Genomic DNA, 57,671 nt, shown 5'->3' on the forward strand with positions numbered 1-57,671 from the left:
GGAACCCTCGACTTCCGCACCTTCGGCCACTTCGACGCCGAGAACCCCGCCGACGCCGCCCTCGACGCGATGATCGCCGACAAAAGCGTCCACCGCATCGAGGCTCACACCGACCTCCTCTTCACCAAACGCCACCTCTGGAACCGCTCCCACATCGAACTCGACTTCGGCGGCCACCGCATGCGCACCGAAGGCATCGAGAAGAACACCCACGACAACCCCTTCGGCGCCGTCCTCTCCTTCCGCGGCACCGTCACCGACACCACCGTCAAGCACACCCTGAGCGCGGCGATGCCGGATCTCTCGGATCTCTTCGAGGTCGGCGACTCGGCGAAGTTCTCAGTCGGCCAGTGGTGGGCCGTGGAGATCAACGCCCTGTCGGGAAAGTACGAGAAGGAGATCCAGCGTCTCGTCCAGGTCACCGATGTCGTCGACCCTGCGCACATCCGGGTCAACTACCAGATCGGCTGGGACCTGGCCGCCGGCCGCACCCTCACCTGGACCCGGATCGAGCCCGTCGACCGCGCCCACGTCCGCAACCTCGTCTTCGAGGGCTGGGGCGAGGACGAGATGACCGGCTCGCACCCGGTCGCCTACGAGTACGCGGTGCGCTGCGACGTCTCCGGGATCGAGGCCATCGGTACCTTCTGGCCGGTGGTGATGCGCCGCTGGTGCACGTACTACCGCACCGAGCAGTGCTCGCTGACCAACCCCAAGTCCGTCACGTACGGCGGCGCCGGATATCTCACCCAGCAGATCTACTGTCTGTACGGGCACGTCGAGGACTGCCACACCTCCAACGCCCGTCATCTCAACGACTTCACGGCCTCCGCCTACTGCTATGTCACCAACTGCCACGGCGACGGTGACGACGAAGGCCCGTTCGTGACGCATGGGCAGTTCGAGCACGACCTCGTCTACACCGGCAACTCCGGTCTGATGACCTTCGCCAACTCCGGTGCCGCGTGGGGCGGCAGGGCCAAGCGGATCACGGTACGCAGGCACGCCTGCTCCTGGTTCGTGGCCCGCGTCAAGATCACCGATCTGACGCTGGAAGACGTACTGGTCATCGGCAAGAAGTCCCTGGCCGGCTCGGGAATGCTCTGGGTCAACGCCGACGGTGTGCAGATGCGCGGCTGTACGGCCTCCGGCCCGCTGATCGTCTCCCGGGCCTCGGACCTGTCCGCCCGCCCCAATGTGATCGCCGACTCCTCGTTCGCCTTCGCGGCGGGCGCGGAGATAACCCAGGCCGGTGTCACCGCCCCGCTCACCCTTCAGCGCAGCACGCTGAAGGGCGTCGACGGCGCGGTCTTCAACGGCACCGGTCCGCTCGTCCTGGACCAGTGCACCCTGACCGGCTCCAAGGACACCGCCCCGGTCTCGCTCGCACACGCCGACATCACCGTCCTCGACGGCGAACTCCGCGACACCGGGCTCAAGTTGACCTCGACGAAGAACCAGCGGCTGCGCGTCGACGGAGCGCGCCTGACCGGCACCAACAAGGACGGCGCCCTGCTGGCCCGTACCGGCTCCGGACGCACCGTCGACTGGCAGCTCACCGGCCTCGACTCGACCGCCCCCGAGGGCACCGCCCATGTGCTGGTCACCGAGGGCCCCAACCGCTACCGGGCCATCGGCTCCACCTTCACCGGCGGCCGGCTCGAACTGCGGCCTGCGGCGTTCAGCGGCGACTCCAGCCATCTACTGCACACCGGCTGCGTCGAGGACGGCACCGAGCGCACCGCGCTGCCGGACGAGGGCGACCGCGTCGCCCACACCGCGGCCACGCTGCGCTTCTGACCACTTCGCCCATCGAGTACCAGGGATTCCCCGTGTCCACGCATACCCCGATCACCGGCCGGCCCGTACGGGTCGCGCTCGTCGGCGCCGGCAACCGCGGTCTGACGTACGCCGAGTGGATCAAGGCGCACCCCGAGCGCGCCGAACTCGTCGCCGTCGCCGATCCGCGCCCCGCGGCGCGGGCCGCCGCCGGTGCACCCGTCGAGCTCGACGACTGGCGGCCGCTGGCCGAGAACCGCATCGCCGATGCCGTCATCGTCGCCACCCAGGACCGTTTCCATGTGGAGCCGGTGCTGGCCCTGGCCGAGGCCGGATACGCGATCCTCGCCGAGAAGCCCCTCGCCCCGACCGAGGACGAGACCCGGCGGATCGTCGAGGGTGTGGAGCGGGCCGGGGTCCTCTTCGCGGTGTGCCATGTCATGCGGTACACCCCCTACACCGACCTGGTGAAGGAGGTCGTGGACTCCGGCGTGCTCGGTCAGCTGGTCTCCCTCGACCATCTGGAGCCGGTCGGCTGGTGGCACTACGCCCACAGTTATGTGCGCGGGCCGTGGCGCAGCGAGAAGGACTCCTCCCCGATGCTGCTCGCCAAGTCCTGCCACGACCTGGACTGGATCACCTATGTCATGGGCGGACGGATCGAACAGGTCACCGGTTTCGGCGGGCTGAAGCACTTCCGGCCGGAGAATGCTCCGGCCGGGTCCGCCGACCGCTGTCTCGACTGTGCGGTCGAGTCCGACTGCCCGTACAGCGCACTGAAGCTGTACATGCCCACGCTGCGCGAGAAGGGCGCGGTCTGGCCGGTCACCCATGTCACCGAGGCGACCGACGAGGCCGGGCTCGTGCAGGCGCTGCGCGAGGGGCCGTACGGCGTCTGCGCGTACCGCAGCGACAACGACGTGGTCGACCACCAGGTGCTGGCGATGCAGCTGACGGACGGGGTGACCGCGACCTTCCAGATGGTGGCGTTCACCGAGCAGACGCATCGGCAGACCCGGATCTTCGGCTCGCACGGCTGGCTGATCGGTGACGGCGAGCGGGTCACCGTGCAGGACTTCCGGACCGGCGAGAGCACCGTCCATGAACTCGGCGCCTCCGGTTCGAACGCGGCCGACGGGCACGGCGGCGGGGACGCCGCGCTCGTCGAGGCGTTCGTCACCGCCGTCGCCACCGGTGATGCCGGGGCCGTCCGCTCCGGTCCCGCCACCTCGCTCGGCAGTCATCTCGCGGCGTTCGCCGCCGAACGCGCCCGGCACACCGGCACCGTCCAGACGGTGCCGGCCAAGTGACACCCCCTCTCCCCCGCCCCACCCTCATGTCCTCGGAGGACCACCTCATGTCCCGTCTCCTCACCCGCCGTTCCAGAGTCCGTGCCGTCGCCGCCCCCGTCCTGGCCACCGCGCTCGCCGCCGGTGTGCTGGCCGGCTGTTCCGGCAGCGGCAGCGACGACAACACCGTCACCATGTGGACCTACCCGGTCATCTTCGACGAGGCCAAGAACAAGGCGTACTGGGACGGCCTGGTCAAGGCGTTCGAGAAGGAGCACTCGGGTGTCAAGGTGAAGGTGGAGACCTTCCCGTGGGCCAACCGCGACACCGCGCTGGCCACCGCGATCGCCTCCGGCAAGGGCCCGGATGCGGTCTACCTGATCCCGGACCAGCTGCCGAAGTACGCCAGGAGCATCGTCCCGGCCGACGACTACATGCCGGCCGACGCCAAGTCGGACTACACGGACTTCGCGCTGAAGTCCGTCACGGTCGACGGCAAGGCGCTCGCCACCCCGATCCTGACCAGCGCCAACCCGCTGATCTGCGACAAGCGGGTGTTCGCCGCCATCGGTGAGAAGAACTACCCGACGAGCTGGGCGGACCTTCAGGCGCTGGCCCCGAAGCTGAAGAAGAAGGGTTACTACGCCACGACCTACTACGGCGACACCCAGCAGACCCTCAACATGACCTTCTACCCGCTGCTGTGGCAGGCCGGCGGGGACGTCTTCTCCGAGGACGGCAAGACCGTCACCTTCAACGACGCGGCGGGCGTCAAGGCCCTGACGTACCTGAAGGAGTTCGTCGACGGCGGCTACACCGACAAGGACCTGGTCACCACCACGCCCAAGCTGGAGCAGACCCCCACCGCCAAGGGCAAGATCGCCTGTACCTGGCAGAACACCCCGGCGGACGTCGAGCCGTTCTGGGGCAAGGAGAACATCGTCGTCCAGCCGCCGCTGAAGGACGTCGAGTCGGTCGGCTACGGCACCGTGGGCGCCCTGTCGATGCTGAAGGGCGCCGACAAGAAGAACACCGGCGACTGGCTGAACTTCGTCGCCGAGTCGAAGAACGCGGCCGGTCTGGAGAAGGAAGCAGGCTACTTCCCGGCCCGCAGGTCCGGCGGCGACCTTTACCCCGGCGACGCGTTGCAGACGGCGGTCGGCGCCACGCTGCCGAACATGACCGTGGGCCCGCTCCAGGAGAAGGCCCGTGAGGTCCAGGGCGTGCTGGCGCCGGAGATCCAGGCGGCGCTGCTGGGCAAGAAGAGCCCGCAGGAGGCGCTGAACGCCGCGCAGAAGGCCGCGCAGGCGATGCTCGGCCGCTGATCGTCCGCGGGCCGGGGTCCGGCCGCACCCGGACCCCGGCCCCGCACCTTCCCCCGCAATTCCCCCGTACCGCAAGGAGATCCCCGTGGCAGTCGTCGCGGAACCCACCCGCCGGGGCCGTCGCAGCGGGCCGCAGGCGCGCCGCGAGGCCCGGATCGGCCTGCTCTTCGTCCTGCCGTGCTTCCTGCTCTTCCTCGCCTTCCGGTTCGGTCCGGGCATCGCCGGTGTGCTGATGAGCTTCACCGACTACTCCCTGACCGGCGGCGGCAGCTTCGTCGGGCTGGACAACTTCACCCGCCTGTGGGACGACCCGCTGTTCTGGCAGGCGCTGAAGGTCACGGTCCTCTACACCGTGCTCGCCGTGCCGGGCACGCTGATCGCGTCGGTGTCCCTGGCCCTGATCACCCGCCGCGCGTTCCGCGGCGCCAAGTTCTTCCGTTCGGTGTTCTTCCTGCCGGTCGTCACCTCGCTGGTGCTGGCCGCCACCGTCTTCGTCTGGATCTTCTCGACCGGCGGCCCGTGGTCCACCCTGATGGGCTGGTTCGGGATGTCCGAGGGCTCCTGGCTCTCCGACGACGTGCTGGTGCTGCCCGCGCTCGCGATCGTCGGCGTCTGGTCCCGCTTCGGTTACGGGATGCTCATCCTGCTGGCCCGGATGCAGGACATCCCGCGGGAGCTGGAGGAGGCGGCCCTCACCGACGGCGCGGGGCCCTGGCAGCGGTTCCGGTACATCGTGCTGCCGCAGCTCAAGCCCGCACTGTTCTTCCTCGCCGTGATCGAGACGACGGCCTCGTTCCAGGTCTTCGACGCGGTCTACACGATGACCGGCGGCGGCCCCGCCAACGCCAGCTACACGCTCGTCTTCCAGCTCTACGACGCGGGCTTCAAGTACTTCGACCTGGGCTACGCCTCCGCCATCGGCGTCGCGCTCTTCGCGCTGACCGTGGTGGTCGCGGTGATCCAGCGGCTCGTGATCGGGAAGGACCAGTGACCATGAACGCAGCACCCGTAGAGACCAGGACCCCGCCCTCGGACACGGCTCCCGCGACGCCCGACCGGGCCGCCCGCCGGGCCGAGCGCAAGCTGCGCAAGCTCTCGGAGCAGGACACCGTCCCGCACGGCATGCGGCCCACCCGGGCCGGCCGGATCGGCCGCTCCGTCCTGCTGACGGTGGCCGCGATCGTGACGATCTTCCCGTTCTACGCGATGGTCGTTCTCTCGCTGAAGCCCGCCGCAGCGGTGGAGTTCCCCGGCAGTCTGCTGCCCTGGCCGCTGACCGGCGAGGCGTACGACACCGTCATGAACTCCCAGGACGTGCCGCGCTGGCTGGCCAACACCCTGCTCTACTCGGTCGTCTCGGTCGTCGGCGTGCTGCTGCTCGCCTCGCTCGCGGGGTACGCCTTCGCCAAGAAACGCTTCCCGGGCCGGGAGACGATGTTCTGGTCGTTCCTGTCGATGGTGATGGTCCCGTACCACGTCACGATGATCCCGACGTTCGCGATGATCGCGAAGCTGGGCGGCGTGGACACGTACTGGGGTCTGATCGTGCCGACCCTGGCCAACGCCCAGGCGGTGTTCCTGATGCGCCAGTTCATCCAGGGGCTGCCGGACGAACTCTTCGAGGCGGCCCGGCTCGACGGCTGCAACGAGTGGCAGATCTTCTACCGGATCGTGCTGCCGCTGCTGAAGCCGATCCTCGCCACACTCGGCGTCTTCGTCTTCCTGTGGCACTGGAACGACTTCCTGTGGCCGCTGGTCATCGGCCAGTCCACCGACATGCGCACCCTGACCGTCGGCATCGCCTCGCTCCAGCAGCAGAACGTGCCGCTCAATGTGGTGCTCTCCGGCTCCGTCATCGCGTTCGTGCCCATCTTCGCCGCGTACATGGTGGGCCAGCGCTACTTCACCGAGGGCGTCACCGCGTCCGGAATCAAGGGATAGCCAAGCATGTTCACCGATGAGGCCGCTCTCGAAGAGCGGCTCGCCACCCCCTCCCCCGCGCTCGTCGCCGACCTCGGCCGCCTCGAAGGCGATCTGCTGGTGCTCGGCGCCGGCGGCAAGATGGGCCCCAGCCTGTGCCGGCTGGCCCGCCAGGCGCTGGACGACGCGGGCCGCCAGGACGTGACCGTGTACGCGGTCTCCCGCTGGTCCGACAAGTCCGCCGCCGACGAGCTGGAGGCCGCCGGGGTCTCCACCGTCGCCTTCGACCTGATGGACCCGGCCGCCGATCCAGCCGAGCTGCCGGACGCCGGGAACGTCGTCTTCATGGTCGGCGCCAAGTTCGGCTCCGCCGGGGCGCCTTCGCACGCCTGGGCCGTGAACGCCGCGATGCCGGACCGGGTGGCACGCCGCTGGTCCGGTTCGCGGATCGCCGCGTTCTCCACCGGCAATGTGTATCCGCTGGTGCCGGTCTCCTCCGGCGGCTGCACCGAGTCCGACCCGGTCGGCCCGGTCGGCGAGTACGCCATGTCCTGCCTCGGCCGTGAGCGGATCTTCGGCCATGCGGCGCTGACCCGTGGCACCAGGATCGCCAACATCCGCCTCAACTACGCGGTCGATCTGCGCTACGGCGTCCTCGCCGACATCGCGTACCGCGTACAGGCGGGCGAGCCCGTCGATGTGACGACCGGTCATGCCAATGTGGTGTGGCAGGGGTACGCCAATGAGGTCGCCCTGCGTTCCCTGCTGCACGCCACCGACGGCGAGGCGTTCACGCTCAACCTCACCGGTCCGGAGACCGCTTCGGTGCGGCGCATCGCCCAGTGGTTCGGCGAGGAGTTCGACCGGGAGCCGGTCTTCGCGGGTGAGGAGGCGCCCACCGCGCTGCTCTCCGACGCGAGCCGCTGCCATGCTCTCTTCGGGTACCCGGATGTCGCTCTGCGCACCCTCGTCGAGTGGCAGGCCGACTGGCTGCGCCGCGGGCTGCCGCTGTCCGGCAAGCCCACCAAGTTCCAGGTCCGTGACGGAAGGTTCTGATCCACTCCATGTCCACTCCCTCCCTCCTGTCCACTCCCGCCCTGGACGCGCTCGCCCACGGTGCCGTGATCCCCGCCCATCCGCTCGCCCTGCACGCCGATGGCTCCTTCGACGAGCGGCGGCAGCGCGCGCTGACCCGCTACTACCTCGCCTCGGGCGCGGGCGGGGTCGCCGTCGCCGTACACACCACCCAGTTCGAGATCCGCGAGCCGGAGGTCGGTCTGTTCCGGCCGGTTCTGGAGCTCGCCGCCGAGACGATCGACGCCGAGGCCGGCCGGCCGTTCGTCAAGGTCGCCGGTGCCTGCGGATACACGGCGCAGGCCGTCGCCGAGGCCGAGACCGCCGCCGAACTCGGCTATGACGCGGTGCTGCTCAGCCCGGCCGTGCCCGGTGCGGACGAGAAGGGTCTGCTGGAGCGGGCGCGGGCGGTCGGCGAGGTGCTGCCGGTGATCGGCTTCTATCTCCAGGAGGCCGTCGGCGGACGGTACTTGTCGCCGGGCTTCTGGTCCGCCTTCACCGATCTGCCGAACACGGTCGCGGTGAAGATCGCCCCGTTCGACCGGTACCGCACCGCCGATGTCGTACGGGCGGTGGCCGCCGCGGACCGCGCCGACGAGGTGGCGCTGTACACGGGCAACGACGACGACATCATCGGTGATCTGCTCACCCCGTACAAGACGGCGGGCGGCACACCGCGCTGGTTCGCGGGCGGCCTCCTCGGCCAGTGGGCCGTGTGGACGAGCTCCGCGGTGACCCTCCTCGACGACGTCCGCAAGGTGCGCGGCGGGGACCACGAGGCGATGGTGCGCTGCCTGGCGCGTCGCTCCGAGCTGACCGATGCCAACAGCGCCGTCTTCGATGTGCGCGGCGCGTTCCGCGGCTGCATCGCCGGGGTGCACGAAGTGCTGTACCGCCAGGGTCTGTTGGCGAACATCAGGTGCCTGGACCCGGCCGAGACGCTCTCCCCCGGGCAGGCGGAGGAGATCAGCCGGGTGGCCGCGGCCTACCCTTGGCTGACCGATGACGCCTTCGTTGCGGAGCACCTCGATGCCTGGCTCTCCTGATCCTGCCGACCGTTCCCGGGTGGTCGTCGCCGTACCGCCGGGCCTGCGGGCCCAGTTCTTCACCACCGAGGTGTGGCGGGAGCTGGAGCGCGCGGCGGAGCTGACGGTCCTGGACGACCACCGCGACCGGGCGGCGGTGGCCGCGGCGCTGCCCGGCGCCCGCGCGCTGATCACCTCGTGGCGGGCGCCCAAGGTGGACGCCGAACTCCTCGCATCGGCCGACCGGTTGGAACTGGTGGCGCACACCGGTTCGGCGGTCGCGCCCTATGTCACCGAGGAGGTGTTCCGGCGGGGCATCCTGGTGACCCAGGCGGGTGACGAGATGGCCCGCCCGGTCGCCGAAGTGGCGCTCGCGTTCACGCTCTCGCTGCTCCACCGCATCCAGCGCTTCGACCACGCCCTGCGCGACGGGCTGGAGTGGGCGGCGGCGAGCGAGGCCCCGCCCCGCCACGAGATCCATGGCAGCGACATCGGCGTGATCGGCGCCTCCCGCACCGGACGTGCCTACATCGCCCTGGTCCGGGCGATGGGGGCGCGGGTCAGCGTCACCGACCCGTACCTCTCCGATGCGGACGCCGAGGCGCTCGGCGTGAAGTCCGTACCGCTTCGGACTCTCCTGTCGCGCAGCAGGATCGTGGCCGTGCACGCGCCGGTCACCGAGGAGACCCGCAGGATGATCGGCGCCGAACAGCTGGCGCTGATGCCGGACGGGGCGGGCCTGGTGAACACCGCCAGGTCGTGGCTGGTCGACGAGGACGCGCTCATCGCCGAGCTGGCATCGGGCCGGCTGGATGCGGCAATCGATGTCTTCGACGCCGAGCCGCTGCCCGCCGGCCACCCCTTCCGCTCCCTGCCGAATGTGCTGCTCACCCCGCACCAGGCAGCGGGCAGCGTCGAGTGCCGGCAGCGGCTCGGAATGAGCGCCGTCAACGAGGTGCTGCGGCTGCTCGCCGGACGCCCCCCGGTCCACGCCGTCACCGCCGACGCCCTCGCCCGCCTGCACTAGGGCCTCTCGTTCGGATCATGCCCGGCTCGCCTGCCCCGGTGCCTGATCCGGCCTGATCCGAACGAAAGACCCTAGGGCTCAGAGAGCCCCAACCCCCGTACCGTTCAGGAGATTTCACTTCATGCGACTGATGCGCATCGGCGAGCCGGGCCACGAGCGCCCGGTCCTCGTCTGCCCCGAGGGCCGTCACTACGACCTGTCCGGCATCACCGACGACATCGACGGCGCGTTCCTCGCCGCGCTCGCAGACAATCCGCATCTGGTGCCCGCCGAGCCGGTGCTCCCGGAGATCGACATCACCGGTCAGCGGATCGGTGCGCCCGTGGCCCGGCCCTCCGCGCTGCTCTGCATCGGCCAGAACTACGCGGCGCACGCGGCGGAGTCGGGTGCCGAGCCGCCCGAGCAGCCGATCCTCTTCTACAAGTCGCCGAACACCGTCGTCGGCCCGTACGACAACGTCCTGATCCCGCGCGGCTCGAAGAAGACGGACTGGGAGGTGGAGCTGGCCGTCGTCATCGGCCGCCGCGCCTCCTACCTGGACTCCCCCGCCGACGCCGCCGCGCACATCGCGGGCTACGCCGTCAGCAACGACGTCTCCGAACGCGCCTTCCAGCTGGAGGAGTCGGGCGGTCAGTGGTCCAAGGGCAAGAGCTGCGCCACGTTCAACCCGCTGGGCCCGGTGCTGGTGACCGCCGACGAGGTCGGCGACCCGCAGCAACTGCGACTGCGCAGCTACGTCAACGGTGAGCCGCGGCAGGACTCCAGCACCGCGGACATGATCTTCAGCGTGGCACATCTGGTGCACCATCTGTCGCAGTACCTGGTGCTGGAGCCCGGTGACATCGTCAACACCGGTACCCCGCAGGGCGTGGCGCTGTCCGGCCGCTTCCCCTACCTGGGCCCGGACGACGTGATGGAGGTCGAGATCTCGGGCCTCGGCCGGCAGCGCAGCGTCTGCCGGCCCGCGTAACGAGGCCGCAAGGCGTCTCAGTCCTCCGGGAGTTCGACCGGGGCGATGTCGTCGAAGACGTCGCCGGGGCCGGGGTTCGTCGCATCGGTCGCGCCGCCGAACCGGGTCATCACACCCCACACGGCGTTGAGCGCGGTCTGTACGGCGCCCTCGGCCCATCCGGCCGTCCAGGAGATGTCGTCGCCCGCGAGGAACAGACCCCGGCGGTCGGCGGGCAGCCGGTCCTGCATGAAGTGGGTGAACAGCCGCCGCTGGTAGCGGTAGTGGCCCGGAAGATTGGCCTTGAACGCCCCCATGAACCACGGCTCGTTCTCCCAGGAGACGGTCACCGGGTTGCCGATGATGTGCTTCCTGATGTCGACGTCCGGATAGATCTCGCCGAGCGATTTGAGCATGACGTCCATACGCTCGTTCGGGGAGAGCGGCAGCCACTTCAGACTGTCGTCGCACCAGGTGTACGAGAGACAGATGACGGCGGGCCGGTCGGGGCCGTCGTCCAGCAGGTACGTCCCCCGGGTCATCCGGTCGGTGAGCGTCATCGACATGGTGTCCCGCCCCGTCGGCACCCCCCTGTCGTCGACGGCCTTGTCCAGCCAGAACGGCCGGTCGACGGGCACGAAGAGCTTGGACGACTCCATGTAGTGGGTGCGCTCCATCGCCGTCCAGTGGTCGATCGGGAAGAGCGCGTCGTCGCAGTCGATCTTCGAGAGCAGCAGCCAGGACTGCCCGGTGAAGATCGCTGCGGGGTAGGTGCGTATGTCACCGGTGACGTCGGTGACGGTGATCCGGTTTCCGGCGGTGCGGTTCAGCCGGGTCACGGCGGGGCGCGGCTCGCCGTTGTGCAGCGATGACAGCGACGTGCCGAGCGGCCAGTGGACGATCTTCTGCGGTTCGCGGTCCCAGAGCCGCAGCGGGAGCTGCTGGCTGCCGCCGACGATGCCCCGGTGGTGGTCGTCCGCCTCGGTGTAGACGACGCGCAGGATCTCCAGGATGGAGTTGGGGAAGTCGGTGTCCCAGCCGCCCGTGCCGAAGCCGACCTGGCCGAAGATCTCACGGTGCCGGAACGACTTGAAGGCGTCGGAGTCGCAGAGGAATCCGTAGAAGGTCTGGTTGTCGAGCTTCTGGACGAGCTTCGCCCAGATCTCCCGGATGCGGGGCACATCGCGTTCGCGCATCGCGCGGTTCATGTCGGAGAAGTCCGCGCCCTCGTCCAGACACCGGTTCCAGGCGTCCATCACATCGCGGTACACCTGCGGCAGATCGGCGATGGTCCGCGCGTAGTGCGACTCGCCCTTGAGGTCGACGACGGTCGACGGGGTGGCCGGGGAGAGCGGGTTGGGGAACGGCTTCGTCTCCAGGCCGACCAGGTCGATGTAGTGCTGGAGAGCGGTGGAGGACGGCGGGAAGCGCATCGCGCCCATCTCCGCGGTGAGTTCCGGATCGCAGCCGTCGAATCCGACAGTGCGCAGCCGGCCGCCGATCTCGTCCGCTTCGTAGACGACGGGCTTGAGCCCCATCTTCATCAGCTCGTACGCGGCGACGATGCCGGAGAGCCCGCCACCGATGACGGCGACCTCGGTGCCGTGCTCGGTCGCCGGTATCTGCCCGATCCCCGCGGGGTGTGCCAGGAAGTCGTCGTACGCATAGGGGAAGTCCGGCCCGAACATGGTGATCGGCTCAGCCGCGTCGGTGTGCTGGACGGCGTTGGGCACCGTGGACGTCATGGGGTACGGACTCCTTGCGCGAAAAAGGTGGAACGAGGGGTGGCAGGCTCAGACGAGGGAGCCGTACAGACCGGGGCGGCGGTCGTTCAGATACGGGTTGGCGGCGCGCGACGCGCTCAGGAACTCGGGGTCGACCTCACCGATGACCAGTTCCTCCCCGCGTCCGGCGCGCGTGCGGACGGTGCCGTCCGGACCGGCCAGACAGCTCAGCCCGACGAACTCGAACTCGCCTTCCGGGCCGGTCCTGTTGACGTACGCCACGTACATCTGGCTCTCGAATGCGCGCACCGGTACGACGGACTCGGCGACGAACTGGAAGGGGTGCATCTGCGCGGTGGGCACCAGCAGCAGATCAGTGCCCGCGAGTGCGTGCGAGCGGACGTTCTCCGGGAACTCGACGTCGTAGCAGATCATGATCCCGATGCGTACGCCGTCCAGCTCGGCCTGGACGACGGACTGCTCGCCCGGGGTGAACCACTCCTGCTCGAAGCAGCCGAACAGATGGGTCTTGCGGTAGTTCGCGAGCGCCGACCCGTCCGGCCCGATGAGCTGCGCGGCGTTGAAGATCTGCTCACCCGCGCGCTCCGGGTAGCCGTAGAGGACCGCGAGCCCGTGCCGTGCGGCGATCTCGGCGACGGCCCGGGCACAAGGCCCGTCCGCCGGCTCGGCCAGCCGGGGCACGTCGGCCCCGATCGCGTACCCGGTCAGGAACAGCTCGGGACAGACGAGCAGCCGGACCCCGGCGTCCGCCGCCCGCCGTGCGGCTCCGTCGAGCACCTTGATGTTCTCGTCCACATGCCCGGGTCGTCCGGAGCTCTGGAGCAGGGCGGTACGCAACGGCGGCATGGCTGACCTCGGGCGGTGCGGGCGGGGCGGGGACGTATTGACGGTACGGTCCGCCACTCGAACCGGACAAGGCGCGACCGTTGCGCGTGCACCGTCGATCCATTGCGCACCGACGGCCTGTGGCGGCGATTCATTGCGCCCGACGTCTTTGCAGGTCAAGCAGGTGACACAGGTCTCATCCCGACGCCTCGCCGAAGACCCGCAGCCCGGGCATCACCAGCCTGCCCCGCACCTGTCCGGCTCGTCCGGCGATTAAAAACAAGGCGGCCGCCCGACGCAGCCCGGCGCCCTACTCCGGCGACCCCGACGAGTACCGCCGCAGCAACGGCGACAGCACGAGCACGGACTTCGTCCGCTCCACATACGGCTCGCCCGCAATCCGCTCGAGCACCTGCTCGAAGTGGCGCATGTCCGCGGCGAAGACCTGCACGATCGCGTCGGCCTCCCCCGTCACCGTGGAGGCCGACGCGATCTCCGGGTACCGCGCAAGCCCCTGCTTGATCGCCTCCGGCGACGTGTTGCGGCTGCAGTAGATCTCGATGAACCCCTCGGTCTCCCATCCCAGCGCCGCCGGGTCCACCCGCACCGTGAAGCCGGTGATCGCGCCCTCGGCGCGCAGCCGGTCCACGCGGCGTTTCACGGCGGGCGCGGACAGGCCGATGAGCGCGCCGATGTCCGCGTAGGAACGCCGGGCGTCTTCGGCGAGGGCGTGGACGATGCGTTCGTCGAGGTCGTTCAGGCGCACTTCGGGCGGTTCACTTCTCTGCGATGGTCTGCTTCGGGGGCGGCAGGTGCCGCCCCCGAAGTAGACCATGGCCCCGCCCCGCCGGGCGCGCTCACCGCATCGGGTGACCGGTCAGAACGGGAACTGCGAACGGCCGTGCTGCACCGAGATCCACTTCTGGGTGGTGAAGGCCTCGACCATCGACTCGCCGTTCAGCCGGCCGAGGCCGGAGCTCTTCTCGCCGCCGAACGGGACGATGGGCTCGTCGTGGACCGTGCCGTCGTTGATGTGGATCATGCCGGTGTGGATGCGCTGCCCGATCCGCACGCCGCGCTCGATGTTGCCGGTGTGCACCGCGCCACTCAGACCGTACGGAGTGTCGTTGGCGATCCGTACCGCCTCGTCCTCACCGTCGAACGGTACGAGGAGTGCGACCGGACCGAAGATCTCCTGGGACAGGACGGGGGAATCGGCGGCCAGACCGGTCAGCACGGACGGGCTCACCAGATTGCCCTCGGCGCTGCCGTGCAGCAGGGCCGTCGCGCCGGCCTCGACGGTCTGGTCGACGAGCGAGGAAATGGCCTCGGCCTGCGAGGAGTTGATCAGCGGCCCGATCTGGGTCTCCGGGTCGGCCGGGTCCCCCACCCGCAGCGAAGCGACCTTGGCGACGAACTTTTCGGTGAATTCCTTCTCCACCGAGCGGTCGACCAGGATCCGGTTCGCGGCCATGCAGACCTGGCCCTGGTGCACGTACCGGCTGAAGACGGCCGCGTCCACGGCGTAGTCCAGATCGGCGTCGTCGAGGACGATGAGCGCACTGTTGCCGCCGAGTTCGAGTACGGCGCGCTTGAGGTTCGCCGCGCAGACCGTGGCGACGTGCCGTCCCACCTTGTCCGAACCGGTGAAGGAGATGACCTGCGGAACGGGGTGCTCCAGCAGTGCGTCACCGATCTCCGCGATGTCGGTGACCACGACGTTCAGGAGCCCGGCCGGCAGCCCCGCCTCCTCGAACACCTTCGCCACCAGCGTGCCGCCGCAGACCGGAGTGTTCTGGTGCGGCTTGAGCACCACGGCGTTGCCGAGCGCCAGGGCGGGGGCGACCGACTTCAGCGACAGCAGGAACGGGAAGTTGAAGGGGCTGATGACACCCACGACACCGACGGGCACCCGGTAGACGCGATTCTCCTTGCCCTCGGTCGGCGAGGGCAGTATCTGCCCGGAGGGCCGCAGTGCGAGCTGGATCGACTCCCGCAGGAACTCCTTGGCGAGATGCAGCTCGAAGGCCGCCTTCAGCCGGGTGCCGCCCAGTTCCGCGACGATCGCGTCGCTGATCTCGGGCTCGCGCTCCTCGACGACGCGCAGCGCCCGCTCCAGCACCAGCCGGCGGGCGTACGGGTTGGTGTCGCCCCACGCCCGCTGGGCGGCCTCGGCGGACCGGTACGCCTGGTCCACCTCGTCCGCCGTGGCGACCGTGATCGAGGCGAGCTTCTCCCCGTTGTACGGATTGAAGTCGATGATGTCCCAGGACCCCTTGCCCGGCCTCCACTCTCCGTCGATGTACTGATGGGCCAGGTCAGTGAAGAAGGACATGAGATCCCTTACCGCAGAGAGGCAGGCAGCTGATTGCGCTTCATATTACTTGCGTTTCAATGGGGTTGGAGCGGTTCACCTTGATATCCGAGGGCCGGAATCCGACATCCCTGAAGCCACGTGGGGACACCCGAAAACGCCGTTGCCCCTCACGGCACGAACGGTCGTGAGGGGCAATGGTGTTGCGGGACTTCGGAATCAACTCCAGCTGGCGTGCAGCGGCTTGCCCTCGGCGTAGCCGGCGGCGCTCTGCACCCCGACGACCGCCTTCTCGGCGAACTCCTCCAAGGAGGCCGCGCCGGCGTAGGTGCAGGCGGAGCGGACGCCCGCGATGATCGAGTCGATCAGGTCCTCGACGCCGGGCCGGGCCGGGTCGAGGAACATCCGCGAGGTGGAGATGCCCTCCTCGAAGAGCGCCTTGCGGGCCCGGTCGTACGCCGACTCGTCCGACGTACGGTTCTTCACGGCGCGCGCGGACGCCATGCCGAAGGACTCCTTGTAGAAGCGGCCGTCGGCGGACTGCTGGAGGTCGCCCGGCGACTCGTACGTACCGGCGAACCAGGAGCCGATCATCACGTTGGACGCGCCCGCGGCGAGCGCCATGGCGACATCGCGCGGGTGGCGGACGCCGCCGTCCGCCCAGACGTGCTTGCCGTACTTCTTCGCCTCGGCGGCACACTCCAGGACGGCGGAGAACTGCGGCCGGCCCACACCGGTCATCATCCGGGTGGTGCACATGGCGCCGGGGCCGACACCGACCTTGATGATGTCCGCGCCGGCCTCGATGAGGTCGCGCACACCCTCGGCGGCGACGATGTTGCCTGCGACGATCGGCACCTGCGGATCGAGCGCCCGGACGGCCCCGACCGCGCTGATCATGGACTCCTGGTGGCCGTGGGCGGTGTCCACGACGAGCGTGTCGACGCCCGCGTCCAGGAGCTGCTTGGCCTTGCCGGCCACATCGCCGTTGATCCCGACGGCGGCGGCGATCCTCAGCTTGCCGGCCGCGTCGGTGGCGGGGGTGTACAGAGTGGCGCGCAGTGCGGCCTTACGGGTGAGGATGCCGACGAGCCGCCCGTCCGCGTCGACCGCGGGGGCGAGCTTGCGGTGGGCTCCGTCGAGCTTGTTGAACGCGTCGCGCGGGTCGATGTCCGCGTCGAGCAGCACCAGATCCCTGGACATGACCTCGGAGAGCTGGGTGAAGCGGTCGACACCGGTCAGGTCGTGGTCGGTGACGACACCGAGGGGCCGCTGCTCCTCGTCGACGACGACACCCGCGCCGTGCGCGCGTTTCGGCAGCAGGGACAGGGCGTCGGCGACCGTCTGGCCCGGGGCGAGCACGATCGGCGTGTCGAGCACGAGGTGGCGCGTTTTCACCCAGGAGACAACATCGGTGACGACGTCGATCGGGATGTCCTGAGGGATGACGACGAGCCCGCCGCGGCGGGCGATCGTTTCGGCCATCCGGCGGCCCGCGATGGCCGTCATGTTCGCGACGACGAGCGGAATGGTGGTGCCACTGCCGTCCGGCGAGGAGAGGTCGACGCCCTGGCGGGATCCGACCGCCGAACGACCCGGAACCATGAAGACATCGTCGTACGTGAGGTCGTACGGGACCGAGGGGGAGTCTGTGTAGCGACCAGTGCCGGGCTCAAGAAAACGCATAACGCTCATTTTTTCATACGAAACGGAGCAGGTCGCTTCCAGGAAGACACAGCAAATGGCCCCCGCGTTCGTACATCCCTCCAAAGGAACGGAGCGGGAGTCCCGGGCAAGTGGAACCTGCCTTGCCGACGGACCTTACCCGCACGGCATCCGAATCATTCGCGATCATCTTCCCTGGACCTGGTGACAAGGGGTCGGGTAGCTTCAAACCCGCAGGTCCCGTGGGTCACGACTACGCCCCGGAGGAACAGGCGGATGGTCACAACTTCCGTCACACGTACGACCGGAGAGGATCACGACCCACTCGTGGAGAGCGAACTGCCGGACATCTACTGCCCGTTCCCCCAGCGGACGAGTCCGCACGTCGGGCACACCCGGATCCACCTCGGCAGCTGGATCCGCAACACCGGTCTGGTACACCGTGATTCAGCCAGGAAGCGCTTCGAGCAAGCGGACTTCGGAGCGTTCGTCGGCATGGTGTATCCGACCGCCGACAGCAAGAATCTCGACCTCGTCGCCGACTGGTTCGTATGGCTGTTTCTCGTCGACGACCAGCTCGACGACGGTCACCTGGGCCGCAGCCCGGAGCGGGTGCGGGACGTGGTCGCGGTGATGCGGTCCGTGATCGAGGGCACCGGTACCCTGCCGGCCGAGGGCCTTCCCGCCGCCGTGGTCGCCCTGGTCGACCTGTGGGAACGGACGACGCCGACCGCGGCCGCGCACTGGCGCACCCGGTTCGGCCGGCACCTCATCACGTACCTCACGACGGCCACCACCTGGGAGGCCGGGAACCGGGCCGCAGGGGTGGTGCCGTCCGAGGAGACGTACATCGCAAAGCGTCGCCACACCGGCGCGATACATGTCTGCATGGACCTGATAGAGATCGTGGCCGGGATCGAGGCTCCCGAGTCGATCCACAACGATTCCCGGTTCATCGCCGCGCTGGAAGCGTCGTGCAATGTCGTGTGCTGGGCCAACGACGTGTACTCGTACGAGAAGGAGCAGGTGCTCGGCGAGATCCACAATCTCGTCCATCTGGTCCGGCACCACCGCGGTTACGGCAAGCAGCAGGCTCTCGAACACGTCTGTGCGGAGATCGCCACGGAGACGGAGCGGTTCCTCACCGCCGAGGCCGAGCTGCTGGCCGCATACCCGCAGCTGTCCTGGATGCTCGTGCCGTACCTGGACGGGATGCGGAGCTGGATGCGCGGCAACCTGGACTGGTCACGGCAGACCCCCCGCTACAACCCGGCCGATGTGAGCCAGTACGAGGAGCCGGAAGAGTACCTGGAGGCAACGGTCCTGGGTGCGGCCCGGGACTGAACCACCGGACTCGTCGGTCAAGGCCCACTCAATCGCCGGGCGGCACTATCAAGCCCGTCCGGCGGTTGAGGACGCAGCGGCCACCGGGCGGCCCCGGCAATGGTCACCGCGACCATCGCCGCCCGCCCCCGGCACCCGCTCAGGCCCCGTCCGGATCCGCCCGCTCCAGCGCCGGCCGCCGCGGCGCCGCCGACTCGGTCAGCAGATAGTCGGCCGCCGCCGTGTCCGTCACCAGGCTGGTGACGAGCCCGGACCGCAGCACCGCCCCGATCGCCGCGGCCTTCCGCTGGCCGCCCGCGATCGCCACCACCTCGGGGATCCGGCGCAGCCGGTCGGCCTCGACCGTGATGCATCGCTCGCCCAGGTCCCGGCCGACCCGCCGCCCCTCCGTGTCGAAGAGGTGCGCGGACATCTCGGCGGCGACGCCGAGCGACGCGTAGTGCGCCCGCTCCTCGTCCGTGAGCATGTCGTGGACGGTGGAGATGCCCGGCTCCCAGGAGCCGATGGACACCGCGGCGACCGTCACCTTGTCGAAGTACTCGAAGGCGCGCGCGATACCGGTCTGGTGGCGCAGCGCGGCAGCCGTGGCCGGGTCGGGCAGCAGCATCGGCGCGTAGATCGGGTGGGCCTCACCGCCGGCCACCTGGGCGGCCCGCCGGACCGCCTCGACCGAGCCGCGCTCGGCCGTCCCCGCGTCGTACACCCCGGTGAGCTGCACGACCGTGCACGGCGGCAGCCGGTCGAGCGCCGCCGCCATGTGGATGGTGGACCGGCCCCAGGCGAGGCCGAGCACATCGCCCTCGTTCACCAGCTCTCCGAGGAGATCCGCCGCGACCTCACCCAGGTTCTCCGGGTCCGGTGCGTCGTCCTGCTCCTCCGCGGGGGATTCGACGACGACCGCGTGACGCAGCCCGTAGCGGGCCCTGAGCGCGTCGGAGCGCTCGGCGTCCAGTTCGGCGGGCACGCGGATCTCGATCCGTACGAGGTCGCGCTCAAGAGCCGTCTCCAGGACCCGGGCCACCTTGAAGCGGCTGACGCCGAACTCCTCGGCGATCTGGATCTTCGACTTTCCTTCGAGGTAGAAGCGGCGGGCCATGGCCGCCGCCTGCACCAGCTCCGCGGGCCCCATCCGCAGGGCGGACCGTCCCGCCGACATTGCAGACACCGCGATCTCCTCACTGCTGTTCACACTCTCGATACGCCGTTCATCCTGTCAGATCCGGCGATCCTTGATCGGTCCCGTCGGACCGCGTTCATCTGCCCTTGGCCGGGCCGACCTGCAATCGGGGGCCGGAGCGGGTTCCGGCGCCCGTTCCGGCATCAGTGGCGGCACGCCCAGGCCGCCGAGGCGGTGGCCGCCTCCGCCTTGGCGCGCAGGGCGCGCACCGCTTCGGCCGGGTCCTCGGCCCCGTACACCGCCGAACCCGCGACAAAAACATCCGCACCGGCCTCGGCGCAGCGCTCGATGGTGGACTCGGAGACGCCGCCGTCGATCTGGAGCCACAGTTCGAGGCCGTGCTTGGAGATCAGCTCACGGGTGCGGCGGATCTTCGGCAGCATGATGTCCAGGAAAGCCTGGCCGCCGAAGCCCGGCTCCACCGTCATGATCAGCAGCATGTCGAGTTCGGGGAGCAGGTCCTCGTACGGCTCGATGGGCGTCGCGGGCTTGAGCGCCATGGAGGCGCGGGCACCCTTGGCCCGGATCTCCCGCGCCAGCCGTACGGGGGCTGCCGCGGCCTCCACGTGGAAGGTGACGGAACCGGCGCCCGCCTCGACGTACTGCGGCGCCCAGCGGTCCGGGTCCTCGATCATCAGATGGCAGTCCAGCGGAGTGTCCGTGGCCCGGCTGAGCGATTCCACGATCGGCACGCCGAGGGTCAGATTGGGCACAAAGTGGTTGTCCATCACATCGACGTGGAGCCAGTCGGCACCTTCGACCGCCTTCGCCTCCTCGGCGAGACGGGCGAAGTCGGCGGACAGGATGCTGGGGTTGATCTGGGCCATGTGCCAAGCCTGCCATGTTCCGCGCCACTTCCCCGCCCTGGTGCGGGCCAAAGCCTCACGGGATCATTACAGTTCGCGGAATCCAGGCCTCCCGGCCGTGCGATACGGGCGTTTCAGCCCGCGTCGGGCCCTTCGGGGGCAGTACGGGGCCCGGAGGCGGTGGGCCTGCTTCCGGGAGGCGGAGCGCCTTCTGCCGACGGGCCGGGACACCGAATCCGGCGGGCGGCCGGTCCCGGCGGCGGCCAGTACCCGTGCCCGGTCGCACATGCCGCCGGACCCCGACCGCCTGCCGGCCTCGCGCGGCCCCCGGGCTGCCTCAGGCGGTCCGGCGCAGCAGTGCCAGATACATCGCGTCGGTGCCGTGCAGATGCGGCCACAACTGGACGTCGGGACCGTCACCCAGCGCGGGCACTCCCGGCATCAGCGGGCGGGCATCGACCCACTCCGCATCGACCGGCCGGCCGCCACGCCCCTTGAGCACGTCCTCGACGACGACCCGGGTCTCCGCGAGATGCGGTGAGCAGGTCGCGTAACCGACGATGCCGCCCACCCGTACCGCCTTGAATGCCTCACGCAGCAGACCGCGTTGCAGCGGAGCGAAACTCTCCAGGTCCTCCGGGCGGCGCCTCCAGCGCGCCTCCGGGCGGCGGCGCAGCGCGCCGAGGCCCGAGCACGGGACGTCCATCAGGATCCGGTCGAAGGTGCCGGGCTGCCACGGCGGGCGGGTTCCGTCGGCGGTGATCACCTGGTACGGGCCGGGGTTGCCGGCCAGCGCGCGCGCTACGAGGCGGGCCCGGTGCGGCTGCTTCTCGGCGGCGAGCAGGGCGGCACCGCGTCCGGCGGCGAGTGCGCCGAGCAGGGCGGCCTTGCCGCCGGGCCCCGCACAGCCGTCGAGCCACCGGGTGTCACTGCCCTCCAGCGGTGCGTTGGCGAGGGCGGCGGCCACCAGCTGGCTGCCCTCGTCCTGGACCCCGGCCCGGCCCTCCTGCACGGCGGTCAGCGCGCCGGGCTCGCCGCCCTCCGCCATCCGTACGGCATAGGGCGACCAGCGGCCCGGCAGGCCGTTCTCGTCACCGAGGGCGGTGAGCAGTTCGTCGGTGGTGGAGCGGCCGGGGCGGGCGACCAGGGTGACCTCGGGCCGTTCGTTGTCCGCTTCGAGGAGGTCCTCGATCCCGGCACGGCCGCCGCCCAGTGCGTCCCAGAGCGCGGACACGACCCAACGCGGATGCGAGTGCACGACCGCGAGGTGGTCCTCGGCGTCCTCGTCGTACGACGGGGCGACACGCGCCACCCAGCCGTCGAGGTCGTCCGCGGAGACCTTCCGGAGCACGGCGTTGACGAACTTGGCCCGCCCTTCGCCGAGCACCACGCGGGCCAGCTCCACACTGGCGGAGACCGCCGCGTGGGTGGGGATACGGGTGCCGAGCAGCTGGTGCACGCCCATGTTGAGCACATCGAGGACCGGCGGGTCGACCTCGCGCAGCGGCCGGTCGATGCAGGCCGCGACGATCGCGTCGTACGTCCCCTGGCGGCGCAGCGTCCCGTAGACCAGTTCGGTCGCCAGTGCCGCGTCCCTGTTGTCGAAGTCTCCCTTGGCGCGGGCCTTCTTCAGCAGCGGAGGAAGGACGAGGTTGGCGTACGCATCGCGTTCGTCGACGGCCCTGAGCGCTTCGAAGGCGAGGAACCGGACGGGGTCCTTCTTGGGGCGGCGATGCGGCTTGGCAGGACGGCGACGCTGCTGGTCGTTCACGTGAAAGGTGCTCCGCTGATGGTGAGAGGGCGAACCCTCCCAGCGTACGTCGCCGCCCCGGCCCGGGATTCCGCTAGATCCCCAGCAGCTCGCCGTGGACGATCCGCACCCCGCGGGCCCAGTCCGCGGCCCGCATCGGCTTCTTGCCCTGCGGCTGGACCCAGAGCAGCTCGACGGCATGCGATCCGGTGCCCACGTACACATTGTTCTTGGCCGCCGACAGCTCGCCGGGCGCCAGATCGGCACGGTCCAGCACGGGCACCGCCTGGATCACCTTCAGCCGCTCCCCGCGAAACAGCGTCCACGCCCCGGGAGCGGGAGTGCAGCCGCGCACCACCCGGTCGACCCGCAGGGCGGGGGCGGACCACTGCACCTGGGCGTCCTCGACGGTGATCTTCGGTGCGAGGGTGACGCCCTCGGCGGGCTGCGGTACGGCGTGCAGCGTGCCGTCCTCGATGCCGTCCATGGTCGCGACGAGCAGCCCCGCACCCGCGAACGCCAGCCGGGTGAGCAGGTCACCGCTGGTGTCGGTGGGCCGTACCTCTTCGGTGAGGACGCCGTACACCGGGCCGGAGTCGAGCCCCTCCTCGATCAGGAAGGTCGATGCACCGGTCACCTCGTCCCCGGTCATGATCGCGTGCTGTACGGGGGCCGCGCCGCGCCAGGCGGGCAGCAGCGAGAAGTGGAGGTTGACCCAGCCGCGGGCGGGCACGTCGAGCGTGGTCTTGGGCAGCAGCGCTCCGTAGGCGACGACCGGACAGCAATCCGGGCCGATCTCCCGCAGCCGCGCCAGGAAGTCCTCGTCGCGCGGCCGGGCGGGCTTGAGCACCTCGATCCCGGCCTCCTCGGCGCGCTCGGCGACGGGGCTGGCGACCAGGCGGCGGCCTCGCCCGGCGGGAGCGTCGGGCCGGGTGACGACGGCGGCCACCTCGTGCCGGTCGGAGGCGATCAGGGCGTCCAGGGCGGGTACGGCTACCTCGGGGGTGCCTGCGAAGACGAGCTTCATGGGTGGCTGACTGCCTCTCGGGCCGAAACGTACGGTGACGAGCAACGCACAAGTCTATGGGCCGGGCGGCCGGGGGGCGTACGCAGGACTGCGCGCCCCTTGGTTATGCACACGCGCCCCTGCACCGTGACCAGATCCCCGGCTGACGCGTTGGTCAAGAGAGATTGACCGAAGCGAGCCGCCACGGTGCGGCCCGATCCCTTTTTCCATGCCGGTTCGAGAGGCTTCTTCATGGCCGACCACGCAACCCACGACGCCCAAGCGCGGGCCAGCCTGCATCTGTTGGTGCGGGACATCGAGCGGGTCCGGCGGCAGGTGGACGCGCTGCGCACGCTCACCGCCCAACTGGGCAACGTCTACCGTCCGCGCCGCTCCGGCCCGTCCACGGGCTTCGTCGTCTACGGCAGGGCCCCGGCCCCCACCGTCAGGCTGGCCCAGGAGCTGCGGGACAGTGTCGAGACCCTGGTCACCGCGGCAGTGGACTTCGACCGCTCGCTGGGCTTCTCCTGGGACGCGGTGGGCTCCGCGCTCGGGGTCACCAAGCAGGCGGTGCACCGCCGCTACGGCGCCCGCCGCAACGCCCAGCAGCCGGGAACGGCCGAGGCCACCGCGGAGACCGCGGTGCCGCGCCCCCTGCCCATTGCGCCCGGCTCCGCCAATGCGCCCGCGCTGCCCGCCGTACCCGCCGCACGCTCCATGCCCCCGCAGCCGTCGGTGGACCGCCCGTCGCTGCGCGAGGACGTGCGCCCGGGCATCTTCCCCGGCCCACGCAACGGCTGACCGTCCCACCCCCTGCCCCGCCGCGCCCGATGCACGGCGGGGCAGCCGCATCTCCTCGTCCGGCCTCACCCACCGAGCCGTCACCCGATGTCCGGCGGATCCACCCTGATCCTGACCTGCGCACCGCCTCCGCGGGACATCCGCGCCGCCTGCGCCGCCTTCAGCGCGGCCGCAAGCGCCGCGCCGTTCCCCGGCGGCACCCTGAGCAGCGCCCGCTCCCAGGACTCCCCCGGCGGTGCGTCCCAGGGCCTGCGGGGCCTGCCCGGCTCGGCACCCGGCACCGGGACCGGGCCGAGCACCTCGGCCTCCGGCGGCAGTTCGGCGACCGTGAGGAACGCGGCGAGCGCCTCCGGCGAGCCGGTCACCGAGGCCATCCGGGACACCGGAGGGAAGCCGAGCTCGGCCCGTTCCGCCAGCTCACGGCGGGCGTGTCCGACCGGGTCCCAGCGCACCAGGGCCTGCACGGGCCGCAGCGTCGGCTCGGCGACGATCACCACCGTGCCACCCTCCGGCTGCCCCCTCACCAGCGAGGCCGCGGCCGTCCAGCGGCGCAGCGCCTCCTCGCCCGCCCGCAGGTCGGGGCGCCCGACCATCGCCCAGCCGTCCAGCAGCAGCGCCGCCGCGTAGCCGCCCTCGGCAACGGGTTCGGCGCCGGGGGTGCTGACCACCAGTGCCGGCGCGTCCGGCACCGAGTCGAGGATGTGGTCGCGGCCCGACGTCCGTACCGGAACCGCGGGAAACGCCCGGCCGAGCTCCTCGGCGGTGCGGCGGGCGCCGACGATCTGGGCCCGCAGCCGATTGGAGCCACAGGCGACGCAGTGCCAGGAGGTCTCGGCCCGCCCGCACCAGGCGCAGTCGAGATCCCGCTGGTCCGGTGCCTGAAGCGGCCCCGCACAGTGCCGGCACCGGGCGGGTTCACGGCAGCGCTCGCAAGCCAGCCGCGGTGCGTACCCGCGGCGCGGCACCTGAACCAGGACGGGGCCGCTGCGCAGCCCGTCCCGTACTGTCTGCCAGGCCAGGCTGGGCAGCCGGGCCGCCCTCGCGGCCCCGTCCCGCGCCAGCTCTCCGTCGCCGACCGTACGCACCAGGGGCGCCGCGATGCGGAGCTGCTCCCGGTCCGCGCGCAGCGGCAGCGCCCAGCCGCTCTCCACCAGCTGGGCGGCCTCCACGGTGCAGTTCGTACCACCGAGCAGGAATGCGCACCGGCCGTGCGCGGCCCGCAGTTCGAGCACCTCGCGGACATGCGGGAAGGGGGCATTGTCGTCGCTGTGGCTGGAGTCCCCGTCGTCCCAGACGGCGACCAGGCCCAGATCGGCGACGGGTGCGAACATCGCGGCCCTCGTCCCGACGACCGCCCGCACCGAGCCGCGCCGAACGGCGAGCCACTCCCGGTACCGCTTCTCCGGTCCGGAGTCGGCGGTCAGCAGCGCGTGGCGGCCCTCGCCGAGCAGCTCGGTGAGCGCGGCATCCACCCGCCCCGCGGTCCGGCCGTCCGGCACGACGACCAGCGCGCCGCGCCCGGAGGCGAGCGTCGCGGCCATGGCCCTGGCGATCTCCTGGGGCCAGTGCGGTCCGGGCAGCGCGGTCCATACGGCCCGGGGCGCTCCGCCCTCGGCCAGCGCCCGCAGGAACGCGGGCCCCTGGGCATATCGCTCCCAGCTCCCTGCCGACGGCGCGGGCGGCGGTGGCAGGGGCTCGGGCGAGGGCTTGGACTCGGCCCGTCCGTTCCTGGGCGGCACGGCGAGCTGCAGCACGTCGGCGAGGCTGCCCGCGTAACGGTCGGCGACAGCCCGCGAGAGGGCCAGCAGCTCCGGTCCCAGCACCGGTTCGGGCGATACGACATAGGCGAGCGCGGCCAGGGCTCCTGTGTAGTCCGATTCGGCGAGCCGCTCGATGAGGAACCCGTCGATCAGGCCGCCCCCTTCACGTCGCCCGCCGCGGACATTGCGCCCCCCGGCCCCGAATCGCACCCGTACCCGCACTCCGGGCTGTGCGTCGGCGTCCAGCTCCTCGGGCACGGCGTAGTCGAAGTACTGGTCGAGATGGAGCACGCCCTTGTTGACCAGCACTCGGGCGACGGGCAGCTCCTTGGCGAGCGCGGCGCCGCGCCAGGTCCGCGGCTTGGCCCGCGGCACGTTGGCCTTCCGCACCGTCTCCCGAATGAGCGCAAGCTGCTCCGGGGCCCCGCCCGCGGGGTCCTCGGATCGCTCGTTGTCGCTGCTCACAGCCAAATTCCTACCAGACACCACTGACACCGGCCCCGACGGGAGCAGACCGGCGGCCGCACACACCGGGGCCCGGACACCGCGTGCGGCGTCCGGGCCCCGGCGTACAGACTGCGGGCGGCAGGCTTACAGCCCGGCCGCCGTGCGCAGCGCGTCCACGCGGTCCGTGCGCTCCCAGGTGAAGTCGGGAAGCTCACGGCCGAAGTGGCCGTACGCCGCGGTCTGGGCGTAGATCGGACGGAGCAGATCGAGGTCGCGGATGATCGCGGCCGGGCGGAGGTCGAAGACCTCGCCGATGGCGTGCTCGATCTTCTCGGTCTCGACCGCGGCGGTGCCGAACGTCTCGACGAACAGACCGACGGGCTCGGCCTTGCCGATCGCGTAGGCGACCTGCACCTCGCAACGGGCGGCAAGGCCCGCGGCGACGACGTTCTTGGCGACCCAGCGCATGGCATACGCGGCCGAGCGGTCGACCTTCGACGGGTCCTTGCCCGAGAAGGCGCCACCGCCGTGACGGGCCATGCCGCCGTAGGTGTCGATGATGATCTTGCGACCGGTCAGGCCGGCGTCGCCCATCGGGCCGCCGATCTCGAAGCGCCCGGTCGGGTTGACCAGCAGCCGGTAGCCGTCGGTGTCCAGCTTGATGCCGTCCTCGATCAGCTGCGCGAGCACGTGCTCGACGACGAACTCGCGGATGTCGGGCGCGAGCAGCGAGTCGAGGTCGATGTCGCTGGCGTGCTGCGAGGAGACGACGACCGTGTCGAGACGGACGGCCTTGTCGCCGTCGTACTCGATGGTGACCTGGGTCTTGCCGTCCGGGCGCAGGTACGGGATGGTCCCGTTCTTGCGGACCTCGGAGAGCCGACGCGAGAGCCGGTGCGCGAGGTAGATCGGGAGCGGCATGAGTTCGGGTGTCTCGTCGCAGGCGTACCCGAACATCAGGCCCTGGTCGCCGGCACCCTGCTTGTCGAGGTCGTCCCCTTCTTCACCTGCGGCGGAACCCTCGACCCGCTTCTCGTACGCGGTGTCGACGCCCTGCGCGATGTCGGGCGACTGTGCGCCGATGGACACCGAGACGCCACAGGAGGCGCCGTCGAAGCCCTTCTTGGAGGAGTCGTAGCCGATCTCGAGAATCTTGTTGCGCACGAGGGTCGGAATGTCGGCGTAGGCCTTGGTCGTGACCTCACCCGCGACATGCACCAGACCGGTGGTGATCAAGGTCTCGACGGCGACGCGGGACCGGGGGTCCTCACGGAGCAGCGCGTCGAGAATGGTGTCGCTGATCTGGTCAGCGATCTTGTCGGGGTGACCCTCGGTGACAGACTCCGAGGTGAAGAGACGGCGGGACACATCGCTCCCTGGGGTTGCAGCGGCTGCTGGCTGATCATTTGGCGGACGGCCGGGAGCTGCGCCCGGCACGGTCCTGGGGTGAGTTTATCCGTCGCTGTCGCTCGGCGGACAGCGTGTCTCGCCCTTTGGGAGTTCTGTGACCTGCGACACGGCCCGTCGCAGTACGAAAATCGCCTCCCGAAAAAGCCATTTGCGCCTATATTTCAGGGGTTTTGGCTTGCGTGACGGCGTGAAACGAGAATGTCATCCGAGCCGCGACGACACGAGATCCCAGACCGTGTCGGCGAGCGCCTCCTTGGGACCGAACGGCACCGGGGTCTCACCGCCGTCGGCTGCGAGGACCACCGCTTCGTTCTCCTCGGAGCCGAATGTCCTGCGCTCCCCCACCTCATTGACGACGAGGAGATCGCAGCCCTTGCGGCGGAGCTTCTCGCGGCCGTTGGCGAGGACGTCGTCGGTCTCGGCGGCGAAACCGACGACGATCTGGTCCGGCCGGGCGCGTTCACCGGCGACCTCGGCGAGGATGTCGGGATTGCGGACGAGCTTGATGGGCGCGGGCTCCTGACCGTCCTTCTTCTTGATCTTCCCGGTCGCGTACTCGGCGGGTCGGAAGTCGGCGACCGCCGCCGCCATCACGACCACATCGGCGTCCGCGGCGGCCTTCAGCACGGCCTCGCGCAGCTGTATGGCGGTACCTGCGTGCAGGACGTCGGCGCCGGCCGGGTCCGGCAGACCGGTGTTGGCCTCGATGAGCGTGACCCGGGCGCCGCGGGCGACCGCGGTGCGGGCCAGCGCGAAACCCTGCTTGCCGGAGGAACGGTTGCCGAGGTAGCGCACCGGGTCGAGCGGCTCTCGTGTACCGCCTGCGCTGATCACGACGTGGCGGCCGGCCAGGTCGGCTTCGCCGGGCCCGCGGGCCAGCACCCGGCGGCAGACCTCGAAGATCTCCCCGGGGTCGGGCAGTCGGCCCTTGCCGGTGTCGACGCCGGTCAGCCGGCCGACGGCGGGCTCGATGACGACGGCGCCGCGGTGGCGCAGCGTCGCGACGTTCTCCTGGGTGGCGGGGTGCTCCCACATCTCGGTGTGCATGGCGGGCGCGAAGACGACGGGACAGCGGGCCGTCAGGAGCGTGTTGGTGAGCAGGTCGTCGGCGAGACCGTGGGCGGCCTTGGCGAGCATGTCGGCGGTGGCCGGGGCGACGACGACCAGGTCGGCGCCCTGCCCGATCCTGACGTGCGGCACCTCGTGGACGTCGTTCCAGACCTCCGTCGACACCGGGTGGCCCGAGAGCGCCGACCAGGTGGCCGCACCCACGAAGTGCAGCGCCGACTCGGTCGGGACGACCCTCACGTCATGACCGGATTCGGTCAACCGGCGCAGCAGCTCGCACGCCTTGTACGCGGCGATGCCTCCGCTGACCCCAAGAACGACCTTCGGCTTGTCCACTGCGTCTCCCCGCACTCGGATACGAACACCCCCATGCTGCCTCACCGCACCCGGTCCGATGCTGTCGCCCCGGGCATACCACAGGCCCGGCAGCCGTGGCCGCCGGGCCTGTGGTGAAGGTGCAATTCCTGCTTACTGCGCGGGGCCCTCGATGGCCTCGGAGGTGAGCAGGCCCGCGTTGATCTCGCGGAGCGCGATCGAGAGCGGCTTCTCGTGCACGTGGGTGTCGACGAGCGGACCGACGTACTCCAGGAGACCCTCGCCGAGCTGCGAGTAGTACGCGTTGATCTGGCGCGCGCGCTTGGCGGCGTAGATCACGAGGCTGTACTTCGAGTCGGTGGCCTCAAGGAGCTCATCAATCGGCGGGTTGATGATGCCCTCGGGCGTGGTGATGGAAGAGGACACTCTCTGCCTTCCGAAGGGGGTAAAGATCAAAGAAATCTTTGACAGTGCGGAGTTCCGTACTGCCGCGCGTGTCGACTGCGTCAGTCGCTGTCGGCACGGTGGCCGGAAGCCTCCAGCATCAAGGCTAGCAGCTCACGTGCCACGTCCTCGACGGAGGTGTTGACCAGCGTCGTATCGAACTCGGACTCGGCAGCCAGTTCGATCCTGGCAGCGGCGAGCCGGCGCTCGATCACCTCGGCGGATTCGGTCCCGCGGCCGGTGAGCCGGCGCACCAGCTCCTCCCAGCTCGGCGGGGCCAGGAAGACGAGCTGGGCGTCCGGCATCGACTGCCGGACCAGCCGTGCGCCCTGGAGATCGATCTCCAGCAGCACCGGCTCGCCCGCCTCCAGGCGTTCGAGCACGGCACGGCGCGGCGTGCCGTACCGGTTGCCGGCGAACTCGGCCCACTCCAGCAGCTCGCCATTGGCGATCAGCTTGTCGAACTCGTCGTTGTCCACGAAAAAGTAGTGGACACCGTTGCGCTCGCCGGGGCGCGGCTTGCGGGTCGTCGCCGACACCGAGAGCCATACCTCGGGGTGGGCCTTGCGCATATGGGCGACGACCGTGCTCTTGCCGACCCCTGAGGGGCCGGAGAGCACGGTCAGCCGCGGACGTACGTCCGGGGGTACGGGGGACGTCCCCCGGGATGTTGCAGCCATGAAGCGATTATCCAGGTTCTCAGGGGTGCCTGAGAACGTCAGGCGGCGCTGCCGCCGAACTCGCGCTCCAGGGATGCGATCTGGTTGGAGCCGAGACCCCGGACCCGGCGGCTCTCGGAGATGCCGAGCCGCTCCATGATCTGCTTGGCGCGGACCTTGCCCACGCCCGGCAGGGACTCCAGGAGGGCAGAGACCTTCATCTTGCCGATGACGTCGTTTTCCTGGCCCTGCTTGATGACCTCGTGGAGGGAGGCTCCGGAGTGCTTGAGTCGATTCTTGACCTCGGCCCGCTCCCGGCGAGCCGCGGCGGCCTTTTCGAGCGCGGCTGCGCGCTGTTCAGGGGTAAGGGGCGGAAGAGCCACGCCTACGTCACCTCGGATGTCGATCTGTCGGATACGGACCGGTGAGGAAGCTGGACGCTCCACACCAGGTGAGCGACGGACAACTTGTGTACGTCGGCTCTCGACGGAGACTAGCGGCCAAGACCGCTCGAGTCAGCGAGAACCAACGAAAAGTCCTGGTCAGCCTCAGCCGACCAGGACATTTCAGGCATAACAACCGAGTTTTTTGGTCAGGATTCAGTCAACACGCTGTTACGTGGCATGCTCACTTACCTGCGACGGCTGCCCGGACCTCGTCCGTGAGCCGTTCGGCGGCTGCGCGCAGCCCCGCCACGTCCGGTCCCCGGCTCAGTACGCCGCGGCTCACACTGGGCACCACATTGCCCACCGCGTCGCCGAAGACACCGGGCAGATCCGCGGGCGTCGCACCCTGGGCCCCGATCCCGGGGGCGAGCAGGGGGCCGTTGATGGCGAGATTCACTCCCGCGTCCCCGAGCGTGGCACCGACCACCGCGCCGACGGAGCCGAGCGGGGTGGCCCCCTCGTTCTCGGCGGCCATGTGGTCGAGCATCAGCTGGGCCAGCGAACGGCCGTCGGTGGCGGTGGCGCGCTGAACCTCCGCTCCCTCCGGGTTGGAGGTGAGGGCGAGCACGAAGACACCCGCGCCGGAGAGGACAGCCGCGTCGAGCGCCGGACGCAGCGAACCGAAGCCGAGGTACGGCGAGACGGTGACCGCGTCCGAGAACAGCGGCGAGTCCTTGTCCAGGTAGGTCGCCGCGTAGGCACCCATGGTGGAGCCGATGTCGCCGCGCTTGGCGTCCATCAGGACGAGTGCACCGGCCGCCCGCGCCTCCTCGACGGCCTTCTCCAGGACCGCGATGCCGCGCGAGCCGAAGCGCTCGAAGAACGCGGACTGCGGCTTGAGAACGGCGACCCGGTCCGCCAGTGCCTCGACGACCGTACGCGTGAAGTGCTCCAGACCTGCGACGTCGTCGTTCAGGCCCCAGGCGGTGAGGAGCGAGGCGTGCGGGTCGATGCCGACGCAGAGCGGCCCGCGGGTGTCCATGGCGTGGCGCAGGCGTGCGCCGAACGGTTCCGGGATCATGCGGTGGCCTTCCTGGTTTCTGCGCCGACGGCTTCGGCGAGGGTGGCGTACGGGGAGGCGGCCAGGCGCGCGGCCAGGCCCTTGTGGATCGCCCGGGCGTAGAACGGGCCCTCGTAGATGAAGGCGCTGTAGCCCTGGACGAGCGTGGCGCCGGCGAGAATGCGCTGCCAGGCGTCCTCGGCGTTCTCGATGCCCCCGACACCGACCAGGGTGATCCGGTCGCCCACCCGCGCGTACAGGCGGCTCAGGACCTCCAGGGAGCGTGCCTTGAGAGGCGCTCCGGACAGCCCGCCGGTCTCCTTGACCAGGGACGGCGAGGACTTCAGCCCGAGGCCGTCCCTGGCGATGGTGGTGTTGGTGGCGATGATGCCGTCCAGACCCAGCTCGACCGCGAGATCGGCGACCGCGTCGACGTCCTCGTCCGCGAGATCGGGGGCGATCTTTACGAGCAGGGGGACCCGCCGGTCGGTGACGGTCCGGTCGGCTGCCTCGCGCACGGCGCTGAGCAGGGGCCGGAGCGCCTCGGTGGCCTGGAGGTTGCGCAGGCCGGGGGTGTTGGGCGAGGAGACGTTCACGACGAGGTAGTCGGCGTGGCGGGCGAGCCGCTCGGTCGACTTCACGTAGTCGCCGACCGCTTCGGTCTCCGGCACGACCTTGGTCTTGCCGATGTTGACGCCGACCGTGGTCCGGAAGACCGGGTTACGGGTGGCCAGGCGCTCGGCCACGGCCGCGGAGCCCTCGTTGTTGAAGCCCATGCGGTTGATCAGCGCCCGGTCCGCCACAAGGCGGAAGAGGCGCTTCTTGGGGTTGCCCGGCTGCGGCTCCCCGGTGACCGTACCGATCTCGATGTGGTCGAAGCCGAGCATCGACATGCCGTCGATCGCGACGGCGTTCTTGTCGAAGCCGGCGGCGAGGCCGAAGGGGCCGTGCATCCGCAGGCCGAGGGCCTCGGTGCGCAGCTCCTTGTGGCGGGGGGCGAGCGCGGCGGCGACGAAGGTGCGCAGCACGGGGATGCGGGCGGCGAGGCGGATCCACCGGAAGGCCAGGTGGTGCGCCTGCTCCGGGTCCATCCGCTTGAAGACCAGTTGGAAGAAGAATTTGTACATCGGGGTGTCCTCGGTGTCCTCACAGAGAGGGGGACACCGTTTCCGGTGTCCCCCTGCTGGGCCTGCTAGTCGCGCGCCGCGGTCAGATGTTCCGCGTGTTCCTGGAGGGAACGTACGCCGACGTCTCCGTGGTTGAGTGCGTCGATGCCCTGGACGGCGGCGGCGAGTGCCTGGACCGTCGTGAGGCACGGCACGGACCGGGCGACGGCCGCGGTACGGATCTCGTAGCCGTCGAGGCGGCCGCCCGTTCCGTACGGCGTGTTGACGATCAGGTCGACCTCGCCGTCGTGGATGAGCTGGACGATGGTCCTCTCGCCCTGCGGACCGACGCCCTCGGACTGCTTGCGCACGACCGTGGCGTGTATGCCGTTGCGCTTGAGCACCTCGGCGGTGCCGGAGGTGGCCAGCAGCTCGAAGCCGTGGGCGACCAGCTCGCGCGCCGGGAAGATCATCGAGCGCTTGTCGCGGTTGGCGACGGAGATGAACGCGCGACCCTTGGTGGGCAGCGGGCCGTACGCGCCGGCCTGCGACTTGGCGTACGCCGTGCCGAAGACCGAGTCGATACCCATGACCTCGCCGGTGGAGCGCATCTCCGGGCCGAGGACGGTGTCGACACCGCGGCCGTGGATGTCGCGGAAGCGCGACCACGGCATGACGGCCTCCTTGACGGAGATCGGCGCGTCGAGCGGCAGGGTGCCGCCGTCCCCGTTCTTCGGCAGCAGACCCTCCTCGCGCAGCTCGGCGACGGTCGCGCCCAACGAGATGCGGGCGGCGGCCTTGGCGAGCGGCACCGCGGTCGCCTTCGAGGTGAAGGGGACGGTGCGCGAGGCGCGCGGGTTGGCCTCCAGGACGTAGAGGATGTCACCGGAGAGCGCGAACTGGATGTTGATCAGTCCGCGTACGCCGACGCCCTTGGCGATGCCCTCGGTGGAGGTGCGCAGCCGCTTGATGTCGTAGCCGCCGAGCGTGATCGGGGGCAGCGCGCAGGCGGAGTCACCGGAGTGGATGCCGGCCTCCTCGATGTGCTCCATGACGCCGCCGAGGTAGAGCTCGGTGCCGTCGTAGAGCGCGTCGACGTCGATCTCGATCGCGTCGTCGAGGAAGCGGTCGACCAAGACCGGCCGAGTGGGGCTGATCTCGGTGGACTCGGCGATGTACGAGGAGAGCCGCGTCTCGTCGTACACGATCTCCATGCCCCGGCCGCCGAGCACGTAACTGGGGCGTACGAGGACGGGGTAGCCGATCTCGTCGGCGATGGCCTTGGCCTCGTCGAACGTGGTGGCGGTGCCGTGCTTCGGGGCCGGGAGTCCGGCCTCGGCCAGGACGCGGCCGAAGGCGCCGCGGTCCTCGGCGGCGTGGATGGCCTCCGGGGAGGTGCCGACGATCGGCACGCCGTTGTCCTTGAGTGCCTGCGACAGGCCCAGCGGGGTCTGGCCGCCGAGCTGGACGATGACGCCGGCGACCGGGCCCGCGAGGGACTCGGCGTGCACGATCTCCAGCACGTCCTCGAGCGTCAGGGGCTCGAAGTACAGACGGTCGGAGGTGTCGTAGTCGGTGGAGACGGTCTCCGGGTTGCAGTTGACCATCACGGTCTCGTAGCCCGCGTCGCTCAGCGCGAAGGAGGCGTGGACACAGGAGTAGTCGAACTCGATGCCCTGGCCGATGCGGTTGGGGCCGGAGCCGAGGATGATCACCGCCGGCTTGGTGCGGGACGCGACCTCGCTCTCCTCGTCGTAACTGGAGTAGAAGTACGGCGTCTTCGCGGCGAACTCGGCGGCGCAGGTGTCGACCGTCTTGTAGACCGGGCGGATTCCCAGGGCGTGCCGCACCTCGCGCACGACGTCCTCGCGCAGGCTGCGGATGTCGGCGATCTGGGCATCGGAGAAGCCGTGACGCTTGGCCTCTGCCAGCAGCTCGGGGCCGAGCTCGTCCGCGGCGGCCAGCTCGTCGGCGATCTCCTTGATCAGGAAGAGCTGGTCGACGAACCAGGGGTCGATCTTCGTGGCGTCGAAAACCTCTTCCTGGGTGGCGCCGGCCCGGATCGCCTGCATGACGGTGTTGATCCGGCCGTCGGTCGGGCGGACCGCCTCGGCCAGCAGCTCGGCCTTGTCGCCGGTCTCACCGGTGAAGGAGAACTGCGAGCCCTTCTTCTCCAGCGAGCGCAGTGCCTTCTGGAGCGCCTCGGTGAAGTTCCGGCCGATCGCCATGGCCTCGCCCACCGACTTCATGGTGGTGGTGAGGGTGGAGTCGGCGGAGGGGAACTTCTCGAAGGCGAACCGCGGGGCCTTGACGACGACGTAGTCGAGGGTCGGCTCGAAGGAGGCCGGGGTCTTCTCGGTGATGTCGTTCGGGATCTCGTCGAGCGTGTAGCCGACGGCCAGCTTGGCGGCGATCTTGGCGATCGGGAAGCCGGTGGCCTTCGAGGCGAGCGCCGAGGAGCGGGAGACGCGCGGGTTCATCTCGATCACGATGACGCGGCCGTCGGTCGGGTCGATGGCGAACTGGATGTTGCAGCCGCCGGTGTCGACGCCGACCTCGCGGATGATCGCGATGCCGATGTCGCGCAGCCGCTGGTACTCGCGGTCGGTGAGCGTCATCGCCGGGGCGACGGTGATCGAGTCACCCGTGTGGACGCCCATCGGGTCGAAGTTCTCGATGGAGCAGACGACCACGACGTTGTCGTGCTTGTCGCGCATCAGCTCCAGCTCGTACTCCTTCCAGCCGAGGATGGACTCCTCCAGGAGCACCTCGGTGGTCGGCGAGAGCGTGAGGCCCTGTCCGGCAATGCGGCGCAGCTCGTCCTCGTCGTGGGCGAAGCCGGAGCCGGCGCCGCCCATGGTGAAGGAGGGGCGGACGACGACGGGGTAGCCGCCGAGTGTCCCGACACCCGCCAGGACGTCGTCCATCGAGTGGCAGATGACGGAGCGGGCGGACTCGCCGTAGCCGATCTTGGCCTTGACGGCTTCGACGACACCCTTGAAGAGGTCGCGGTCCTCGCCCTTGTTGATGGCCTCGACGTTGGCGCCGATGAGCTCGACGCCGTACTTCTCCAGGACACCGTTCTCGTGCATGGAGATCGCGGTGTTGAGCGCGGTCTGGCCGCCCAGCGTGGGGAGCAGCGCGTCGGGGCGCTCCTTGGCGATGATCTTCTCGACGAACTCGGGGGTGATCGGCTCGACGTACGTGGCGTCGGCGATCTCCGGGTCGGTCATGATCGTCGCCGGGTTGGAATTCACCAGGATGACGCGCAGGCCCTCGGCCTTGAGGACGCGGCAGGCCTGGGTGCCGGAGTAGTCGAACTCGGCGGCCTGTCCGATGACGATCGGGCCGGAGCCGATGACCAGGACGGACTGGATATCGGAGCGCTTAGGCACGCTGGCCCTCCATCAGGGATACGAAGCGGTCGAAGAGGTACGCGGCGTCGTGCGGGCCCGCGGCTGCTTCGGGGTGGTACTGGACGCTGAAGGCCGGCTGGTCGAGGAGTTGCAGCCCCTCGACGACCTGGTCGTTCAGGCAGACGTGGGAGACCTCGGCGCGGCCGAACTTCGTGTCGGACACCTTGTCCAGCGGGGCGTCGACGGCGAAGCCGTGGTTGTGCGCGGTGACCTCGACCTTGCCGGTCGTACGGTCCTGCACCGGCTGGTTGATGCCGCGGTGGCCGTACTTCAGCTTGTAGGTGCCGAAGCCGAGGGCGCGGCCCAGGATCTGGTTGCCGAAGCAGATGCCGAAGAGCGGCGTCTTCCGCTCCAGGACGCCCTGCATGACGGAGACCGGGTGGTCGGCGGTGGCCGGGTCGCCGGGGCCGTTGGAGAAGAAGACTCCGTCGGGCTCGACCGCGTACACCTCCTCCAGGGTGGCGGTGGCGGGCAGGACGTGCACCTCGATGCCGCGCTCGGCCATGCGGTGCGGGGTCATGCCCTTGATGCCGAGGTCGATCGCGGCGACGGTGAACTTCTTGGTGCCGATCGCGGGGACGACGTACGTCTCCTTGGTCGCGACCTCGGCGGAGAGGTCGGCGCCCACCATCTCGGGGGCTTCCTTGACGCGGGCCAGCAGCGTGGCCTCGTCGGCGATGGCGTCACCGGAGAAGATGCCGACGCGCATGGCGCCGCGCTCGCGCAGGTGGCGGGTGAGGGCGCGGGTGTCGATGCCGCTGATGCCGACGACGCCCTGGTGCTCCAGCTCCTCGTCGAGCGAGCGCTGCGAGCGCCAGTTGGAGGGCACCCGGGCGGGGTCGCGGACGACGTATCCGGCGACCCAGATCCGCTTCGACTCGGGGTCCTCGTCGTTCACGCCGGTGTTGCCGACGTGCGGGGCGGTCATCACGACGACCTGGCGGTGGTACGAGGGGTCGGTCAGCGTCTCCTGGTAGCCGGTCATGCCGGTGGAGAACACCGCCTCGCCGAAGGTCTCCCCCACAGCCCCGTAGGCGCGGCCGCGGAAGGCGCGGCCGTCCTCCAGGACGAGTACGGCGGGAGCTTTGGCGGCTCCCCGGGTGGAGATCGTCATCGTGCGGTGCCTTCCGTAGTGCTGGTGAGTTGTTCGATGGCCTCGACCCAGGCCGGGTGCTCGGCCGAGTGGTCGGAGCGGAAACCGGAGTCGATCAGCTTGTCGCCGTGCGCCCAGGTGATGATCAGCAGGCCGCCCTCGGGGAGGACCTTGCCCGCGATGCCCTTGTCGAGCCGGGCCTCACGCAGTGCGGCGGCCGGGACGAAGAAGTCGGCTGCCCCGGGTCGTACGACATCGAGGCCCTGGTCGGTCAGGGTGAGCTCGACGCGGCTGCGGGTACCGAGGCCGTGGGCGACGATCCGGTCGAGCCACTGCCCGGCGGTCGTCGAGGCGTGGTACCTGCCGGTCAGCGTCAGGAGCTTCTCGCCGTCCGCGAACCCCTCCGGGGTGGAGCTGAGTTCCGGCAGATCGGACTGGAGACTCCCCCGCCACTTCCATCCCTGGCGCATCAGCCAGTAGACGAAGGCGATGAGGACGATCAGTCCGATGACCCAGCTGATGCGAGCGGACCAGTCGGTCACTTCGGCCGACTTCTGCTCGGCGGCGAACTGGAGGTACAGGGGGGTGAGTGATGTCACGCGAGCTTCCCGTCGACGACCGTGGCACGGCCCCGCAGGAAGGTGTGGGTGACTCGGCCCGGCAGCTCGCGACCCTCGTAGGGAGTGTTGCGGCTGCGGGAGGCGAAGCCCGCGGGGTCCACCACACCACGGTATGCCGGATCGACCAGCGTGAGGTTGGCAGGCTCACCGGCCGAGACGGGCCGGCCGTGTCCGTCGAGACGGCCGATGGCGGCCGGACGGAACGACATCCGGTCGGCGACGCCCGCCCAGTCGATGAGGCCGGTGTCGACCATCGTCTGCTGGACGACGGAGAGCGCGGTCTCCAGGCCCACCATGCCCATGGCGGCGGCGGCCCACTCGCAGTCCTTGTCCTCGTGCGGGTGCGGGGCGTGGTCGGTGGCGACGCAGTCGATGGTGCCGTCGGCGAGCGCCTCGCGCAGGGCCATGACGTCGGCCTCGGTGCGCAACGGCGGGTTCACCTTGTAGACCGGGTTGTAGGACCGTACGAGCTCGTCGGTGAGGAGCAGGTGGTGCGGGGTGACCTCGGCGGTGACGTTCCAGCCCTTGGACTTGGCCCAGCGGACGATCTCGACGGAGCCGGCGGTCGACAGGTGGCAGATGTGCACCCGGGAGCCGACGTGGGCGGCGAGCAGTACGTCGCGGGCGATGATCGACTCCTCGGCGACGGCGGGCCAGCCGCCGAGACCGAGTTCCGCGGAGACGATGCCCTCGTTCATCTGGGCGCCCTCGGTGAGGCGGGGCTCCTGGGCGTGCTGGGCGACGACACCGTCGAAGGCCTTCACGTACTCCAGCGCACGGCGCATGATCACCGCGTCGTCGACGCACTTGCCGTCGTCGGAGAAGACTTTCACTCCGGCGGCGGAATCGTGCATGGCGCCGAGCTCGGCGAGCTTCTTGCCCTCCAGGCCGACAGTGACGGCGCCGATCGGCTGCACGTCGCAGTAGCCGGACTCCTTGCCGAGCCGCCAGACCTGCTCGACGACACCGGCGGTGTCGGCGACCGGGAAGGTGTTGGCCATGGCATGCACGGCGGTGAAGCCACCGACGGCCGCCGCCTTCGTCCCGGTGAGGACGGTCTCGGAGTCCTCGCGGCCGGGCTCGCGCAGATGGGTGTGGAGGTCGACCAGGCCGGGCAGCAGGATCTGGCCCTCGGCCTCGACGACGGTCGCGTCACCGGCCTCGATGCCGGTGCCGACCGCGGCGATGGTCTCGCCGTCGACGAGGACGTCCTGGGGTTCGCCGCCGAGAACCTTCGCGCCGCGGATAAGGATCTTGCTCATGGTTACTTGTTCTCCTCGGTACGGGCGGGGGTGGCGGGCGACGGGTGAGCCGGGGCGGCGGGCCCGGAGCCGCCCAGCAGCAGGTACAGGACGGCCATGCGGATCGATACGCCGTTGGCGACCTGCTCGACGGCCGTGCACCGGTCGGAGTCGGCGACCTCGGCGGTGATCTCCATCCCGCGGACCATCGGACCGGGGTGCATGACGATGGCGTCCTCGGGCATCTTCGCCATGCGGTCGCCGTCCAGGCCGTAGCGGCGGGAGTACTCGCGCTCGGTCGGGAAGTACGCGGCGTTCATCCGTTCGCGCTGCACACGCAACATCATCACCGCGTCGGACTTCGGCAGCACCTCGTCGAGGCTGTAGCTGACGTCGCACGGCCACTGCTCGACGCCGACCGGGACGAGAGTCGGCGGGGCGACCAGGGTGACGTGCGCGCCGAGCGTGGTCAGCAGGTGGACGTTGGAGCGGGCCACCCGGCTGTGCAGGATGTCGCCGACGATGGTGATCCGGCGGCCTTCGAGGTCCCGGCCGATACCGGCGTCGGCCCCGACGAGGCGGCGGCGCAGAGTGAAGGCGTCCAGGAGGGCCTGGGTGGGGTGCTCGTGGGTGCCGTCACCGGCGTTGACAACAGCGCCGTCGATCCAGCCGGAGGTGGCGAGGCGGTACGGGGCACCGGAGGCACCGTGCCGGATGACGACGGCGTCGGCGCCCATCGCCTCCAGGGTCAGCGCGGTGTCCTTGAGCGACTCGCCCTTGGAGACGGACGAGCCCTTCGCGGAGAAGTTGATGACATCGGCGGAGAGGCGCTTGGCTGCGGCCTCGAAGGAGATGCGGGTACGCGTCGAGTCCTCGAAGAAGAGGTTGACGACGGTACGGCCGCGCAGGGTGGGGAGCTTCTTGATCGGCCGGTCCGCGACCCGTGCCATTTCCTCGGCGGTGTCGAGGATCAGGACGGCGTCGTCGCGGGTGAGGTCGGCGGCCGAGATGAGGTGACGCTTCATCTGGGTGTTCTCCGGGGGCTGGAGGGTTCAGGCATGCGGGCGCGCGGAAGCTGCCGTACGGGTTCGAGGTACTCCGTACGGGTGAAGTGCAGCTACTGCTCGCCCGCCGGGGCGGTCTGCTGGACACCGAGCAGCACGGCGTCGCGGCCGTCCTCCTCGGCGAGCTGGACCTTGACCGTCTCCCGCAGCGACGTGGGGAGGTTCTTGCCGACGTAGTCGGCACGGATCGGGAGTTCGCGGTGACCGCGGTCGACGAGGACCGCGAGCTGCACCGCGCGGGGCCGGCCGATGTCGCCCAGCGCGTCGAGCGCTGCGCGGATCGTGCGGCCCGAGAAGAGGACATCGTCGACGAGGACGACCAGGCGGCCCTCGATGCCCTCGCCGGGGATCTCGGTGCGGGCCAGGGCGCGCGCAGGGCGCAGCCGCAGGTCGTCGCGGTACATCGTGATGTCGAGTGACCCGACCGGCATCTTCCGGCCGGTGATCTCCTGGAGTTTTTCGGCGAGCCGGCCGGCGAGGAAGACGCCCCGCGTCGGGATACCGAGGAGCACCACGTCGTCGGCGCCCTTGGCGCGTTCGACGATCTCGTGGGCGATCCGGGTCAGTACTCGGGCGATGTCGGGAGCCTCGAGAACGGGGCGTGCCGCATTGCCGGTGGCTTCGTGCTGTGCGTCCATAAGAAACGGACCTCCTTCTCCGCCTCACTGGACGGACCTTAAAGGACGTCGAAATTGCGTCATCAACGTTACCAGGGCTTGCACAGCGCCCTGGTCACACCCCCGGGAGGTGCCGGTCCGGACCATTCGGCTTGACGCATCCAAGTAACGCTGCGTAACCTCACAGTGAGTTACCAGCCACGCGGCGCAGCCGCAAAAATGTTCCAGCGTCCGGGGAGCCTTATGTCCAGCGAATACGCAAAACAGCTCGGGGCCAAACTCCGTGCCATCCGCACTCAGCAGGGCCTCTCCCTCCATGGCGTGGAGGAGAAGTCCCAGGGCCGCTGGAAGGCCGTCGTGGTCGGTTCGTACGAGCGCGGTGACCGTGCCGTGACCGTCCAGCGTCTTGCCGAACTCGCTGATTTCTACGGAGTCCCGGTGCAGGAGCTCCTGCCCGGTACGACGCCCGGCGGGGCCGCCGAGCCGCCGCCGAAGCTCGTTCTGGACCTGGAGCGCCTCGCCCACGTCCCGCCGGAGAAGGCCGGGCCCCTGCAGCGCTACGCGGCGACGATCCAGAGCCAGCGCGGCGACTACAACGGCAAGGTGCTCTCGATCCGCCAGGACGACCTGCGCACGCTGGCCGTGATCTACGACCAGTCGCCGTCCGTGCTCACGGAACAGCTGATCAGCTGGGGCGTGCTGGACGCGGACGCGCGTCGCGCCGTCGCCCACGAAGAGGGCTGACACCCCTCGCAGAAACGTACCGCCGTGTCGGCACGGATTCACCCTTTCGGGTGTCCGCGCCGACACGGCTTTTTGTTGCCGACAACCGGCCTCCCACACGCCGAAGGGCCCACGGTCAAAAGACCGCGGGCCCTTCGTTGGCTGAACGCCGCCGGAGGCTACTGCTCCCGGCGGAGGTTCGGCTTGAGGTCCTTGAACCGGGCCAGCAGCCCGTTCACGAAGGACGGGGAGTCATCGGTGGAGAACTCCTTGGCGAGCTGGACCGCCTCATCGATCACCACTGCGTCCGGGGTCCCGTCCACCCAGATCAGCTCGTACGCACCGAGCCGCAGGATGTTCCGGTCGACGACCGGCATGCGGTCGATCTCCCAGTCCACGGCGTAGGTCACGATGAGGTCGTCGATCCGGTCCGCGTACTGCGCGTACCCCTCGACGAGCTCCATCGTGTACTCGGTGACCGGCGGCTGACGGGTGTCGGACCGCGAGTGCCGGACCCAGTCTGCGAGGACCGTCTGCACGGACTCACCGCGCTGGTCGGCCTCGAAGAGGATCTGGAAGGCGCGCTTGCGGGCCGTGTTCCGGGCAGCCACGGTTAGCTGTTCACCCGGCCGAGGTAGTCGCCGGTGCGGGTGTCGACCTTGATCTTCTCACCGGTGGTGATGAAGAGCGGGACGCCGATCTCGTAACCGGTCTCCAGCGTGGCGGGCTTGGTGCCGCCGGTGGAGCGGTCGCCCTGGACACCCGGGTCGGTGTGCTGGATGGTCAGCTCGACGGCGGCCGGCAGCTCGACGTAGAGCACCTCGCCCTCGTGCTGGGCCACGGAGGCGGTGAAGCCCTCGATGAGGAAGTTGGCGGCGTTGCCGACAGCCTTGCGGTCGACCATGAGCTGGTCGTACGTGTCCATGTCCATGAAGACGAAGTACTCGCCGTCCATGTACGAGAACTGCATGTCGCGGCGGTCAATGGTGGCCGTCTCGACCTTCACGCCGGCGTTGAACGTCTTGTCGACGACCTTGCCGGAGAGCACGTTCTTGAGCTTGGTGCGCACGAAAGCCGGGCCCTTGCCGGGCTTGACGTGCTGGAACTCGACGACGGACCAGAGCTGGCCCCCGTCGAGCTTGAGCACCAGGCCGTTCTTGAGGTCGTTCGTGGAAGCCACGGTTGCGGAATCTCCTGGACTGAAGCTGGTGGACAACCAAGGATGCGCGCTAGAGCGCGAGCAGCTCCTTGGTCGTAATGGTGAGTAGCTCGGGTCCGCCGTCCGCCTCGGGGCGCACGACGAGCGTGTCATCGATCCGGACCCCGCCCCGGCCCGGGAGGTGGACCCCCGGTTCGACGGTGACCGGCACACAAGCGTCCAGTTTACCCATGGCTGCAGGTGCCAGCTGCGGGTCCTCGTCGATTTCGAGCCCCACTCCGTGCCCGGTCCATGGTGCGAGGCCCCCGCCGTGGCCCGCGGAGTCCAGGAGACAGCGGGCCGCGCGGTCCACATCGCGGTAGGCGGCCCCCGGCACGAGAGCCTCGCGCCCGGCCCGCTGAGCGGCGAAAACCAGGTCGTAGAGCTCGATCTGCCAGTCGGCGGGCGCGGTCCCGATGACAAACGTACGGCCGATCTCACAGCGGTAGCCGCGATAGTTCGCGCCCAGGCAGACAGAAAGGAAATCCCCCTCCTCCACCCGCCGGTCCGAGGGGCGGTGGCGGCCCTGGCCGGAGTTCGGCCCGGTGGCCACGGAAGTGGCGAAGGCGGGGCCGTCGGCACCGTGGTCCACCAGGCGGCGCTCCAGCTCCAGGGCGAGATGCCGTTCGGTGCGGCCCACCAGGATGGATTCGAGGAGTTCGCCCAGGGCGTGGTCGGTGATCTCGGCGGCGATCCGCAGACAGGCGATCTCCTCCTCGTCCTTGACGACCCGCAGCTGCTCGACGGTGGCACCGAGATCGGCGAGCCGTAGCCGCGGGGCGATGGAGCTCATGGCCCGGTGGCGGGAGACCGTCAGATGGTGTTCCTCGACGGCCAGGGACTCCGCGCCGAAGGAGATGGCCAGACCGGCGGCCGCGACCACCGGATCGCCGTCGGTGGCCGGCATCAGTGACACCCTCAGCCGATCGTCGGTGCGCCCGTCGGCGGGATCGCCGGTCGGGGCGTGGGGGCAGAGCAGGACGTCCCCACCGGGGCCGAGCAGCAGCACGGCGCCGGGGGGCGCTCCGCCCGCGAGATAGCGGACGTTGGCGGGGCGGGAGACCAGAGCGGCCGCGGATCCGACGGCGGCGCACCGGTCGCGGAGCAGCTCGCGGCGGACGGCGTACACGTCTGACATGTCACGAGCCTACGAGTGGTGGCGCAGGCCTGCTCGGTCAGCGCATCCGACCGGGGGCCGCGGCCGGGCCCTTCACCGGACCGGGAACACCGCCCGATGGCGGTTCACCAGGCCGGGGGGCTGGCTATGGAGCGGGCGAGTATGTCGTCCAGGACACGGGCGGTGGTCTCCACGTCGTACGTCGAGTTGTCGATGATCGGCAGTCCGGAGCCGTACCACCCGGCCATCCGGCCGTGGATGCGGGCGACCTCCTCGTCCGAGAGGCGGCGGTTCCCGCTGCGGGCGGCGTTGCGCTCCAGCACGATCTCCAGGCCGGGCAGCAGAACGACGGGGAGCAGTCCGGGGCCGACATGGCGCTTCCAGCCGCCGAGGCCGACGACCGGCCGGTCCGGGAAGACGGCGTCGTCCAGGATGCAGGAGATCCCGTTGGCGAGGAAGTTGCGGGCGGCGAAACCGCAGGTGCGACGGGCGAGACGGTACTGGGCCTCGGAGTGGTCGTTCCACCCGGCCTGGGGGTCGGCGAAGCCGGAGCAGACCCATTCGCGGACGTCGTCGAGGCTGACGTGAGCCGTGGAAACCCGGCGGCGACTGGCCCAGAGCTTGGCCACGGTGGTCTTGCCCGCGCCCGCGGGGCCGATCAGGAGAACGGCGAGGGTCGCGCTGCCGGTGCCGGGCTCGGCGGGCGGCGCAGGCAGCGGGACGGGCCCGCCGGGCGGCAACTGGATGTGCCCGGTGGTCTCCCTGGAGACAGGCGCCGGGGCGTGCTGCGGGGCGGGTCCGCTCCAGCCCCGGGGCGTGGGAGGGGTGGTGGGCGGCGGCCCCGGCGGTCCGGGGTGCTGGGCCTGGTGCGTCCAGCCGACAGGTCCGCTTCCGGGGCCTTGGGGCGGCGGCAGCGGGGCCCCCACTGCGTGCTGCATCCGGTGCCACTCCGTCTCGTACAGGCAACTGGCGCTGGTGGAACGGCAACCGTACCGTCCCCGGCCGCCACTGAGGGAACGGTCGGGGACGGTCCACGGTGCCCGGTCGGCCGGTCGGCCGTCCGGTGCACCGGTCCGTCAGTCGGTCAACTCGTCCGCGAGGGCGCGCAGAGCGAGGCGGTAGGAGCCGATGCCGAATCCGGCCACGGTCCCCGTGGCGACCGGCGCGACCACGGAATTGTGGCGGAATTCCTCCCGTGCGTACGGGTTCGAGATGTGCACCTCGATCAGCGGGGCGGTGCGCTGGGCCGCCGCATCCCGCATTCCGTACGAATAGTGGGTGAAGGCCCCCGGGTTGAGAACGACCGGAATTGAACCATCCGCGGCTTCGTGGAGCCAGCGGATCAGCTCGCCCTCGTCGTTGGTCTCCCGGACGTCGACATCGAAGCCGAGCTCCTTACCGAGGGCCTGACAGGTCTCGACGAGTCCGGCGTACGACGTGGCGCCGTACACATCGGGCTCGCGGGAGCCGAGGCGGCCGAGGTTCGGCCCGTTGAGGACGAGGACCCGGCGGGTCACGCCGACACCTCCCCGTAGGCGGCGAGCAGCACTGCCGGGTCGGGGCCCTCCAGCACGGTGGGCTTGCCGAGGCCGTCGAGGACGATGAAGCGCAGCAGGTCGCCGCGGGACTTCTTGTCGACCTTCATGTTCTCCAGCAGCTTGGGCCACTGGTCACCGCGGTAGGTGAGCGGCAGTCCGACGGACTCCAGGATCGCCCGGTGCCGGTCCGCGGTGGCGTCGTCGAGGCGGCCGGCCAGCCGGCCGAGCTCGGCGGCGAAGACCATCCCGATGGAGACGGCCGCGCCGTGGCGCCACTTGTAGCGCTCGTTCTTCTCGATGGCGTGGCCGAGGGTGTGACCGTAGTTGAGGATCTCGCGCAGGCCGGACTCCTTGAGGTCGCTGGAGACGACCTCGGCCTTGACCCGGATGGAGCGCTCGATCAGCTCGGCGGTGTGCGGTCCGGCGGGCGTACGGGCACCTTCCGGGTCCGCCTCGATCAGGTCGAGGATCGCCGGGTCGGCGATGAAGCCGGCCTTGATGATCTCGGCCATGCCGCTGACGTAGTCGTGAACGGGCAGCGAGTCCAGGGCGGCGAGGTCGCAGAGGACCGCGGCTGGCGGGTGGAAGGCGCCGACGAGGTTCTTGCCCTCGGCGGTGTTGATGCCCGTCTTGCCGCCGACGGCCGCGTCGACCATACCGAGCACGGTCGTGGGTACAGCGATCCAGCGCACCCCGCGCAGCCAGCTCGCCGCGACGAACCCGGCCACATCGGTGGTGGCCCCGCCGCCGACGCCGACGATGACGTCGGTGCGGGTGAAGCCGGTCTGCCCGAGCGCCTTCCAGCAGTACGCCGCGACCTCGACGGTCTTGGCCTCCTCGGCGTTCGGCAGCTGGATCGCGATGGCCTCGTAGCCCTGCTCGGCGAGGTCCTGACGGACCGCCTCACCGGTCTCGGCGAGCGCCTCGGGGTGCAGTACGGCAACCCGCTTGGCACGGTCGCCGATGAGCGTGGGCAGCTCGCCGAGGAGCTGCCGGCCGACCAGCACCTCGTACGGGTCGGTGCCCGCGGTGCCGGCGATCTGGATACGGGTGGGGCCCTGCTCGGTCATACGTGTGTTCTCCACGCCGGGGGTGACGGGGTCGCCCGTGCGCTCCGGCAGTTCCAGTGCGTCGAGGACCGCCTGGGCGACCTCTTCGGGGGTGCGCTCGTCGGTGGCGACGGTCGCCCGGGCCACCTCGGTGTACAGATGGCGGCGGGCGTCCATCAGCTCGCGCCACTGCCGGCGCGGGTTGACTGCGAGCAACGGGCGGGCAGTGTTCAGGCCGACCCGTTTGACGGCCTCCTCCACGTCCATCGAGAGATAGACGACAGGGTGGTCGGCGAGCAGCGCGCGGGTCGTCTCGTCGAGCACGGCGCCGCCGCCGAGGGAGAGGACACCCGTGTGCTCGGCGACGGCGGTGTGCACCGCCTGTCGCTCCAGCTCGCGGAAGTGTTCCTCACCGTCGTCGTAGAAGATCTCCGGGATCGGCTTGCCGGCCGTGGCGACGACGTCCGCGTCGGTGTCCCGGTAGGTGGTGCCGAGCCGGTCGGCGAGGAGCTCACCGACCGTGGACTTGCCGACGCCCATCGGGCCGACGAGGACGATCAGCGGGCCGCTCATCGGATCTGGAGGTGGTCGAGGTACGACTGTACGTTGCGGTGGGTCTCGGGGACGCTGTCGCCGCCGAACTTCTCCGCGACGGCGTCGGCGAGGACCAGGGCGACCATCGCCTCGGCGACGATGCCCGCGGCCGGCACGGCACAGACGTCGGAGCGCTGGTGGTGGGCCTTGGCGGGTTCGCCGGTGACGACGTCGACGGTGGCGAGTGCGCGCGGCACCGTCGCGATGGGCTTCATCGCGGCGCGGACCCTCAGCAGCTCGCCGGTGGTCAGACCGCCCTCGGTGCCGCCGGAGCGGCCGGAGGCGCGCTTGATGCCGTCCTCGGTGACCAGGATCTCGTCGTGCGCCTTGGAGCCGGGGACCCGGGCCAGGTCGAAGCCGTCGCCGACCTCGACCCCCTTGATGGCCTGGATGCCCATCAGGGCCGCGGCGAGCCGGGCGTCGAGACGGCGGTCCCAGTGCACGTGCGAGCCGAGGCCGACGGGCACGCCGTACGCCAGCACCTCGACCACACCGCCGAGGGTGTCGCCGTCCTTGTGGGCCTGGTCGATCTCGGCGACCATTTCCTTGCTCGCGTCGGCGTCCAGGCAGCGCACCGGGTCGGCGTCGAGCCTCTCGACGTCCGCGGGTGTGGGGTAGACGCCGTAGGGCGCCTTGGCCGCCGCCAGCTCGACGACGTGGCTGACGATCTCGATACCCGCGGTCTCCTTGAGGTACGACCGCGCGACGGCACCGAGCGCGACGCGGGCCGCGGTCTCCCGGGCGCTGGCGCGCTCCAGGATCGGCCGGGCCTCGTCGAAACCGTACTTCTGCATGCCGGCGAGGTCGGCGTGGCCGGGGCGGGGGCGGGTCAGCGGGGCGTTACGGGCCAGCGCGGCCAGTTCGTCGGGGTCGACCGGGTCGGCCGACATGACCTGCTCCCACTTGGGCCATTCGGTGTTGCCCACCATGACGGCGACCGGGGAGCCCATGGTCAGCCCGTGGCGTACCCCGCCGAGGAAGGTGACCTCGTCCTTCTCGAACTTCATGCGAGCGCCGCGGCCATAGCCGAGCCGCCGCCGGGCCAGTGCGTCCGCCACCATCTCCGTGGTGATCGGGACGCCGGCGGGAAGACCCTCCAGCGTCGCCACCAGTGCGGGGCCGTGCGACTCCCCTGCGGTCAGCCAGCGCAACCTGCTCAACGGTGCTCCTCATGCTCGCGCCTGAAACTGCAACGGCGCGACCGGGTGCGCGGCCCTGGCCCGCCGCCTTCGATCCTCCCACGCTCGGGCACCCGAACCGGCCGCCGGTCCAGCAGACGGACGGATCGGGGCCCGCACATGCGCGTGGTCAGCGTGCGGCCAGCGCCTCTTCGCCGGCCTGCCGCATCGCCGCGAGCGGGGCGGGCGAGTGTCCCGTCATCTGCTCGACCTGGAGGACGGCCTGGTGCACCAGAAGGTCGAGACCTCCGACGACTGCGCCGCTACGGGCCGCCCAAGTGGCCGCGAGTCCGGTCGGCCAGGGCTCGTAGAGCACGTCGAAGAGCGTGCCGGGCCGATCCGGTACGGCATCGGTCAGCGCGTCCGTGGCACCTGCCGGAGTGGTGGCGATGACCAGCGGGGCGTGCAGCGCCTGTTCGGCCTCCGTCCAGTCGGAGATCCGGACGTCGACGCCGAGACGTTCGCCCCAGCCGCGCATCTCCTGGCCCCGTTCCCGGCTGCGGACGTATGCGGTGACCGGTCCCGTACAGATCTCGGACAGCGCGGCGAGCGCCGAGGAAGCGGTCGCTCCGGCGCCGAGGACGGCGGCGGAGTCGGTCTTCTCCACACCGCGTTCGCGCAGCGCGGCGATCATGCCGGGGATATCGGTGTTGTCGCCGGTCCTTCGGCCGTCATCGGTGAAGACGACCGTGTTGACCGCCTCCACCGAGGACGCGGTCTCGCTGATGGAGTCCAGCAGCGGGATGATCGCGCGCTTGAGCGGCATGGTCAGCGACAGGCCGGCCCACGAGGCGTCGAGCCCCTCGATGAAGCCGGGCAGCCCCGCCTCGTCCACTTCGAAGCGGTCGTACGACCACTGGGAGAGGCCGAGTTCCGCGTACGCGGCCCGGTGCAGCACCGGGGAGAGCGAGTGGGCGATGGGCGAGCCGAGCACGGCCGCCCGTCGGCGTCCGTCAGTCGAGGCCATGCTGTTCCTTGAACTTCTTGTTGAGCTTCTCGTGATCGGCGGCCGTCTTGGTGAACTCGGTCTTCTTGCCGTCGAGCGAGATGAAGAACATCCACCCGTCACCAGTGGGATTGAGCGTTGCCCGCAGGGCTTCGTCGCCCGGATTGCTGATCGGACCCGGCGGAAGACCCTCGTGGTAATAGGTGTTGTAAGGGTCCGGATTGCTCAGGATCTCACTCGATCCGATCTTGATCTTGCTCTGGTTCTTGAGGTAATTGAATGCGGAGTCGAATTGAAGCTTACGGTTCGTGACCGTGTTGTCCGGCTTCAAGCGGTTGTACGCGACTTCAGCCATCTTGCGGAAGTCGTCGTGTGTGAGGCCCTCCGCCTGTACCAGGCTGGCGACAGTGAGGACCTGCCAGGGACCGTCCAGCTTGTACTTCTTGGCCGTTCCCTCGAGGTCGAGCTTGCTGTACTCCTCGTTGGCGCGGGAGACCATCTTCTTCAGGATCGTCTCCGGCTTGGTTTCCTTGGTGACCGGATAGGCGGCGGGGTAAAGGAATCCTTCCAGCGGGTCCTTTATGTCCTTGTCGTTGCTCACCCAGTCGGGCAAACCGAGGTCGGACGCCTTGGACGTGGCAATTCCCTTGGTCGTTCCCTTTTTGAGGCGCAGCTTCTTGTCGACCATCCCGTAGATGTCGACATTGCGGTAACCCTCGGGGATCACCAGAAGATTCTGGCTGTTCGGGTCGACCATCATCTTCACGGCCTCGGCCGCGGACATCTTCTCGTGGAGCAGATAGACGCCTGCCTGGATCGACCTGCCCTTGGGGTTCTCGTTCTGCGCGGCGACGAACGCGTCGACGCTCTTGACAACACCCTTCTGCTTCAGGATGTTGCCGATGTCGTAGCCGAGGGCGCCCTTCTCGATCTCGACCTCGACCTCGCCGGTGCCCGTTCCGGTGTAGTCGGGCGCCGCGCCGAACTTGTCCTGCCAGTACGAGTAACCGACATAGCCCACTCCGCCGAGGCCACCGACCAGGACCACCGCGACGACCAGGCAGGCGACGCCGCTGCGGCTCTTCTTCTTCCCCTTGCCGCCCCGGCGCTCGTTGCCACCGCGACCGCCACGGCGTGACTCGCGCGGGTCGTCGTCGTGCTCGCCATCGCCGTCGCCGCGGTCGTCGGCGCCCGTGAAGAAGGGGTGGGTCTCCTCCGGCTGGACCTCCGGGTCCCAGTCGGGACTCTGCGTGGGGGCCTGCTCGGCAACGGCCTCGCGGCGGCCCGGGGGCTGCGGCGGCGGGTAGGCCTCCGGCGTGCTGTAGTAGTCATGCGTCTCGCCGTAGCCGGCCTGCCGACCGCCGTACGGGTCGGCCTGCTGGGCGTCGTAGGGCGCCGCGACGGACTGCTGCCCGGTGTCCCAACCAACGTTGTCGTACTGGGGCTGCTGGGGCTGGGGTTGCTGCTGCGGGTACGGGTCCTGCGGGACTCCGTACGCGGGCTGCTGCTGGTACGGCTGCTGCTGCGCGTACGGGTCCTGCTGAGCGTACGGGTCCTGCTGCTGCGGCTGCTGCTGCGCGTACGGATCCTGGGGGTAGGGCTGCTGCTGGCCGCCGTACTGGTTCTGGCCGTGGGCAGACTGCTGTCCTCCCCATCCTTGGTCCCCGTACAAGGGGTCCTCGGGATGCCACGGTTCGGAGCCGGGGCCCCGGCCATACTCAGTCATCGATCCCCTAGAGACGCGAGACGAACTTCCGCCTCTTTGCTGTGCGGTGTTTGTTCGAACACCGCCGCATCGCGCGGAACGTTACCGTATCGCGATCAGACAACCACTTCGACGCCCTCGCCCGGGGCTTTACCCGACGCCCGTTCGGACTCCAGAGCGTTCTGAAGGATCACCACAGCGGCAGCCTGATCGATGACGGAACGGCCTTTCTTGGACTTCACGCCCGAGGCGCGCAGTCCTTGACTGGCCGTTACTGTGGTCATCCTCTCGTCCACAAGTCGCACCGGAATGGGCGCGACCGAGCGGGCGACCTCCTGGGCGAAGATCCGGATCTTGGCGGCGGCGGGACCTTCACCGCCACCCAGAGACCTCGGCAGGCCAATGATGATCTCGATCGGCTCGTACTCCTCGACGATCTGCCCCAACCGCCGGTGGGCCGCCGGGACATCGCGTCCCGGAACGGTCTCCACCGGCGTGGCGAGGATCCCGTCGGGGTCGCACGAGGCGACCCCGATCCGGGCGTCCCCGACGTCGATCGCGAGACGACGACCGCGGCGCATCTGCGTCATCCCCGCCGTCACGCCGTCTCGGTGACGAGGCGTTCGACAGCGGCCACGGCGGCGCCGATGGCCTCGGGGTTCTGGCCGCCGCCCTGAGCGACGTCCGGCTTGCCGCCGCCACCGCCGCCGAGGGTCTTGGCGGCCGTACGGACCAGGTCGCCGGCCTTGAGTCCGCGCTCACGGGCGGCCTCATTGGTGGCGATCACGGTCAGCGGGCGGCCGCCCGCCGTGGTGAACAGGGCCACGACGGCCGGGCGGCCGCCCTGGATGCGTCCGCGGACGTCGAGGACGAGCTTGCGCAGGTCGTCGGCCGAGGTGCCGTCGGGGACCTGCCCGGTGACCAGGGCGACGCCCCGTACGTCCTTGGCGGAATCGACCAGTCCGGCGGCGGCCTGGAGGACCTTCTCCGCGCGGAACTTCTCGATCTCCTTCTCGGCGTCCTTCAGCTTGCCGAGCATTCCGGCGATCTTCTCCGGGAGCTCCTCGGGACGACCCTTGACCAGCTCCTGGAGCTGGGCGACGACCGTGTGCTCCCTGGCGAGGAAGTTGTACGCGTCGACACCCACGAGGGCCTCGATACGGCGCACACCGGAACCGATGGACGATTCGCCGAGCAGCTTCACCAGACCCAGCTGGGCGGTGTTGTGGACGTGCGTACCGCCGCAGAGCTCCTTGGAGAAGTCACCGATGGTGACGACCCGGACCCGCTCACCGTACTTCTCGCCGAACTCGGCGATGGCGCCCTGCTTCTTGGCCTCGTCGATCGACATGACCTCGGCCTGGACGTCGAGTTCGCGGGAAAGGACCTCGTTGATCTTCTGCTCGACGTCGGTGAGGACCGTGCCGGGCACGGCGGCGGGCGAGCCGAAGTCGAAGCGGAAGCGGCCCGGCGAGTTCTCCGAACCGGCCTGGGCGGCCGTCGGGCCGAGGGCGTCGCGCAGCGCCTGGTGCGTGAGGTGCGTGGCGCTGTGGGCACGGGCGATGGCGCGGCGGCGGGTGTTGTCGATGGCGGCGTAGGCACAGGCGCCGACGGTCACCTCGCCGACCTGCACCGAGCCCTTGTGGACGGAGACGCCGGGGACGGGCTGCTGCACGTCGCGCACCTGGATGACGGCGCCGCTGTCGAGCCGGATCCGGCCCTGGTCGGCGAGCTGCCCGCCACCCTCGGCGTAGAACGGGGTGCGGTCCAGGACGACCTCGACCTCGTCGCCCTCGGTGGCGGCGGGCGAGGGCACACCGTCCACGAGCAGGCCGACGATGGTCGACTCGCTCTCGGTGGCGGTGTAGCCGGTGAACTCGGTGATGCCGGAGTTGTCGGCGACCGCGCGGTAGGCGGACAGGTCGGCGTGGCCGGTCTTCTTGGCCTTGGCGTCGGCCTTGGCGCGCTCCCGCTGCTCCCTCATCAGGCGGCGGAAGCCGTCCTCGTCCACCGAGAGGCCCTGTTCGGCAGCCATCTCCAGGGTGAGGTCGATCGGGAAACCCCAGGTGTCGTGGAGCAGGAACGCCTTGTCGCCGGCGAGGACCTTGCCGCCGGCGGCCTTGGTCTCGGTGACGGCGGTGTCGAGGATGTTGGTGCCGCCCTTGAGAGCCTTGAGGAAGGCGGCCTCTTCGGCGAGGACGACGGTCTCGATGCGCTTGCGATCGGTGATCAGCTCCGGGTACTGCTGCCCCATGGTGTCGATCACGACGTCGGCCAGGTCCTTGACGACGGGGCCGGTGGCACCCATCAGGCGCATGTTGCGGATGGCGCGGCGCATGATGCGGCGCAGCACATAGCCGCGGCCCTCGTTGCCGGGGGTGACGCCGTCGCCGATGAGCATCACGGAGGTACGGATGTGGTCGGCGACCACGCGGAGCGAGACGTCCGAACCGTGGTCGGCGCCGTACTGGACACCGGTCAGCTCGGTGGCCTTGTCCATGACGACACGCAGGGTGTCGGTCTCGTACATGTTCTGTACGCCCTGCAGGATCATGGCGAGGCGTTCCAGGCCCAGGCCCGTGTCGATGTTCTTCGACGGCAGGTCACCGAGGATCGGGAAGTCCTCCTTGCCGTCACCGGCGCCCCGCTCGTACTGCATGAAGACCAGGTTCCAGATCTCCACGTAGCGCTCGTCGTTGACGGCCGGGCCGCCCTCGACGCCGAACTCGGGGCCGCGGTCGTAATTGATCTCGGAGCAGGGGCCGCAGGGACCGGGGACGCCCATGGACCAGAAGTTGTCCTTCTTGCCCAGGCGCTGGATGCGCTCGGCCGGTACGCCGATCTTGTCGCGCCAGATGGCCTCGGCCTCGTCATCGTCCAGATAGACCGTGATCCACAGTCGCTCGGGGTCGAGACCGAAGCCGCCGTCCGCCACGGGGCTCGTCAGAGCCTCCCAGGCGTAGCTGATGGCGCCTTCCTTGAAGTAGTCACCGAAGGAGAAGTTGCCGCACATCTGGAAGAACGTGCCGTGCCGGGTGGTCTTGCCGACCTCTTCGATGTCCGGCGTACGGACGCACTTCTGCACGCTGGTGACGCGCGGGGCGGGCGGCTTGACCTCGCCGAGGAAGTACGGCTTGAAGGGGACCATGCCCGCGGGGACCAGGAGCAGAGTCGGGTCGTCCGCGATGAGCGACGCCGAAGGGACGACGGTGTGACCGCGCTCCTCGAAGAAGCTCAGCCAGCGGCGACGAATTTCAGCCGACTCCATCAGTGGTCCTCATTCCGGTTGTACGAGTTGTAGGGGAGCTTGCGGTAGTTGGTGGCTTCGAGGGACCTGTCCGGTCCGACGTGCTCGGCCGCCTCGACGGCGAAATGACGCCGTACGGGGAGGCCGGGGTCGACCGGTGCCTCCAGGCCCAGCGCCTCGCCCAGTTCGGCCTCGCGCCGAGCCATGGACTCGCGGACGTCCAGAGCGAAGTCCTTGAGTTTGTGGCCCGTCCCGATCGCCTTGTCCGCGGCCTGCGCCGCGAGACTCTCGGGGGTCAGCTGCTTGAGCTTCCGGTTGACCTTGGCGGTGGCCCAGACGCCGGCGGCGGCGCCGGCGGTGAACCAGAACGTACGGCGGAACATCGCTGCGTCAGTCCTTCGATCCGCGGGAGTTACTGCCGTTGCGCTTCCTGCCGCGCGCGGCAGGCACGGTGCGGCCGACAATCACCGTACGACGAGCCGGCCGACGGGCAGGTTCCGGTTCGGGATCGGTCTTGCGGCCGATGGCCTGCCGTACCCCGTAACCGAACGCGGCGACCTTGACGAGCGGACCGCCGAAGGCCGAGGCGACAGTGGTGGAGAGCGCCGAGGCGTTCGAGGTGACTTCCTGGACGTCCGTGGCGATCGCGTCGACCTTGTCGAGCTGGGTCTGCGCGGAGCGCACGGTGGCGGAGGCGTCGGCAAGCAGTGGGACCGCCTGCTCGGTCACGTCCGCCACGAGCTTGGTGGTCGCCCTGAGCGTCTGGGCCAGCCTCACCAGTACGACGGCGAGGAACGAAACCAGGATCGCCCAGAAGACGGCCACCAGAATCCCGGCCACCTCTCCACCGGACACAGTGCACCGCTCTCTAGCTTGTCGCTGTCTCTGTACTGTCTGTTTCTGCCTGTATCTGCCAGGTCCGGCGACCGCTGTCGCAACAGCCGATCGTCGTCTCCCGAGCCTATCGCGCCGGTGGTCGCGCCCTGTACCGCATTACCGGCGGCAAGGACCGCAGTCGCCATAAGGAGATTTTACGGAGAGATTCCGTACCAGTACTCTGCGTGTTTCATGCGACGCCCGCAGCGCGGCGGGGTGGGCAAGACCCGTTGCGCCATCAAGATCGCGACGCTCATGGAGAAACGGTACTGCGACGGGGTCCGGATGGTGGAGCTGTCCGCCATCCACGATCCCGGGCTGCTGGAACATGCGCTGGCCGACGCCCTGGGGCTCACCGATCACACCAGCAGACCGCCCCGCACGACACTCGTCGAACATCTTGCCGGGCGCCAACTCCTCCTGGTGATCGATGGCTTCGAGCATCTGGTGGACGCCTGCGCGGAGCTGGTGCGGGAGCTGCTGCGTCGGTCCCCGCTGCTGCGGGTGCTGGCTGCCGGGCGGCTGCCAGGAGGAGACACCGTACGACTCCTCGCGACTGAAGGCGCTGTGGGTGCTCGGACATGTGGCCGTGCTGCAGGGCGACCCGGTCGGAGCGGTCTGCGCGCTGCAGGAGTGCCGGGACGAGGCCGCCCGTACCGACGACCCCACGGCGCTCGCGTACGCGGTGCACCGGATGGGATGTCTGGCGCTCGTCACGGACGACATGGCCGGTGCGCAGGAACTGCTGGACGACGCGCTCGGCCGTTATCGGGAGCTCGGCGAGCTGAACAGCAATGTGCTGATGGCCCGGATCGAGCTGGCGATGGCGGTCGGGTTCCGTGGGGATCTGGACGGCGCGGCCGCGATCTGCGAAGAGGTCAGGGAGATCTGCGAGGACCACGGGGAGCGGTGGGCCCTCGCGTACGCGCTGTATGTACTGGCCTTCGCGGCGCTGCAACGGGGCCGGCCGGGCCGGGCCCGGGAGCTGCTCGGGGAGTCCCTGACGATCGGCCGCGCCTTCCACGACCTGCTCGGCTCGGTGCTCGCCCTGGAGCTGCTGGCACTGGTCACGGCGGTCGAGGGGGATGCGGCGGAGGCGGCGGTGCTGCAGGGGGCCGCCGACCGGATCTGGCCGTCGGTGGGGCTGCCTCTGTTCGGTTCGGCGTACTACGGGCAGCCGCGTGCCCGGTGCGAGGAGCTGGCCCGCCGGGAGCTGGGCGACGGCCCCTATGAATCGGGCCTGCGTGCGGGTGGCCGACTGGATCTGGACGCGGCGGTGGCCAGGGCGCTGGCGAGCGGGCCTGCGGACCGGCCGGGGACGCCGGGGCGGCTGTCCGGGCCCCTGCCTGGCCCCGGGGAAACGCGGAGGCCCGCCGCCTCCCGTACATCGGGAAGGGGCGGGCCTGAGCGCTGGTGAGAGCGGCTACGCCTGGATCAGCGGGCGTAGTACTCGACGACGAGCTGCTCGTCGCAGATCACGGGGATTTCCTTGCGGTTCGGGTCCCGGTCAAGGCGGAAGGCCAGGGCCTTCAGGTTCACCTGCAGGTAGCGCGGGGTCTCGCCGTCGGGGGCGTAACCACCTTCGCGGGCAACCTGGAAGGGGTGCTTGTCGCGGCTGCGCTCGCGGACCATCACGATGTTGTCGGGACGGACACGGAAGGACGGCTTGTCGACCTTGCGGCCGTCGACCTCGATGTGACCGTGCACGACCATCTGGCGGGCCTGGTAGATGGTCTTGGCGATGCCCGAACGCAGGACCAGCGCGTCGAGACGGCGCTCGAGCTCGACGACGAGCGCCTCGCCCGTCTTGCCCTCGGCCTTCTTGGCGCGGTCGTAGGCACGCGCCATCTGGCGCTCGCTGATGTCGTACTGGGCGCGCAGACGCTGCTTCTCCAGCAGACGGACCTTGTAGTCCGAGTTCTGCTTGCGGCCACGGCCGTGCTCGCCCGGCGGGTAGGGGCGGGCCTCGAAGTACTTGACAGCCTTCGGCGTCAGCGCAATGCCGAGCGCGCGGCTCTTCTTGACCTTGGGACGCGACTGGTTAGGCACGTTCTCCAGACCTCCGTTGTAGGTTAGGTTAGGCTCACCTTACTTGAGGAGATCGCATGTCTCGCCCGGGGAACACCACACACGTCACGGACAGCACTGACAGCGTCGACACCTCTCAGGGTGCCGATACGACGGAGGACCGATCAGATCGTGGTCAGCCGCGTCCCGGCGGGCTTGAAAACACTCGGATGCCGTCAGCAGCCGAGCGCACACGAACTCTCGTACAGAGTACCTGTTCGGCAGCACTGCTCGTCCCCGGGCTGAACGCACCCGGCTCCGATCAGCTGATGCCACTGACCAGGAACGTGGGCCCCGACGGGGATCTGTTCCTCGAACTCCCCGCTGATTCCCAGGCCGTGCGGGCCGCGACGCACGCCGAGGACGGCGAGCTGACCGCTGTGCTGGAGATCACGGACGTCGCCCCGGTCTCCGTACCGCACCGCATCCGCGGACGCGCCTGGGTCTCGGGCCGGCTCACCACCGTACCCGGCATGTCGGGGCCCGGCCGGATGACGCTCCGGCTGGAGACGGGCGAGGCGTACGTCGACGATCTGTGTGGCGCCGAGGAGGTCGAACCCGACGAATTCCGCGACGCGGCCCCCGATCCGCTCGTCGGACACGAGGCGGAGCTGCTGCAGCATCTGCACGCGGCGCACGGCGAACAGCTGGACACACTGTGCGGGCTGCTCGGCAAGCGTGCGGCCCGTCGCTGCGCGGCCCACCGGCCCTCCGTCGTACCGCTCGCGCTGGACCGGTACGGGCTGCGTGTGCGCTTCCGCGAGGACGGGGGGTGCTTCGACGCACGCTTCGAATTCCCCGAGCCGGTGCGGGACATCGGCGAGCTGCGCCACGCCATGCACACACTCTTCGAGGCGGCGGCGCACTGAACGGGAAAACGGCCCCTGCGCGTCCTCCTCAGTCCGC

General features: G+C 69.9%; 52 protein-coding genes and 1 pseudogene (1 of these 53 running past the window's edge). 14 read left to right on the top strand and 39 right to left on the bottom strand.

Features of this window, described 5'->3' with window-relative positions; all coding sequences use genetic code 11:
• From IEZ15_RS10000 to IEZ15_RS10040, 9 genes are all read left to right on the top strand, one after another.
• The coding region (locus IEZ15_RS10000; protein WP_189275983.1) for a peptidase C14 at positions 1-1,800 on the top strand (1,800 nt) is incomplete at its 5' end.
• 32 nt (positions 1,801-1,832) lie between these two features.
• Positions 1,833-3,089 carry a Gfo/Idh/MocA family protein gene (locus IEZ15_RS10005; RefSeq protein ID WP_189275985.1) on the top strand — a complete coding sequence of 419 codons (1,257 nt, stop codon included), beginning with the start codon at positions 1,833-1,835 and terminating at the stop codon, positions 3,087-3,089.
• 47 nt (positions 3,090-3,136) lie between these two features.
• Entirely contained in the window at positions 3,137-4,393 is a 1,257-nt protein-coding gene (locus tag IEZ15_RS10010) for an ABC transporter substrate-binding protein (protein WP_189275987.1), read from the top strand.
• 85 nt (positions 4,394-4,478) lie between these two features.
• Complete coding sequence (locus IEZ15_RS10015; RefSeq protein WP_189275989.1) at positions 4,479-5,384, top strand: carbohydrate ABC transporter permease; 906 nt, start codon at positions 4,479-4,481, stop codon at positions 5,382-5,384.
• A 2-nt stretch (positions 5,385-5,386) separates the two neighbouring features.
• Entirely contained in the window at positions 5,387-6,334 is a 948-nt protein-coding gene (locus IEZ15_RS10020) for a carbohydrate ABC transporter permease (protein WP_189275991.1), read from the top strand.
• A 6-nt stretch (positions 6,335-6,340) separates the two neighbouring features.
• Positions 6,341-7,369 carry an NAD-dependent epimerase/dehydratase family protein gene (locus tag IEZ15_RS10025; RefSeq protein ID WP_189275993.1) on the top strand — a complete coding sequence of 343 codons (1,029 nt, stop codon included), beginning with the start codon at positions 6,341-6,343 and terminating at the stop codon, positions 7,367-7,369.
• A gap of 8 nt (positions 7,370-7,377) precedes the next feature.
• Positions 7,378-8,433, top strand: coding sequence for a dihydrodipicolinate synthase family protein (locus tag IEZ15_RS10030; RefSeq protein WP_189275995.1), 1,056 nt, complete (start codon positions 7,378-7,380; stop codon positions 8,431-8,433).
• Complete coding sequence (locus tag IEZ15_RS10035) at positions 8,417-9,439, top strand: hydroxyacid dehydrogenase (protein WP_189275997.1); 1,023 nt, start codon at positions 8,417-8,419, stop codon at positions 9,437-9,439. The genes IEZ15_RS10030 and IEZ15_RS10035 overlap by 17 nt, the downstream gene beginning before the upstream one ends.
• A gap of 121 nt (positions 9,440-9,560) precedes the next feature.
• Positions 9,561-10,409 (top strand): fumarylacetoacetate hydrolase family protein, encoded by an 849-nt coding sequence (locus IEZ15_RS10040; protein WP_189275999.1) that lies wholly within the window; start codon positions 9,561-9,563, stop codon positions 10,407-10,409.
• A gap of 17 nt (positions 10,410-10,426) precedes the next feature.
• On the opposite strand, the gene IEZ15_RS10045 is transcribed toward IEZ15_RS10040, so the two are convergent.
• The 5 genes from IEZ15_RS10045 to IEZ15_RS10065 form a co-directional block, all read right to left on the bottom strand.
• A complete protein-coding gene (locus tag IEZ15_RS10045) occupies positions 10,427-12,133 on the bottom strand; it encodes a flavin monoamine oxidase family protein (protein ID WP_189276001.1) in 1,707 nt (568 codons plus the stop codon).
• Positions 12,134-12,181: 48 nt separating this feature from the next.
• Positions 12,182-12,979, bottom strand: coding sequence for a carbon-nitrogen hydrolase family protein (locus tag IEZ15_RS10050; protein WP_114243474.1), 798 nt, complete (start codon positions 12,977-12,979; stop codon positions 12,182-12,184).
• Positions 12,980-13,268: 289 nt separating this feature from the next.
• On the bottom strand, positions 13,269-13,724 hold the full coding sequence (locus IEZ15_RS10055) for an Lrp/AsnC family transcriptional regulator (protein ID WP_114243475.1): 456 nt from the start codon (positions 13,722-13,724) through the stop codon (positions 13,269-13,271).
• A 111-nt stretch (positions 13,725-13,835) separates the two neighbouring features.
• Positions 13,836-15,293, bottom strand: coding sequence for an aldehyde dehydrogenase family protein (locus IEZ15_RS10060; RefSeq protein WP_114243476.1), 1,458 nt, complete (start codon positions 15,291-15,293; stop codon positions 13,836-13,838).
• Between the two features lie 198 nt (positions 15,294-15,491).
• Positions 15,492-16,958, bottom strand: a complete 1,467-nt coding sequence (locus IEZ15_RS10065) for a GuaB1 family IMP dehydrogenase-related protein (protein WP_114243477.1) — start codon at positions 16,956-16,958, stop codon at positions 15,492-15,494.
• A 306-nt stretch (positions 16,959-17,264) separates the two neighbouring features.
• Here IEZ15_RS10065 and IEZ15_RS10070 point away from each other — a divergent pair, with 306 nt between their 5' ends.
• On the top strand, positions 17,265-18,281 hold the full coding sequence (locus IEZ15_RS10070) for a terpene synthase family protein (protein WP_189276419.1): 1,017 nt from the start codon (positions 17,265-17,267) through the stop codon (positions 18,279-18,281).
• 139 nt (positions 18,282-18,420) lie between these two features.
• Here IEZ15_RS10070 and IEZ15_RS10075 read toward each other — a convergent pair whose 3' ends face one another.
• The 4 genes from IEZ15_RS10075 to fmt all read right to left on the bottom strand — a co-directional run bounded on the left by IEZ15_RS10075 (position 18,421) and on the right by fmt (position 23,041).
• Complete coding sequence (locus IEZ15_RS10075; protein WP_189276421.1) at positions 18,421-19,437, bottom strand: sugar-binding transcriptional regulator; 1,017 nt, start codon at positions 19,435-19,437, stop codon at positions 18,421-18,423.
• A gap of 164 nt (positions 19,438-19,601) precedes the next feature.
• A complete protein-coding gene (gene rpe, locus IEZ15_RS10080; protein ID WP_189276003.1) occupies positions 19,602-20,285 on the bottom strand; it encodes a ribulose-phosphate 3-epimerase in 684 nt (227 codons plus the stop codon).
• 316 nt (positions 20,286-20,601) lie between these two features.
• Positions 20,602-22,035: an RsmB/NOP family class I SAM-dependent RNA methyltransferase gene (locus IEZ15_RS10085; protein WP_114243480.1), complete on the bottom strand. Its 1,434-nt coding sequence runs from the start codon at positions 22,033-22,035 to the stop codon at positions 20,602-20,604.
• A 73-nt stretch (positions 22,036-22,108) separates the two neighbouring features.
• The gene (gene fmt, locus IEZ15_RS10090) at positions 22,109-23,041 is read right to left on the bottom strand and encodes a methionyl-tRNA formyltransferase (protein WP_189276005.1); all 933 of its coding nucleotides are present in this window, start codon (positions 23,039-23,041) and stop codon (positions 22,109-22,111) included.
• A 231-nt stretch (positions 23,042-23,272) separates the two neighbouring features.
• Between fmt and IEZ15_RS10095 the strand changes: the two genes are divergently transcribed.
• Positions 23,273-23,821 carry a hypothetical protein gene (locus tag IEZ15_RS10095; protein ID WP_189276007.1) on the top strand — a complete coding sequence of 183 codons (549 nt, stop codon included), beginning with the start codon at positions 23,273-23,275 and terminating at the stop codon, positions 23,819-23,821.
• 80 nt (positions 23,822-23,901) lie between these two features.
• On the opposite strand, the gene IEZ15_RS10100 is transcribed toward IEZ15_RS10095, so the two are convergent.
• From IEZ15_RS10100 to pyrR, 14 genes are all read right to left on the bottom strand, one after another.
• Positions 23,902-26,046, bottom strand: coding sequence for a primosomal protein N' (locus IEZ15_RS10100; RefSeq protein WP_189276009.1), 2,145 nt, complete (start codon positions 26,044-26,046; stop codon positions 23,902-23,904).
• 126 nt (positions 26,047-26,172) lie between these two features.
• Positions 26,173-27,396, bottom strand: coding sequence for a methionine adenosyltransferase (metK, locus tag IEZ15_RS10105; protein WP_114243484.1), 1,224 nt, complete (start codon positions 27,394-27,396; stop codon positions 26,173-26,175).
• A gap of 243 nt (positions 27,397-27,639) precedes the next feature.
• Positions 27,640-28,842 carry a bifunctional phosphopantothenoylcysteine decarboxylase/phosphopantothenate--cysteine ligase CoaBC gene (gene coaBC, locus IEZ15_RS10110; protein ID WP_189276011.1) on the bottom strand — a complete coding sequence of 401 codons (1,203 nt, stop codon included), beginning with the start codon at positions 28,840-28,842 and terminating at the stop codon, positions 27,640-27,642.
• A gap of 132 nt (positions 28,843-28,974) precedes the next feature.
• Positions 28,975-29,247, bottom strand: a complete 273-nt coding sequence (gene rpoZ, locus IEZ15_RS10115) for a DNA-directed RNA polymerase subunit omega (protein WP_003970369.1) — start codon at positions 29,245-29,247, stop codon at positions 28,975-28,977.
• An 80-nt stretch (positions 29,248-29,327) separates the two neighbouring features.
• Positions 29,328-29,945 carry a guanylate kinase gene (gmk, locus tag IEZ15_RS10120; RefSeq protein ID WP_114243486.1) on the bottom strand — a complete coding sequence of 206 codons (618 nt, stop codon included), beginning with the start codon at positions 29,943-29,945 and terminating at the stop codon, positions 29,328-29,330.
• A gap of 38 nt (positions 29,946-29,983) precedes the next feature.
• Complete coding sequence (locus IEZ15_RS10125; RefSeq protein WP_014157387.1) at positions 29,984-30,307, bottom strand: integration host factor; 324 nt, start codon at positions 30,305-30,307, stop codon at positions 29,984-29,986.
• A 244-nt stretch (positions 30,308-30,551) separates the two neighbouring features.
• Positions 30,552-31,391, bottom strand: a complete 840-nt coding sequence (pyrF, locus tag IEZ15_RS10130; protein ID WP_189276013.1) for an orotidine-5'-phosphate decarboxylase — start codon at positions 31,389-31,391, stop codon at positions 30,552-30,554.
• Positions 31,388-32,497 (bottom strand): quinone-dependent dihydroorotate dehydrogenase, encoded by a 1,110-nt coding sequence (locus tag IEZ15_RS10135; protein ID WP_114243488.1) that lies wholly within the window; start codon positions 32,495-32,497, stop codon positions 31,388-31,390. Before IEZ15_RS10135 ends, pyrF begins: the two co-directional genes overlap by 4 nt.
• 65 nt (positions 32,498-32,562) lie before the next feature.
• Entirely contained in the window at positions 32,563-35,871 is a 3,309-nt protein-coding gene (gene carB, locus IEZ15_RS10140) for a carbamoyl-phosphate synthase large subunit (RefSeq protein WP_114243489.1), read from the bottom strand.
• On the bottom strand, positions 35,864-37,006 hold the full coding sequence (carA, locus tag IEZ15_RS10145) for a glutamine-hydrolyzing carbamoyl-phosphate synthase small subunit (RefSeq protein WP_189276015.1): 1,143 nt from the start codon (positions 37,004-37,006) through the stop codon (positions 35,864-35,866). The genes carB and carA overlap by 8 nt, the downstream gene beginning before the upstream one ends.
• Positions 37,003-37,584 carry a PH-like domain-containing protein gene (locus IEZ15_RS10150; protein ID WP_114243491.1) on the bottom strand — a complete coding sequence of 194 codons (582 nt, stop codon included), beginning with the start codon at positions 37,582-37,584 and terminating at the stop codon, positions 37,003-37,005. Before IEZ15_RS10150 ends, carA begins: the two co-directional genes overlap by 4 nt.
• Complete coding sequence (locus IEZ15_RS10155; protein WP_114243492.1) at positions 37,581-38,867, bottom strand: dihydroorotase; 1,287 nt, start codon at positions 38,865-38,867, stop codon at positions 37,581-37,583. The genes IEZ15_RS10150 and IEZ15_RS10155 overlap by 4 nt, the downstream gene beginning before the upstream one ends.
• A gap of 2 nt (positions 38,868-38,869) precedes the next feature.
• The gene (locus tag IEZ15_RS10160) at positions 38,870-39,871 is read right to left on the bottom strand and encodes an aspartate carbamoyltransferase catalytic subunit (protein WP_114243493.1); all 1,002 of its coding nucleotides are present in this window, start codon (positions 39,869-39,871) and stop codon (positions 38,870-38,872) included.
• Between the two features lie 92 nt (positions 39,872-39,963).
• Positions 39,964-40,548: a bifunctional pyr operon transcriptional regulator/uracil phosphoribosyltransferase PyrR gene (pyrR, locus tag IEZ15_RS10165; RefSeq protein ID WP_114243494.1), complete on the bottom strand. Its 585-nt coding sequence runs from the start codon at positions 40,546-40,548 to the stop codon at positions 39,964-39,966.
• A 222-nt stretch (positions 40,549-40,770) separates the two neighbouring features.
• Between pyrR and bldD the strand changes: the two genes are divergently transcribed.
• The gene (gene bldD / locus IEZ15_RS10170) at positions 40,771-41,271 is read left to right on the top strand and encodes a transcriptional regulator BldD (RefSeq protein ID WP_014044812.1); all 501 of its coding nucleotides are present in this window, start codon (positions 40,771-40,773) and stop codon (positions 41,269-41,271) included.
• Positions 41,272-41,429: 158 nt separating this feature from the next.
• Here the strand turns inward: bldD and nusB are convergent, their stop codons facing one another.
• The 14 genes from nusB to IEZ15_RS47655 form a co-directional block, all read right to left on the bottom strand.
• Entirely contained in the window at positions 41,430-41,861 is a 432-nt protein-coding gene (gene nusB / locus IEZ15_RS10175; protein WP_114243495.1) for a transcription antitermination factor NusB, read from the bottom strand.
• A 2-nt stretch (positions 41,862-41,863) separates the two neighbouring features.
• Positions 41,864-42,430, bottom strand: coding sequence for an elongation factor P (efp, locus tag IEZ15_RS10180; protein ID WP_114243496.1), 567 nt, complete (start codon positions 42,428-42,430; stop codon positions 41,864-41,866).
• A gap of 49 nt (positions 42,431-42,479) precedes the next feature.
• Positions 42,480-43,586 carry an aminopeptidase P family protein gene (locus tag IEZ15_RS10185; protein WP_114243497.1) on the bottom strand — a complete coding sequence of 369 codons (1,107 nt, stop codon included), beginning with the start codon at positions 43,584-43,586 and terminating at the stop codon, positions 42,480-42,482.
• Between the two features lie 104 nt (positions 43,587-43,690).
• Positions 43,691-44,503 (bottom strand): Pro-rich N-terminal domain-containing protein, encoded by an 813-nt coding sequence (locus IEZ15_RS10190; protein WP_114243498.1) that lies wholly within the window; start codon positions 44,501-44,503, stop codon positions 43,691-43,693.
• Positions 44,504-44,641: 138 nt separating this feature from the next.
• Positions 44,642-45,082, bottom strand: coding sequence for a type II 3-dehydroquinate dehydratase (gene aroQ / locus IEZ15_RS10195; protein ID WP_114243499.1), 441 nt, complete (start codon positions 45,080-45,082; stop codon positions 44,642-44,644).
• Positions 45,079-46,725, bottom strand: coding sequence for a 3-dehydroquinate synthase (aroB, locus tag IEZ15_RS10200; RefSeq protein WP_189276017.1), 1,647 nt, complete (start codon positions 46,723-46,725; stop codon positions 45,079-45,081). Before aroB ends, aroQ begins: the two co-directional genes overlap by 4 nt.
• The gene (gene aroC, locus IEZ15_RS10205) at positions 46,722-47,906 is read right to left on the bottom strand and encodes a chorismate synthase (RefSeq protein ID WP_114243501.1); all 1,185 of its coding nucleotides are present in this window, start codon (positions 47,904-47,906) and stop codon (positions 46,722-46,724) included. The genes aroB and aroC overlap by 4 nt, the downstream gene beginning before the upstream one ends.
• A gap of 148 nt (positions 47,907-48,054) precedes the next feature.
• A complete protein-coding gene (locus IEZ15_RS10210; RefSeq protein WP_114243502.1) occupies positions 48,055-48,891 on the bottom strand; it encodes a shikimate dehydrogenase in 837 nt (278 codons plus the stop codon).
• Positions 48,878-50,596, bottom strand: coding sequence for an endolytic transglycosylase MltG (mltG, locus tag IEZ15_RS10215; RefSeq protein ID WP_189276019.1), 1,719 nt, complete (start codon positions 50,594-50,596; stop codon positions 48,878-48,880). The genes IEZ15_RS10210 and mltG overlap by 14 nt, the downstream gene beginning before the upstream one ends.
• Positions 50,597-50,691: 95 nt before the next feature.
• A complete protein-coding gene (gene ruvX / locus IEZ15_RS10220) occupies positions 50,692-51,165 on the bottom strand; it encodes a Holliday junction resolvase RuvX (RefSeq protein ID WP_189276022.1) in 474 nt (157 codons plus the stop codon).
• Positions 51,166-51,173: 8 nt separating this feature from the next.
• Positions 51,174-53,843 carry an alanine--tRNA ligase gene (gene alaS, locus IEZ15_RS10225; RefSeq protein WP_189276024.1) on the bottom strand — a complete coding sequence of 890 codons (2,670 nt, stop codon included), beginning with the start codon at positions 53,841-53,843 and terminating at the stop codon, positions 51,174-51,176.
• A complete protein-coding gene (locus IEZ15_RS10230; protein WP_114243506.1) occupies positions 53,843-54,205 on the bottom strand; it encodes a DUF6167 family protein in 363 nt (120 codons plus the stop codon). The genes alaS and IEZ15_RS10230 overlap by 1 nt, the downstream gene beginning before the upstream one ends.
• 7 nt (positions 54,206-54,212) lie before the next feature.
• Positions 54,213-54,662 (bottom strand): DUF948 domain-containing protein, encoded by a 450-nt coding sequence (locus tag IEZ15_RS10235; protein WP_189276423.1) that lies wholly within the window; start codon positions 54,660-54,662, stop codon positions 54,213-54,215.
• Positions 54,663-54,815: 153 nt separating this feature from the next.
• Complete coding sequence (locus IEZ15_RS47655; protein ID WP_408906986.1) at positions 54,816-55,142, bottom strand: hypothetical protein; 327 nt, start codon at positions 55,140-55,142, stop codon at positions 54,816-54,818.
• Between IEZ15_RS47655 and IEZ15_RS10240 the strand changes: the two are divergent.
• A pseudogene (locus IEZ15_RS10240) lies at positions 55,129-56,115 on the top strand (regulator); the annotation flags it as partial. The gene IEZ15_RS47655 and the pseudogene IEZ15_RS10240 sit on opposite strands and share 14 nt — an antisense overlap.
• 17 nt (positions 56,116-56,132) lie before the next feature.
• Here the strand turns inward: IEZ15_RS10240 and rpsD are convergent.
• Positions 56,133-56,747: a 30S ribosomal protein S4 gene (gene rpsD / locus IEZ15_RS10245; RefSeq protein ID WP_114243508.1), complete on the bottom strand. Its 615-nt coding sequence runs from the start codon at positions 56,745-56,747 to the stop codon at positions 56,133-56,135.
• 188 nt (positions 56,748-56,935) lie between these two features.
• Here rpsD and IEZ15_RS10250 point away from each other — a divergent pair, with 188 nt between their 5' ends.
• The gene (locus tag IEZ15_RS10250) at positions 56,936-57,634 is read left to right on the top strand and encodes a DUF2470 domain-containing protein (protein WP_189276026.1); all 699 of its coding nucleotides are present in this window, start codon (positions 56,936-56,938) and stop codon (positions 57,632-57,634) included.
• A 28-nt stretch (positions 57,635-57,662) separates the two neighbouring features.
• Here IEZ15_RS10250 and IEZ15_RS10255 read toward each other — a convergent pair whose 3' ends face one another.
• On the bottom strand, positions 57,663-57,671 hold the 3' portion of the coding sequence (locus tag IEZ15_RS10255) for a replication-associated recombination protein A (protein WP_114243510.1). The gene runs 1,350 nt beyond the window's last position; the window shows 9 of its 1,359 coding nt (coding positions 1,351-1,359); its start codon lies beyond the right edge, outside the window; its stop codon occupies positions 57,663-57,665.

The sequence above is a fragment of the Streptomyces atratus genome, from assembly GCF_014648655.1.
Taxonomy (GTDB): domain Bacteria; phylum Actinomycetota; class Actinomycetes; order Streptomycetales; family Streptomycetaceae; genus Streptomyces; species Streptomyces atratus.

Coding starts and splice junctions, on each gene's coding strand:
- IEZ15_RS10010 (WP_189275987.1), top strand. CDS start 3,137: ATGTCCCGTCTCCTCACCCGCCGTTCCAGAGTCCGTGCCGTCGCCGCC.
- carA (WP_189276015.1), bottom strand. CDS start 37,006: ATGACGATCTCCACCCGGGGAGCCGCCAAAGCTCCCGCCGTACTCGTC.
- pyrF (WP_189276013.1), bottom strand. CDS start 31,391: ATGATCCCGGAACCGTTCGGCGCACGCCTGCGCCACGCCATGGACACC.
- fmt (WP_189276005.1), bottom strand. CDS start 23,041: ATGAAGCTCGTCTTCGCAGGCACCCCCGAGGTAGCCGTACCCGCCCTG.
- rpe (WP_189276003.1), bottom strand. CDS start 20,285: ATGGCCCAGATCAACCCCAGCATCCTGTCCGCCGACTTCGCCCGTCTC.
- bldD (WP_014044812.1), top strand. CDS start 40,771: ATGTCCAGCGAATACGCAAAACAGCTCGGGGCCAAACTCCGTGCCATC.
- IEZ15_RS10250 (WP_189276026.1), top strand. CDS start 56,936: ATGCCGTCAGCAGCCGAGCGCACACGAACTCTCGTACAGAGTACCTGT.
- IEZ15_RS10075 (WP_189276421.1), bottom strand. CDS start 19,437: ATGTCGGCGGGACGGTCCGCCCTGCGGATGGGGCCCGCGGAGCTGGTG.
- pyrR (WP_114243494.1), bottom strand. CDS start 40,548: ATGGACGCACAGCACGAAGCCACCGGCAATGCGGCACGCCCCGTTCTC.
- IEZ15_RS10095 (WP_189276007.1), top strand. CDS start 23,273: ATGGCCGACCACGCAACCCACGACGCCCAAGCGCGGGCCAGCCTGCAT.
- gmk (WP_114243486.1), bottom strand. CDS start 29,945: ATGGCTGCAACATCCCGGGGGACGTCCCCCGTACCCCCGGACGTACGT.
- IEZ15_RS10040 (WP_189275999.1), top strand. CDS start 9,561: ATGCGACTGATGCGCATCGGCGAGCCGGGCCACGAGCGCCCGGTCCTC.
- ruvX (WP_189276022.1), bottom strand. CDS start 51,165: ATGACGCAGATGCGCCGCGGTCGTCGTCTCGCGATCGACGTCGGGGAC.
- IEZ15_RS10050 (WP_114243474.1), bottom strand. CDS start 12,979: ATGCCGCCGTTGCGTACCGCCCTGCTCCAGAGCTCCGGACGACCCGGG.
- IEZ15_RS10190 (WP_114243498.1), bottom strand. CDS start 44,503: ATGCAGCACGCAGTGGGGGCCCCGCTGCCGCCGCCCCAAGGCCCCGGA.
- IEZ15_RS10045 (WP_189276001.1), bottom strand. CDS start 12,133: ATGACGTCCACGGTGCCCAACGCCGTCCAGCACACCGACGCGGCTGAG.
- IEZ15_RS10025 (WP_189275993.1), top strand. CDS start 6,341: ATGTTCACCGATGAGGCCGCTCTCGAAGAGCGGCTCGCCACCCCCTCC.
- mltG (WP_189276019.1), bottom strand. CDS start 50,596: ATGACTGAGTATGGCCGGGGCCCCGGCTCCGAACCGTGGCATCCCGAG.
- alaS (WP_189276024.1), bottom strand. CDS start 53,843: ATGGAGTCGGCTGAAATTCGTCGCCGCTGGCTGAGCTTCTTCGAGGAG.
- IEZ15_RS10135 (WP_114243488.1), bottom strand. CDS start 32,497: ATGTACAAATTCTTCTTCCAACTGGTCTTCAAGCGGATGGACCCGGAG.
- IEZ15_RS10020 (WP_189275991.1), top strand. CDS start 5,387: ATGAACGCAGCACCCGTAGAGACCAGGACCCCGCCCTCGGACACGGCT.
- IEZ15_RS10155 (WP_114243492.1), bottom strand. CDS start 38,867: ATGAGCAAGATCCTTATCCGCGGCGCGAAGGTTCTCGGCGGCGAACCC.
- aroB (WP_189276017.1), bottom strand. CDS start 46,725: ATGAGCGGCCCGCTGATCGTCCTCGTCGGCCCGATGGGCGTCGGCAAG.
- IEZ15_RS47655 (WP_408906986.1), bottom strand. CDS start 55,142: ATGCTCGAAGCCATCGATCACCAGGAGGAGTTGGCGCCCGGCAAGATG.
- IEZ15_RS10210 (WP_114243502.1), bottom strand. CDS start 48,891: ATGGCCTCGACTGACGGACGCCGACGGGCGGCCGTGCTCGGCTCGCCC.
- IEZ15_RS10160 (WP_114243493.1), bottom strand. CDS start 39,871: ATGAAGCGTCACCTCATCTCGGCCGCCGACCTCACCCGCGACGACGCC.
- IEZ15_RS10185 (WP_114243497.1), bottom strand. CDS start 43,586: ATGTCAGACGTGTACGCCGTCCGCCGCGAGCTGCTCCGCGACCGGTGC.
- IEZ15_RS10065 (WP_114243477.1), bottom strand. CDS start 16,958: ATGCGTTTTCTTGAGCCCGGCACTGGTCGCTACACAGACTCCCCCTCG.
- IEZ15_RS10230 (WP_114243506.1), bottom strand. CDS start 54,205: ATGTTCCGCCGTACGTTCTGGTTCACCGCCGGCGCCGCCGCCGGCGTC.
- IEZ15_RS10035 (WP_189275997.1), top strand. CDS start 8,417: ATGCCTGGCTCTCCTGATCCTGCCGACCGTTCCCGGGTGGTCGTCGCC.
- IEZ15_RS10030 (WP_189275995.1), top strand. CDS start 7,378: ATGTCCACTCCCTCCCTCCTGTCCACTCCCGCCCTGGACGCGCTCGCC.
- IEZ15_RS10060 (WP_114243476.1), bottom strand. CDS start 15,293: ATGTCCTTCTTCACTGACCTGGCCCATCAGTACATCGACGGAGAGTGG.